Source organism: Mycobacterium ulcerans subsp. shinshuense, assembly GCF_002355775.1.
GTDB lineage: Bacteria > Actinomycetota > Actinomycetes > Mycobacteriales > Mycobacteriaceae > Mycobacterium > Mycobacterium marinum.
Map to the genome: position 1 here is coordinate 5,015,527 of NZ_AP017624.1, position 57,671 is coordinate 5,073,197.

At 65.3% G+C, this 57,671-nt stretch carries 46 protein-coding genes, 5 pseudogenes and 1 riboswitch (1 of these 52 running past the window's edge); of the genes and pseudogenes, 19 read left to right on the forward strand and 32 right to left on the reverse strand.

Features of this window, described 5'->3' with window-relative positions:
* Both SHTP_RS30755 and SHTP_RS22420 read left to right on the forward strand, forming a co-directional pair.
* Positions 1–1,376, forward strand: partial view of a cation-translocating P-type ATPase gene (locus SHTP_RS30755; protein WP_172900697.1) — the 3' end only. Its footprint begins 3,208 nt before the window's first position; 1,376 of the gene's 4,584 nt are visible here — the last part of the coding sequence; its start codon lies beyond the left edge, outside the window; its stop codon occupies positions 1,374–1,376.
* 49 nt (positions 1,377–1,425) lie between these two features.
* Positions 1,426–1,701, forward strand: coding sequence for a hypothetical protein (locus SHTP_RS22420; RefSeq protein ID WP_020731710.1), 276 nt, complete (start codon positions 1,426–1,428; stop codon positions 1,699–1,701).
* Between the two features lie 29 nt (positions 1,702–1,730).
* On the opposite strand, the gene SHTP_RS29300 is transcribed toward SHTP_RS22420, so the two are convergent.
* The 4 genes and pseudogenes from SHTP_RS29300 to SHTP_RS22435 all read right to left on the reverse strand — a co-directional run bounded on the left by SHTP_RS29300 (position 1,731) and on the right by SHTP_RS22435 (position 6,873).
* Positions 1,731–4,139, reverse strand: coding sequence for a SpoIIE family protein phosphatase (locus SHTP_RS29300; protein ID WP_231991190.1), 2,409 nt, complete (start codon positions 4,137–4,139; stop codon positions 1,731–1,733).
* A 280-nt stretch (positions 4,140–4,419) separates the two neighbouring features.
* A pseudogene (locus SHTP_RS30195) lies at positions 4,420–5,628 on the reverse strand (ATP-binding protein); the annotation flags it as partial.
* Positions 5,625–6,020, reverse strand: a complete 396-nt coding sequence (locus SHTP_RS22430) for an STAS domain-containing protein (RefSeq protein WP_096371818.1) — start codon at positions 6,018–6,020, stop codon at positions 5,625–5,627. The gene SHTP_RS22430 and the pseudogene SHTP_RS30195, both read right to left, overlap by 4 nt.
* Positions 6,021–6,150: 130 nt before the next feature.
* Positions 6,151–6,873 (reverse strand): PAS and ANTAR domain-containing protein, encoded by a 723-nt coding sequence (locus SHTP_RS22435; protein WP_015354406.1) that lies wholly within the window; start codon positions 6,871–6,873, stop codon positions 6,151–6,153.
* Positions 6,874–6,958: 85 nt separating this feature from the next.
* Positions 6,959–7,070: riboswitch (TPP riboswitch) on the forward strand.
* Between SHTP_RS22435 and thiC the strand changes: the two genes are divergently transcribed.
* The 3 genes from thiC to SHTP_RS22450 are packed head-to-tail and all read left to right on the forward strand — an operon-like array spanning position 7,071 to position 10,167.
* Positions 7,071–8,711 carry a phosphomethylpyrimidine synthase ThiC gene (gene thiC, locus SHTP_RS22440; protein ID WP_012392684.1) on the forward strand — a complete coding sequence of 547 codons (1,641 nt, stop codon included), beginning with the start codon at positions 7,071–7,073 and terminating at the stop codon, positions 8,709–8,711. It begins immediately after the preceding riboswitch.
* Positions 8,708–9,535 carry a bifunctional hydroxymethylpyrimidine kinase/phosphomethylpyrimidine kinase gene (gene thiD, locus SHTP_RS22445; RefSeq protein WP_096371819.1) on the forward strand — a complete coding sequence of 276 codons (828 nt, stop codon included), beginning with the start codon at positions 8,708–8,710 and terminating at the stop codon, positions 9,533–9,535. Before thiC ends, thiD begins: the two co-directional genes overlap by 4 nt.
* Entirely contained in the window at positions 9,532–10,167 is a 636-nt protein-coding gene (locus SHTP_RS22450) for an alpha/beta hydrolase family protein (protein WP_096371820.1), read from the forward strand. The genes thiD and SHTP_RS22450 overlap by 4 nt, the downstream gene beginning before the upstream one ends.
* Here the strand turns inward: SHTP_RS22450 and SHTP_RS22455 are convergent.
* Complete coding sequence (locus SHTP_RS22455; RefSeq protein ID WP_096372618.1) at positions 10,076–11,386, reverse strand: TetR/AcrR family transcriptional regulator; 1,311 nt, start codon at positions 11,384–11,386, stop codon at positions 10,076–10,078. The two genes, SHTP_RS22450 and SHTP_RS22455, sit on opposite strands and share 92 nt — an antisense overlap.
* 134 nt (positions 11,387–11,520) lie before the next feature.
* Here SHTP_RS22455 and SHTP_RS22460 point away from each other — a divergent pair, with 134 nt between their 5' ends.
* Positions 11,521–11,745 (forward strand): hypothetical protein, encoded by a 225-nt coding sequence (locus tag SHTP_RS22460; RefSeq protein ID WP_096371821.1) that lies wholly within the window; start codon positions 11,521–11,523, stop codon positions 11,743–11,745.
* 47 nt (positions 11,746–11,792) lie between these two features.
* Complete coding sequence (locus SHTP_RS22465; protein WP_011741342.1) at positions 11,793–12,107, forward strand: hypothetical protein; 315 nt, start codon at positions 11,793–11,795, stop codon at positions 12,105–12,107.
* On the opposite strand, the gene SHTP_RS29310 is transcribed toward SHTP_RS22465, so the two are convergent.
* The 4 genes from SHTP_RS29310 to SHTP_RS22480 all read right to left on the reverse strand — a co-directional run bounded on the left by SHTP_RS29310 (position 12,100) and on the right by SHTP_RS22480 (position 16,261).
* A complete protein-coding gene (locus SHTP_RS29310) occupies positions 12,100–12,912 on the reverse strand; it encodes an adenylate/guanylate cyclase domain-containing protein (RefSeq protein ID WP_231991191.1) in 813 nt (270 codons plus the stop codon). The genes SHTP_RS22465 and SHTP_RS29310 overlap by 8 nt on opposite strands.
* Positions 12,913–12,921: 9 nt before the next feature.
* Positions 12,922–13,506, reverse strand: a complete 585-nt coding sequence (locus SHTP_RS29315) for a response regulator (RefSeq protein ID WP_231991666.1) — start codon at positions 13,504–13,506, stop codon at positions 12,922–12,924.
* Between the two features lie 188 nt (positions 13,507–13,694).
* Entirely contained in the window at positions 13,695–14,897 is a 1,203-nt protein-coding gene (locus SHTP_RS22475) for an ISAs1-like element IS2404/ISMul1 family transposase (protein WP_420873036.1), read from the reverse strand.
* A gap of 161 nt (positions 14,898–15,058) precedes the next feature.
* Positions 15,059–16,261 (reverse strand): ISAs1-like element IS2404/ISMul1 family transposase, encoded by a 1,203-nt coding sequence (locus SHTP_RS22480; protein ID WP_420873031.1) that lies wholly within the window; start codon positions 16,259–16,261, stop codon positions 15,059–15,061.
* 590 nt (positions 16,262–16,851) lie between these two features.
* On the opposite strand from SHTP_RS22480, the pseudogene SHTP_RS22485 reads away from it, so the two are divergent.
* Positions 16,852–20,084, forward strand: a pseudogene (locus tag SHTP_RS22485) (MFS transporter).
* A 30-nt stretch (positions 20,085–20,114) separates the two neighbouring features.
* On the opposite strand, the gene SHTP_RS22490 reads toward SHTP_RS22485, so the two are convergent.
* The 6 genes from SHTP_RS22490 to SHTP_RS22515 form a co-directional block, all read right to left on the reverse strand.
* Positions 20,115–21,608, reverse strand: coding sequence for a neutral zinc metallopeptidase (locus SHTP_RS22490; RefSeq protein ID WP_420866627.1), 1,494 nt, complete (start codon positions 21,606–21,608; stop codon positions 20,115–20,117).
* A gap of 112 nt (positions 21,609–21,720) precedes the next feature.
* Positions 21,721–23,193: a M28 family peptidase gene (locus SHTP_RS22495; RefSeq protein WP_096371824.1), complete on the reverse strand. Its 1,473-nt coding sequence runs from the start codon at positions 23,191–23,193 to the stop codon at positions 21,721–21,723.
* Positions 23,190–24,701 carry a M28 family metallopeptidase gene (locus SHTP_RS22500; protein WP_096371825.1) on the reverse strand — a complete coding sequence of 504 codons (1,512 nt, stop codon included), beginning with the start codon at positions 24,699–24,701 and terminating at the stop codon, positions 23,190–23,192. The genes SHTP_RS22495 and SHTP_RS22500 overlap by 4 nt, the downstream gene beginning before the upstream one ends.
* Before the next feature lie 132 nt (positions 24,702–24,833).
* Positions 24,834–25,259, reverse strand: a complete 426-nt coding sequence (locus tag SHTP_RS22505) for a DUF2752 domain-containing protein (protein ID WP_096371826.1) — start codon at positions 25,257–25,259, stop codon at positions 24,834–24,836.
* A 14-nt stretch (positions 25,260–25,273) separates the two neighbouring features.
* Positions 25,274–25,606 (reverse strand): CD225/dispanin family protein, encoded by a 333-nt coding sequence (locus SHTP_RS22510; RefSeq protein WP_012392672.1) that lies wholly within the window; start codon positions 25,604–25,606, stop codon positions 25,274–25,276.
* A 480-nt stretch (positions 25,607–26,086) separates the two neighbouring features.
* The gene (locus SHTP_RS22515; protein ID WP_420873037.1) at positions 26,087–27,289 is read right to left on the reverse strand and encodes an ISAs1-like element IS2404/ISMul1 family transposase; all 1,203 of its coding nucleotides are present in this window, start codon (positions 27,287–27,289) and stop codon (positions 26,087–26,089) included.
* A gap of 191 nt (positions 27,290–27,480) precedes the next feature.
* Here SHTP_RS22515 and SHTP_RS22520 point away from each other — a divergent pair, with 191 nt between their 5' ends.
* Positions 27,481–28,005 (forward strand): serine/threonine protein kinase, encoded by a 525-nt coding sequence (locus SHTP_RS22520; RefSeq protein WP_096371828.1) that lies wholly within the window; start codon positions 27,481–27,483, stop codon positions 28,003–28,005.
* 2 nt (positions 28,006–28,007) lie between these two features.
* Here SHTP_RS22520 and SHTP_RS22525 read toward each other — a convergent pair whose 3' ends face one another.
* Genes SHTP_RS22525 through thiO form a run of 4 tightly spaced genes read right to left on the reverse strand, consistent with a single transcriptional unit; the run spans position 28,008 to position 30,808 of the window.
* Positions 28,008–28,790, reverse strand: coding sequence for an SGNH/GDSL hydrolase family protein (locus SHTP_RS22525; RefSeq protein WP_036451671.1), 783 nt, complete (start codon positions 28,788–28,790; stop codon positions 28,008–28,010).
* Between the two features lie 17 nt (positions 28,791–28,807).
* Positions 28,808–29,602, reverse strand: a complete 795-nt coding sequence (gene thiG / locus SHTP_RS22530) for a thiazole synthase (protein ID WP_012392668.1) — start codon at positions 29,600–29,602, stop codon at positions 28,808–28,810.
* Positions 29,595–29,792 carry a sulfur carrier protein ThiS gene (thiS, locus tag SHTP_RS22535; protein ID WP_096371829.1) on the reverse strand — a complete coding sequence of 66 codons (198 nt, stop codon included), beginning with the start codon at positions 29,790–29,792 and terminating at the stop codon, positions 29,595–29,597. The genes thiG and thiS overlap by 8 nt, the downstream gene beginning before the upstream one ends.
* Complete coding sequence (thiO, locus tag SHTP_RS22540; protein ID WP_096371830.1) at positions 29,789–30,808, reverse strand: glycine oxidase ThiO; 1,020 nt, start codon at positions 30,806–30,808, stop codon at positions 29,789–29,791. The genes thiS and thiO overlap by 4 nt, the downstream gene beginning before the upstream one ends.
* Before the next feature lie 161 nt (positions 30,809–30,969).
* Between thiO and thiE the strand changes: the two genes are divergently transcribed.
* Positions 30,970–31,632 (forward strand): thiamine phosphate synthase, encoded by a 663-nt coding sequence (thiE, locus tag SHTP_RS22545; protein ID WP_096371831.1) that lies wholly within the window; start codon positions 30,970–30,972, stop codon positions 31,630–31,632.
* Here thiE and SHTP_RS22550 read toward each other — a convergent pair.
* Entirely contained in the window at positions 31,604–32,227 is a 624-nt protein-coding gene (locus SHTP_RS22550) for an NUDIX hydrolase (protein ID WP_096371832.1), read from the reverse strand. The genes thiE and SHTP_RS22550 overlap by 29 nt on opposite strands.
* Before the next feature lie 151 nt (positions 32,228–32,378).
* Here SHTP_RS22550 and glnX point away from each other — a divergent pair, with 151 nt between their 5' ends.
* From glnX to SHTP_RS22565, 3 genes are read left to right on the forward strand one after another with little or no spacing between them, the layout of a single operon-like run.
* Positions 32,379–33,698, forward strand: coding sequence for a protein kinase G-activating protein GlnX (gene glnX, locus SHTP_RS22555; RefSeq protein ID WP_012392664.1), 1,320 nt, complete (start codon positions 32,379–32,381; stop codon positions 33,696–33,698).
* On the forward strand, positions 33,698–34,684 hold the full coding sequence (locus SHTP_RS22560) for a glutamate ABC transporter substrate-binding protein (RefSeq protein ID WP_011740718.1): 987 nt from the start codon (positions 33,698–33,700) through the stop codon (positions 34,682–34,684). Before glnX ends, SHTP_RS22560 begins: the two co-directional genes overlap by 1 nt.
* Complete coding sequence (locus tag SHTP_RS22565; RefSeq protein ID WP_096371833.1) at positions 34,684–36,987, forward strand: serine/threonine-protein kinase PknG; 2,304 nt, start codon at positions 34,684–34,686, stop codon at positions 36,985–36,987. Before SHTP_RS22560 ends, SHTP_RS22565 begins: the two co-directional genes overlap by 1 nt.
* A gap of 124 nt (positions 36,988–37,111) precedes the next feature.
* Here SHTP_RS22565 and SHTP_RS22570 read toward each other — a convergent pair whose 3' ends face one another.
* The 4 genes and pseudogenes from SHTP_RS22570 to fgd form a co-directional block, all read right to left on the reverse strand.
* Entirely contained in the window at positions 37,112–37,972 is an 861-nt protein-coding gene (locus tag SHTP_RS22570) for an endonuclease domain-containing protein (protein WP_015354394.1), read from the reverse strand.
* 178 nt (positions 37,973–38,150) lie between these two features.
* The gene (locus SHTP_RS22575) at positions 38,151–39,317 is read right to left on the reverse strand and encodes an acetate kinase (protein ID WP_096371834.1); all 1,167 of its coding nucleotides are present in this window, start codon (positions 39,315–39,317) and stop codon (positions 38,151–38,153) included.
* A pseudogene (pta, locus tag SHTP_RS22580) lies at positions 39,307–41,392 on the reverse strand (phosphate acetyltransferase). Before pta ends, SHTP_RS22575 begins: the two are co-directional and overlap by 11 nt.
* Before the next feature lie 7 nt (positions 41,393–41,399).
* Complete coding sequence (gene fgd, locus SHTP_RS22585; protein WP_096371835.1) at positions 41,400–42,410, reverse strand: glucose-6-phosphate dehydrogenase (coenzyme-F420); 1,011 nt, start codon at positions 42,408–42,410, stop codon at positions 41,400–41,402.
* A 189-nt stretch (positions 42,411–42,599) separates the two neighbouring features.
* On the opposite strand from fgd, the gene SHTP_RS22590 reads away from it, so the two are divergent.
* Complete coding sequence (locus SHTP_RS22590) at positions 42,600–43,352, forward strand: MBL fold metallo-hydrolase (protein ID WP_011740723.1); 753 nt, start codon at positions 42,600–42,602, stop codon at positions 43,350–43,352.
* A 23-nt stretch (positions 43,353–43,375) separates the two neighbouring features.
* On the opposite strand, the pseudogene SHTP_RS22595 reads toward SHTP_RS22590, so the two are convergent.
* Positions 43,376–46,267, reverse strand: a pseudogene (locus SHTP_RS22595) (type I polyketide synthase); the annotation flags it as partial.
* Positions 46,268–46,269: 2 nt separating this feature from the next.
* Here SHTP_RS22595 and SHTP_RS22600 point away from each other — a divergent pair.
* A pseudogene (locus tag SHTP_RS22600) lies at positions 46,270–47,569 on the forward strand (MMPL family transporter); the annotation flags it as partial.
* On the opposite strand, the gene SHTP_RS22605 reads toward SHTP_RS22600, so the two are convergent.
* The 6 genes from SHTP_RS22605 to SHTP_RS22625 are packed head-to-tail and all read right to left on the reverse strand — an operon-like array spanning position 47,483 to position 52,089.
* Positions 47,483–48,814 (reverse strand): NtaA/DmoA family FMN-dependent monooxygenase, encoded by a 1,332-nt coding sequence (locus SHTP_RS22605; RefSeq protein ID WP_096372619.1) that lies wholly within the window; start codon positions 48,812–48,814, stop codon positions 47,483–47,485. The pseudogene SHTP_RS22600 and the gene SHTP_RS22605 sit on opposite strands and share 87 nt — an antisense overlap.
* A complete protein-coding gene (locus tag SHTP_RS22610; protein WP_096371837.1) occupies positions 48,811–49,929 on the reverse strand; it encodes an LLM class flavin-dependent oxidoreductase in 1,119 nt (372 codons plus the stop codon). The genes SHTP_RS22605 and SHTP_RS22610 overlap by 4 nt, the downstream gene beginning before the upstream one ends.
* Positions 49,926–51,032, reverse strand: coding sequence for an LLM class flavin-dependent oxidoreductase (locus SHTP_RS22615; protein ID WP_096371838.1), 1,107 nt, complete (start codon positions 51,030–51,032; stop codon positions 49,926–49,928). The genes SHTP_RS22610 and SHTP_RS22615 overlap by 4 nt, the downstream gene beginning before the upstream one ends.
* Entirely contained in the window at positions 51,029–51,535 is a 507-nt protein-coding gene (locus tag SHTP_RS22620) for a GNAT family N-acetyltransferase (protein ID WP_096371839.1), read from the reverse strand. The genes SHTP_RS22615 and SHTP_RS22620 overlap by 4 nt, the downstream gene beginning before the upstream one ends.
* Positions 51,536–51,565: 30 nt before the next feature.
* On the reverse strand, positions 51,566–51,694 hold the full coding sequence (locus SHTP_RS29895; protein WP_265338803.1) for a hypothetical protein: 129 nt from the start codon (positions 51,692–51,694) through the stop codon (positions 51,566–51,568).
* Positions 51,695–51,708: 14 nt separating this feature from the next.
* Entirely contained in the window at positions 51,709–52,089 is a 381-nt protein-coding gene (locus SHTP_RS22625; protein ID WP_011740726.1) for a DUF3054 domain-containing protein, read from the reverse strand.
* Positions 52,090–52,124: 35 nt separating this feature from the next.
* Between SHTP_RS22625 and SHTP_RS22630 the strand changes: the two genes are divergently transcribed.
* Genes SHTP_RS22630 through SHTP_RS22645 form a run of 4 tightly spaced genes read left to right on the forward strand, consistent with a single transcriptional unit; the run spans position 52,125 to position 56,417 of the window.
* Complete coding sequence (locus SHTP_RS22630; protein WP_011740727.1) at positions 52,125–53,312, forward strand: acyl-CoA dehydrogenase family protein; 1,188 nt, start codon at positions 52,125–52,127, stop codon at positions 53,310–53,312.
* 11 nt (positions 53,313–53,323) lie between these two features.
* Positions 53,324–54,472 carry an acyl-CoA dehydrogenase family protein gene (locus SHTP_RS22635; RefSeq protein ID WP_096371840.1) on the forward strand — a complete coding sequence of 383 codons (1,149 nt, stop codon included), beginning with the start codon at positions 53,324–53,326 and terminating at the stop codon, positions 54,470–54,472.
* Positions 54,473–54,521: 49 nt separating this feature from the next.
* Entirely contained in the window at positions 54,522–55,763 is a 1,242-nt protein-coding gene (locus tag SHTP_RS22640) for a serine hydrolase domain-containing protein (RefSeq protein ID WP_096371841.1), read from the forward strand.
* Between the two features lie 3 nt (positions 55,764–55,766).
* Positions 55,767–56,417, forward strand: coding sequence for a hypothetical protein (locus SHTP_RS22645; RefSeq protein ID WP_096371842.1), 651 nt, complete (start codon positions 55,767–55,769; stop codon positions 56,415–56,417).
* A gap of 40 nt (positions 56,418–56,457) precedes the next feature.
* Here SHTP_RS22645 and SHTP_RS22650 read toward each other — a convergent pair whose 3' ends face one another.
* A complete protein-coding gene (locus SHTP_RS22650; protein ID WP_420873038.1) occupies positions 56,458–57,660 on the reverse strand; it encodes an ISAs1-like element IS2404/ISMul1 family transposase in 1,203 nt (400 codons plus the stop codon).
* Positions 57,661–57,671 lie beyond the last annotated feature (11 nt).

Here is a 57,671-nt window from a genome sequence, read left to right on the forward strand (position 1 = left end):
AACTGGCCGCCGACGGGCTGCGGGTGATCGCGGTGGCGCGGCGCGAGCTGAGCCCACAGCAGGCCCGGACCGTTGTCGACGACCCGGACGCCATCGCTGACTTCTGCCACGACGGCTTGGCCCTGGTGGGCTTTCTAGGACTGTCCGACACGCCGCGCCCCACGGCAGCGGGTCTCCTCGCCGAGTTGAGCGGACACGGACTGGACGTGCGGCTGATCACCGGTGATCACCCCATCACCGCCGCGGCCATCGCCGAAGAGCTGGGCCTGCGGGTGAGCGCCAAACAGATCATCAGCGGCGCGCAGTGGGATGCCCTGTCGCGCAAGGACCAGGAGCGTGCGGTCGCCGAGCGCGTGATCTTTGCCCGGATGACACCCGAGAACAAGGTGCAGATCGTGCAGACGCTAGAGCGTGTCGGGCGGGTCTGCGCGATGGTCGGCGACGGCTCCAACGACGCCGCCGCGATCAGGGCGGCCACCGTGGGCATCGGTGTCGTCGCGCATGGCAGTGACCCCGCCAGCGTGGCCGCCGACATGGTGTTGCTCGACGGTCGCATCGAATCACTGCTCCCGTCGATCCTGGAAGGGCGTGAACTGTGGCAGCGGGTGCAGGCGGCCGTTTCAGTGTTGTTGGGCGGCAACGCCGGTGAAGTGGCATTCGCCATCATCGGCAGCGCCATCACGGGAACCTCGCCGTTGAACACCCGGCAACTGCTGCTGGTGAACATGCTCACCGATGCGCTACCCGCCGCGGCGCTGGCGGTCAGCAAGCCGCGCGGCCAGACCGACCCCAACGCGCGCGGACCGGATCAGCAGGCGCTGTGGCGAGCGGTCGGCGTTCGCGGCACCACCACCGCTGCGGCGGCCACCGCCGCCTGGATGATGGCCGGGGTGACCGGATTGCCGCGTCGGGCATCCACGGTGGGATTGGTCGCCCTGGTGAGCGCGCAGCTGGGCCAAACCCTGCTGGACTCACACGACTGGCTGGTGGTCCTCACCGCGCTGGGCTCACTGGCCGCGATGGGTACCCTGATCAGTATTCCTATCGTCAGCCAACTGCTCGGTTGTACCCCGCTCGACCCGGTCGGGTGGGCGCAGGCCCTGGGAGCCGCCGCTGCTGCAACCGCCGCGATGGCCGTTGTGGACCGTGTTCTGGATGGTCGTGCTCAGCAGCCGGATCCTCCAGCCCCTCCTGCACCCAACACGAGCACGTCACCGACACCCGAACCCGCGACGGCTCCCGCTGGACGATCTCCACGAGCCCGACGCGCCACAACAGCGCATAAATCTCCCGCAACGGCACAGTCAGCACCGCAGCAAACGACGAAACTAGCGGATCGGCCAGGGCGTCGGTCCTCGACATACTTCAGACGGTGACCGCACGACCGTGCTCGGCGGCAAACCCTTCGTTACTGGAAGGCAAATGATGGTGGAAAAGCAGGCGCGCAGAGCGGTTTCACAGCGCGATGCGGTGAAGAAAATCAGGGAAGGCGAGACTTTCGTGGTGAATCTGCCATTCGTCGGCCAGGTTGAGGTCCCCCGGCCTGAGCAGCTGGCCTACTACGGCGGTCTGGCCGCACTGGCCGCACTCGAACTCATCGAATGGCCGGTAGCGGTGGTCATCGCCGCCGGTCACGTCATGGCGAGCAATCACCACAACCGGCTCCTCGAGGAGCTCGGCGAGGCGATGGAGGAGGCCTAGCTAGTTCACGGCCAGAGTTCACGGCCAGTTCACGGCCAGTCCACGGTGGCGGCGTCGAACTGCAACACGACTCGTGTGCCCTGCGGGGTACGGACGGTTTCGACCTGGTTCGCGAGCCCGCTCATCAGCGTGAGACCGCGCCCGCGCCGCTGGCTGCGCAGGCTGGCCGACGAGTCTCCGGTCCACCGGCCCTGGTCACTGACGGTGACCGCAATCGCATCCTGATCCAGGAATGCCTCGACGGACACCGTCTTGCCGGCGTCACAGCCGCTGCCGTGCTCGATCGCATTGGTGACCGCCTCGCCCGTCGCGAGCAGGATGGCACCCTTGCGCACGGGTTCGACCCCGATCGCGGTCAGCCACTGCGCCATCCGCCGGCGCGCCACCGGGATCTCGGCCGGGACGGCGGTCAACACGGTGGCGAAGCTGCGCGGACCGGCATGGCTGGGACGCAGCGCCAGCACCACGACATCATCGCGGTAGCCCTCGGCCGGGCACATCCGGTGCAGGAGTTCGGCGCACACCGCCGCCACCGGCATGGCGGAGCAGTCCGCGGCCGCATCCGCCAGCCGGGCAAAGCCGTCGTCGAGAGTCTCCCCCGCCCGCTCCATCAACCCGTCGGTATAGAAGATGATCAAACTTCCCGCGGGCAGGTCCGCACGCGCGGTGACGTCGGTCGAGTCGGTCCCACGGGTGGCCACCGGCGGACGCCGTCCCGACTTGAGGAAGACCGGGCTGGCATTCGGGGAGACCACCAACGGATACGGATGTCCCGCGCAGATGTAGCTCATGGCGCCGGCACCCGCCGGTGTGGTGTCGATCAGGGCGTAGGCGACCGTGGCGCAGCTGGCGCCGGGAACGGTTGCCGCATATTTGTCCAGCGCTCCCAGAACATCGGCGGGTTCGGCGGTGTTCAGCGCGGAGGCGGCCACGGCGGCACGAAGTCTGCTCATCACGATCGCCGCGGCCAGGCCGTGACCGACGACGTCACCAACGGATATCGCGATCCTGCCCGGATGCGCCAGCGGCGTCACCGAATACCAGTCACCACCCACGCGCATCGCTTCGCCGGCCGGTTGGTACACCGCCGATACCACCGCGCTGGTCGATCCCCGGTCCAGGTCCAGGAGATGCTCCTGGAAGTCGACGGCAATGCGATGTTCGCGGGTCATGACGCGCACCCGATCCAGTGCGATCTGGGTAATCTCGGCGGTCCGGGTGAACATCTCGAGTTCGGACGCGTCGAATTGGCGCGGAGTGGGCCACAGCAGGGTCAGCACCCCGATGACACGTCCGTCGGCGTTGCGCAGCGGTTGGGCGACACAGGCCCGAACAATTTCGGCGGTGTCCTGCACCGCGTGCTGATAGCGCGGGGGCAGGTCCAGCGTGTCGGTGATCAGCATCGGTTCGCCGCGGTGAATGACGTCGGTTCCCACCAGCGGGCTGTCCAGCCTGGCCACGTGGTAGCGATCGCGCAATTCCGCGGGGATTGCGCCGGCATACTCGAACCGGACATAGTCCCCGTCGACAACTCCGATTGCCGCCGCGGCCGCGTCACCCGACGCCAAGCGGTAGTGCAGGACGGCCGCGAGGATTCCGGCCACCGAGTCGGTGGCCTGTAGGGCGGCGTCGAGCTGCATGAGCCTGGCGGCGAGTCCCTGACGGGTGCGCACGCGGGCAACGGCGGCCAGCCGCGAGGTCACCCGCTCCACCAGCTCCTGGGAACGGAAGGGCTTCAACAGATAATCGTCGGCGCCACCGGCGAAGCCATCGCTGACGGCCTCCGCTCCGGCCCTGGCCGACAGCATCAGGACTGGCGTGGCCGCCAGCACCGGATCCGCGCGGATGGCGGCGATGAACTCGAAACCGTCCAGACCGGGCATCATCACATCGGTCACCACCAGGTCGGGGTGCAGGCTGCGGGTTGCGTTGAGCGCGGACTCACCATCGGCGACCAGAACGGTCTCCCAATGCGGCGATAGCACTCGATGCAGATGGGCCCGCATGTCCGCGTTGTCGTCGGCGATCAGCACCAGCTGGCGGGGCTGTTCCGGTGCCGCCTGTACCTGCGCGGGCGATGAGACCAACCACTGGCTGGCCTCCTCCACGTACGGGTTGGTCTCATCGAGCAAGGCGGCCGGCGACTGGTCGGCGGCCGCACCGGTCGGCGACCGCGGCAGCCGGATGGTGACCGCGGTGCCGCGCCCCGGTTCGCTGTCGATGTGCACGGTTCCGCGTTGCAGCTCAACCAGACCGCGTACCAAGGACAGCCCGATCCCGCTGTCCTCGGCACTGCGGTCGCCGGCATTCTCGGCGCGATAGAACCGCTCGAACAGACGCTGCAGGTCGGCTGGCGCAATCCCGGTTCCGGTGTCGCGCACCACGAGTCGGCAGTGCGCGGCCTCGCTGCGCACCTCGACGGCGATCGATCCTTTCATTGTGTATTTGACCGCGTTGGACAGTCATTGTGTATTTGACCGCGTTGGACAGCAGATTGAGCACGATGGTTTCCCACATGCCCGGATCGACATCGGCCAGCGCTGGCGCGCAGTCGAGTGCAAGGTCGAGCCCGGCGCGGGCGCAGAGTTCGGTGAACGACGACGCGATATGCGACGTCAGCGCGCCCACGTCGGTGCACACCAGCCGCGCGGTTGCGCGACCGGCTTCGATCCGCGAGAACGCCAGCAGCGAGTCGACCATCCGTTGCAAACACCGCGCATTGCATCGTGCGGTATCGAGCCGATCGGCCAAGACGGTGTCGCCGCCGGCGTCGGCGAGCGCATCCTCGACCGGACCGAGCAACAGGGTTAGCGGAGTGCGGAACTCGTGGCTGACGTTGGTCAAAAACGCGGTCTTGGCGCGATCGAGCTCCGCTAGCGCATCGGCTCGCTGCCGTTGCCGTTCGTAGGAGACCACCGATGCCAGCGCCGCCGACAGCTGATCGACGAGCAGCTGGCAGAAGCCCCGATACAGCGCATCCAATGGGCGCCGCGGGCTGATGCCGATCACCACCGCCCCGGGGGTCGAGCCCTCACTCAACGGCAACACCAGCGCCTGGGTCGGGCAGTCGTCGGTGAAAACCTCGCAGATGCCGGGAATCACCCGGGCAAGCTCACCGACCACATGCGCCGACTCCCGTGACCGCGAAGCCATGTCCCAGTCCGTCAGCTCGGCCAGCAGCTGGGGCAAGACGGGCAACACCGACGGTGTGGCTCCCCGCAGCGTGATCCGATGCTGGCCGGCGCCGGCATCGGCACCGTCGGCGGCCACATACACCGCGATGAACGGAAGGTCCGCGGGCTGCGCGGCACACGCGGTGACGGCCGCACCGATCGCGTCGTCGATGGTGTGGGTCTCCAGCACGGCCGACGCCACCGCATTGAGCAGATGCAGACGCCGATCGCTCAACACCCGTTGCGTCGTTTCGATGACCGCGCAGAAGATGGCCGGGACGGCCCCGCCACTGATGATCGGGCTGTAGGTGAAGGTGAAGTAGCGCTCTTGCGGAACGCCTGCCGTCATCAACAGCAGCATCAGATCGGTCGACCAGGTGGCCTTGCCGGTCGCAACGACGCCGGCGAGCATCGGCCCGATCGCCGTCCAAATCTCGGGCGACACCGCCTTCCCGGCACTGCCCAGCGCCGCCGGGTGCTTGTCGCCCAAGATCTGGGCATAGGCGTCGTTGTACATCAGGAACAGGTCGGTCGGGCTCAGCCACAACACGATGGGAAACCGCGAAGTCAGGGTCATCGCCACCGCCGCACGCACTTCGGGTGCCCAGTCCCCGGGCGGGCCCAACCGATAGTGTGCCCAGTCGAACTCGGCGAAGCGGCGCCCCATCTCGCCGCCCAGCGCGATCGCGGCCTGCAGGTCCTCGGGCAACGGTTGCCTATTGGGCGTCCCCGGGGCCGCAGCGTTGGCGCTCATCGTGGCCGCTCGACATCCTCGAGATCGTGCTCACCGGGTTTGCCGGGCCGCAATGCCCCGGCCAGCGTCGGGTAAATCTCGAAGATGCGATCCAGCTCGGTAACTTGGATCGGCTCAAGCACCTGCCCGTGGTCGGCCACCAGCCGCACCGATGTGCCCGCCGCCATCCCCTGTTCATGACACTCCAGCACCGCGTTCAATCCCGCGCTACCGAAGAAGGTCACCGGCTGCAGATCGATGACGACCAGGCGCGCAGGGTGGGTCGCCGCCAATTGCATGGCAGCCGCCAGATGGACGACGAGCTGCTCGACGGTGCTCGAATCGACATCACCCTTGGCCCGCACCACGACGGTGTCCTGGCGAACCTCATGCTCGACCGCCAGCAGGTCCATGGCCTTCACCGCCCGCGAATGTGTCAAACGTTAGGCGGCTGAGACAGGGAGCCCGATCCACCGTCTGCACCGTCCAGGATTAGCTAGAGCCTAACCCGATCCCCACCGCGCAGTCTGCAACCCGCGACGATCAGCTCGCGGACTCGGCGGGAATACGCTCGTGCACCGTTAAGAGCAAGTGGTCGAACTGGCTTTGCACCAACGCCGACACCGGCGGCAAGGACGCGACTTCGGCGACCACTTGTTTGGCCAGCGCACGAAGCTTGGTGTTTGTCTCCTGCGACCGCCACTGCAGCACCCGGAAGGCCTGCTCGGCGCTGACCCGGTAGACGGCCATCAGCACACCTTTGGCTTGCTCGATCGCGGCGCGGTTCTCGAACAGGTCGGGCAGCGCCTCGTCAAGCACCTCCTGACGCGTTTCGTCGAAGGTGTTGGTGAGGTCGATGTAATAGCCGGATGTTCCCTGGACCACGCCGGATTCGTTCACCATGCGGTCAGCCACCACGATTGCGTCGTGCACCACGCCCGCCGTGTCGACAAAGCGATGGCGACTGGAAAACGACTCCCCCGACCGCAACGCATAGTCCAGCAAGTCCTGGACGTGGGCACGATCGTCGGGATGCTTATGCGACAACAACAGTTTCGTCGTCGGCACCACGGCGCCGGGCTCATATCCGTGCATCCTGGCCACCTCGTCGGACCACTCCCAGCGCTGGCCGATGAACCAGAAACGGAAACTGCCGATGCTCAGATGGTTATCGACCGCCCCCGATATCGGGGTGGCAAACGAGGGCGTACCGCGGTCAGGGCGTTCCTCGCCGGTGTGGGCGGTCTGCTGCACGTCTGAAATCATCGCACCCGACCCGCCTGGCAGCCACCACGATCCAAGACGCACCTGCACACCGGCGCCGCACTGCGCTAGCGTGGAGGCCGACCCAATTAACGCACGCGGGAGCGCACACCAACTGCGCTGAGAGGACGGCTGGAGGCCGTCGACCGTAGGAACCTGACCGGATAATGCCGGCGTAGGGAGATGACAGGGAGATGACAATGACCGTTACTGTTGAGCCGTCCATCACGACTGGCCCCATCGCGGGCAGCAGCAAGGCCTATCGCGAGGTGGCCGGCCCCGACGGGGTTACGCTGCGCGTCCCGTTGCGGCGAGTACACCTGTCCACCGGCGCCGACTTCGACTTGTACGACACCTCCGGGCCGTACACGGACCCGAATGCCGTGATCGACCTTGCCGTCGGCCTGCCGGCCCGGCCGGGGCTGGTCCGCGACCGTGGCACCCAGTTGCAGCGCGCCCGCGCCGGCGAAATCACCGCCGAGATGGCCTTCATCGCCGCACGTGAGGGCATGTCCGCCGAGCTGGTGCGCGACGAGGTGGCCCTCGGCCGTGCGGTGATCCCGGCCAACCACAACCACCCCGAGAGTGAGCCGATGGTGATCGGCAAGGCCTTCGCGGTGAAGGTCAACGCGAACATCGGCAACTCCGCGGTGACGTCCTCGATCGCCGAGGAGGTCGACAAGATGGTGTGGGCCACCCGCTGGGGGGCCGACACCATCATGGACCTGTCCACCGGCAAGAACATTCACGAGACGCGGGAATGGATCCTGCGCAACTCGCCGGTGCCGGTTGGCACGGTGCCCATCTATCAGGCGCTGGAGAAGGTCAAGGGCGACCCGACCGAGTTGACCTGGGAGCTCTACCGCGACACCGTGATCGAGCAGTGCGAGCAGGGTGTGGACTACATGACCGTGCACGCCGGGGTGCTGCTGCGCTACGTGCCGCTGACCGCCAAGCGGGTCACCGGAATTGTTTCGCGCGGCGGGTCGATCATGGCGGCGTGGTGCCTGGCGCACCACCGGGAATCGTTCCTGTACACCAACTTCGAGGAACTCTGCGACATTCTCGCGCGCTACGACGTGACCTTCTCGCTTGGTGACGGGCTGCGGCCGGGCTCCATCGCCGACGCCAACGACGCCGCGCAGTTCGCCGAGTTGCGCACCCTGGGCGAGCTGACCAAGATCGCCAAAGCCCATGGGGTGCAGGTGATGATCGAGGGCCCCGGGCACGTTCCGATGCACAAGATCGTCGAGAACGTGCGGCTGGAAGAAGAGCTGTGCGAGGAGGCTCCCTTCTATACGCTGGGCCCGCTGGCCACCGATATCGCCCCGGCATACGACCACATCACGTCGGCGATCGGCGCAGCGATCATCGCGCAGGCCGGCACCGCGATGCTCTGCTACGTCACTCCCAAGGAACACCTCGGACTGCCCGACCGCAAAGACGTCAAGGACGGGGTCATCGCCTACAAGATCGCCGCGCACGCCGGCGACCTGGCCAAGGGCCACCCGCATGCGCAGGAGCGCGACAACGCCTTGTCACAGGCGCGTTTCGAGTTCCGGTGGAACGATCAGTTCGCGCTGTCGCTGGATCCCGACACGGCGCGCGAGTACCACGACGAGACACTGCCGGCCGAGCCCGCTAAGACCGCCCACTTCTGCTCGATGTGCGGGCCGAAGTTCTGCTCCATGCGCATCACCCAGGATGTCCGCGACTACGCGGCCAAGCACGGGCTGGACAGTGAGGAAGCCATTGAGGCGGCCCTGGAAGCGGGGATGGCGGAGAAGTCAGCCGAGTTCGCCGACCACGGCAACCGGGTGTACCTGCCGATCACCCAGTGAGTTGGTTGCCGTTGGCGCCGCCCGGGGCGACGCCGTTGCGTGCGCTGACCATCGCCGGCTCTGATTCCGGTGGCGGTGCCGGCATCCAGGCCGACATGCGGACCATGGCACTGCTGGGCGTCCACGCCTGCGTTGCGGTGACCGCGGTGACCGTGCAGAACACGCTGGGCGTCAAAGGTTTTCACGAAACACCCGAGGACGTGGTGGCCGGCCAGATCACCGCGGTGGTCGAGGATATCGGCATCCAGGCAGCCAAGACGGGGATGCTGGCCTCGCCCCGCATCATCGATGCGGTCGCGGCCACCTGGCGTCAGCTCGAAGTGGCGGTTCCGCTCGTCGTGGACCCGGTCTGCGCATCCATGCACGGCGACGCGCTGTTGGCCGCGTCCGGGCTGGAATCGCTTCGGGAACAACTGTTTCCGCTGGCCACCTTGGTGACACCGAACCTCGATGAGGTGCGCCTGCTGGTCGGCATCGACGTGATCGACACCCAGTCGCAGCACGCGGCCGCGCGGGCCTTGCACGGGCTGGGCCCGCGGTGGATACTGGTCAAGGGCGGACACCTGCGATCCTCGACGCGCAGTTGCGACCTACTCTATGACGGCACCGACTTCTTCGAGTTCGACGCGCCGCGAGTGGCCACCGGCAACGACCACGGCGGTGGCGACACCCTGGCGGCCGCGACCGCGTGCGCACTGGCACACGGGTTCACCGTGCCCGACGCGGTCAGCTTTGCAAAAAAGTGGGTGACCGAGTGCATTCGCGCCGCCTATCCGCTGGGCCGCGGCCATGGCCCGGTCTCACCCCTGTTCAGGCTGTCATGAACCTCGATCAGATCGCCGGTATCGCACACGAACCCGTGACCGGCCCCGGCCAGCCACCAAACGGCATAGTCATACTCACCCACGGCGCCGGAGGAAACCGGGATTCACTACTGCTGCAACAGGTTTGCGATGCATGGGCACAACGCGGCTGGCTTGCGGTCAGATACAACCTGCCCTACCGGCGCCGGCGCCCCAAGGGGCCGCCATCGGGGTCAGCGGCCACCGACCGGGCCGGCATCGTCGAAGCGATCGAGTTGTGCCGCGGCCTGGCCGAGGGCCCGTTGATCGCCGGCGGGCACTCCTATGGCGGTCGGCAGACATCCATGGTGGTGGCCGCCGCACAGGCCCCGGTGGATGTGCTGACGCTGTTCTCCTACCCCGTCCATCCGCCCGGCAAGCCGGAGCGGGCCCGCACCGAACACCTGCCGGACATCACCGTGCCCACCGTCTTCACCCACGGCACGTCGGAACCGTTCGGCACGCCCGCCGAGGTCCGCGCCGCCGCGGCGCTGATCGCCGCACCTACCGAGGTCGTCGAGATCACCGGCGCGCGACATGACCTGGGTTCGAAGACCCTCGACGTCGCCGGCCTGGCGGTGGCGGCGGCGCTGCGTCTGCTTGGGCCGGCGTAGGGCCAAACAAGGTGAGCTCCATCAGCTCCCGCACACATGCTTGCACGTAGGCGGACTGTCCCGCCGAGTCTTGCGGGTCAACCATCCGGCCCAAGTCGACCACCAACGCCATGGCGGCATGCACCAGGAAGCGCGCCCGCGTCGCCGACAGCGACGGGCGCACGGAAGTCAGCAGCCGCACCCACGAATCGATGGTCGACAGCTGAATATTGTGCAGCAGCATCTGGTCGGCAGGTGTCAGGTTGGCCCGCTCGGTGTAGTAGACGGCCGCCAGTTCCGGGTTGGCGAACGATGTCGCCACATAGGCGTCGATCAGCAGCGTCAAAGCCTGGCGCGGTTCGGTGAGCGCGCCCACGATCGGCGAGAGCTGGCCGGACACCCGATCGGCCGCCCGGCGCAGTCCGGTCGCCAAGATCTCGCACTTTCCGGAGAAATACCGATAGATCCCGGACACCGGCACCCCCGCCGCCGACGCGATCTGCGCCATGCTGGTCTGGGCGTAGCCACGGTCTTTGAACAAGACCATCGACGCGTGCAGCAACGTTTCATAGACGCTGGCATCCTCGGCGAAGATCCGCCAACTGGCTTTGCGCACCGCGACGTCTCCTGGCTCCGGAAGCTCGGCGCAGACAATCGCCGACGCCGCCTCGCCCAGCAATGCCCGGATCTCGTCGGCCGCCAGCCGCGCCGAATGATCGACAATGCTGCCGATCACGCTCAGCACGCCCGCCGACAGCATCCACCGCTGGGCGGGCCGCAATGACGGACGAATCACCGTGAGCGGCTTTTGGATTCTGCGGTTGACCACCTTAAGCACATCGGCCACCGCGGCCTGATCCTCGGCCCGCAGATACCGGGACTGCCAGCGGTACAAGCCTCCGGACAGGCGGTTGTCCAGCGTCACCTCGATCAGCGACGCGATCAACCGGTCCAGCAGCTGCGCCGGATCGTCGGAGTCATCCAGTTGCGTGCAGTCGACCAGTTGTTGACTCAGCGCCAGCACGGCACCGCGGAACAGCTCGTACTTGCCGGCGTAGTGCCGGTACAGCGCCGGCGCCGAGACGCCGACCTTGGCCGCGATGGTCTCCATGCTCACCGCGTGATAGCCCTGCGCGCTGAACGACTCAGCTGCCGCACGGGCGATCTGCGCCTTGCGGTCCTTGGGCCGCCGGCGAATACCGTCTGCGGCCGCGCCGGGCGAGACGCTGGCAGCGGACATCACCTCACCATAACCCGAATCCGTCCCGGCCAAACCCTCCAACGACCTATCGCGGTTGCAGAATCTCCATTAACATAAATCCCCACCGGGGGGCCGCAGGCGGTTTCCCGGACCTATCGCCGGAGGGACCAAGCGTGTTGGAGAACGTACGCCGAGTGCTGGCCTACCACCTCTCCATCGGCCAACTTCTCGGCATTGCACTGGCCTTCGGCACGCCATATCTGCTGGTGGATGTCATATGGTCAACGACACACGCTGAGCATTTACACCAGATGCACGGAATGGATCTGGTGGTGTCGTTCTTGGGGTCGATCGTATCGTGGCCGGTTCTGCTGTTCTCGAATGTGTGCATGACATGACCCCAACGGCAGGATCAAGCATTCACATAGAGAGCCGTGGAGAAGCTGTGACTCATCGCCAGTTGTACCTGGGAATCGCCGGCGTTGTAGTGGGGATCATCGGTCTGTTCGCGCTATGGCTGCCGGTCTATCTCGATCACTACGACCTGTATGGCATGAAGGTCAGCTGCGGCCGGGGCTTCACCTCAGACCTCACCCAGGCGACCCAAGGTGGCGGTGGCGCCCTGGTGGATCAGTGCGACAGTGCGTTGTTGTTCCGCCGTGCCTGGGCGATTCCGGCCGTTGCCATTGGATGGCTGCTGGTCACGGCGTTCCTGGTGAGCTGGGTGCACCACGGTCAGCGCGAAGAACAGCTCAGCTGAGCGAGTTGGCGGTGCTGGGGGCTGCCAGCGCCCGGCGGACATCGTCGGAGACCGACGTGAACACCGCCATCAGTTCGCAAATCCCGCCATCGACGCCGCAGTCGACGACCTTGGCGAATACCTGCGCGCCGGCCACATCGAGCACCAGGTCGCAAAACGGCGCGACCTGCAGGCCGGTGCGCACCCGAACCGCGCCGTCGCCGCTGCCGACCACTTCCGCCGGATGCGCGGCGCCGATGATCTTGTTCTCGATGACCGCGATGCCAATCGGCTTGGGCACCACAAGCGGAATTACCTTCCGGTCGATGCTGGGAAGCCGAAGGTTGTACCTGCCCGCCAGCCCGGTGATGTCGTGCACGGTGATGGGTTCGGTGAGCCCCTTGACCCGCACTTGAGTTGAGCCCGAAGTGTCTGCGATCGCGCAGATCTCGTGATAGGTCGACTCGGAAACCAGCACCTGCCCGCCGACGGTATTCGACTCGATCCGGGCCACCAGATTGACGTTCTTGCCGATCGCGATGTACTTCTGCCGGCGCGGCCAGCCAATGGTGCCGACCACGGCCTCGCCGGTGTGAACACCGATCCCGATCCCCAGCTCGGGAAGCCCTTGTTCGCGGTGGCTGACGTTGAGCTCGCCCATCGCCAGCTGTAGCTCCAGAGCGGCCGCTACCGCATGCTCCGCCGCTTCGCCGTCCGTGTTGGGCACACCGAAGAAGACGAGCAGACCGTCGCCGAGGATTTCGTTGATCGTCCCGTTCCAGCGGATGACGACATCGGTCGCACGTTCCAGGTATGCGTTGAGCACCTGCAGCGCTCATTCGGGCGAGAGTATCTCCGACAGTCGGGTGAAACCTCGGATGTCGGCCATCAGCATCGTCAACGTGCGCCGTTCGCTGTTCTGGTGTCCTTCCGGGCACGCCAACAGGTGCGTCTTCACCTCCTCGCTCACATAGCGGCCGAAGATGTTTTCCACCCGGCGATTTTGGTCGGCGAGTTCCAGGGCGCGCTGGCGTGCCGCTTCACCGGCCTGCAGTTCCCGCACAATCGTGACCGCCTTGGAGATCGTGACCCGCAGATCTTCCAGATCCACCGGTGTCAGCTGAAAGTCGAAGGCGCCGCGCATCATTGCCGCTCGGATGTTTGCCAGGTCATTGCAGGCGGTGAGCACGATGGTCTTCAGCGGGCGCCCGAGTTTGGCGACTTCCGTCAGCAGGTCGAGTCCGTTCATCTGCGGCATGTTGAGATTGGTGACCAGGACCTCGATGTCTGGGCTGTCCCCGACCATCTTGAGCGCCTGAACCGGGTCGTTGGAGAAGCTCAAGTCATATTCGTCGCAGCGCAGCTCAGTGCGAAAGCGGGCCCCGAACAGCGTCTCCACACCGTCGGCATCATCGACCACGAGAAGTCGCACTGGCGGCTGGGGACCCGGTATCGCGGATCGCTCGTCCAGGGGCGCACAGCAGATCGGCGATGCGGCCACCTGCTGCGCCGCGAGGCCTCCAAAACCGTTCACGTGCATCACACGCCCCCTACGGCGACTGGGTTCTCCGCGTGGTCGCAGCAACCCCAGGGCTCCGGCGTTGTTGATTAGCAGGCTTGTGAGCTGGGGAATTGTGGATTGAGGAGGTCTAGGCGGCGGTTGGCGGTCAAAGCGGTGATCCGGCAGGCTTCGGCGATGTTGTCGGCGCCGTTGAGGCGGTGCAGATTGATCGCGGTGTTGCGTAGCGTTGCTAGGACCTGTGCGCCGTTTCCGGTATGTGCCCTTTGACGGTCTTCGTCGAAGGTGACGTCGCGTATCCAGTGCAGGCTGTTCTCGATTCCCCAGTGTTGACGCATCCAGGTCATGATCGCGGTAGGGCGGGCGTGCTCGAACGGCAGGCTGCAGATGGCATAGACCACCTCCACGCTGCGCTGGTCGGTGGCGGTGATCAAGCGTTCACGAGTGATCCGGATGATTTGTTTTGCGTAGGGGAAGCCGATTCCTCGTGCAGCGGTGATGATTTGCAGGGTGCGGGTCTCGACACGGCCGTGGCCGCGGGAGTCGTCGGTAGCGGCTGCGGGCACCTCGGCCCAGGGCAGCGCGGTGATACGCGCAAGTATTTTGGCTTGGTTGGACTTGACGATCATCAGGTAGTGCGACTTCAAGGTGGCGCAGATCAACTTCGCGGTGACGACCTGGGTATGCATCGCATCCACGGTGACCAGCCACCGCAAGCTACCCGGCAGCAGCGTGAGCAGGGCACGTACGCAGGGAATTTCATTGCTTTTCTCGGCGACAGCGAGTTGACCGAGCACCAATCGGGCACGGTGGGCGAACACCGACACGAGATGCGTGGCTGTCGCTTTGGCGCGTAAAGCACCACGCAGCATCTTGCCGTCCAACGCGATCGGCACCAATCCACTGGGGTCGCTGCTGGCCACGTGTGCAGTGAAGTAACTGCCCATCCTGGCGTTGAGGTCGGCGGGGTCTAGCCGAGACAAAACAGCGCGGAAGGTCTTCTCACTGGGCCGCCGGAACCGGACCCCTAATTGGGCCAACACATCATCGGGAGCGGTGGCCGCCCATGTGGCAAAACCAGCATAGCCGCGCATCCCCGCGGCAGTGGCCAGAACCGCGATCGCCAACAAAGCCATCAGCGAATACCTCCGACCGCGTGAGTCCCTCGGGTCTGGCACCGAGGCCAACACATCGAGAAACTCCGATCCGATGAGCTCGCTGCGCTCACCAGGACTCCAGCGGTCGAACACCTCTGGAACCGACGACACAGGCAATACTGAAACGGTAGGCACGAGCAACTCCAGACCAACGACGAACAGTAACCAACTCGATCGTTCTCCAGATAGCCCGTGCCTACACTCCGGCCCCAATAGCGCGGCACCAAAGATCATCAACCCAGCTCACAAGCCTGCTAATCAACAACGCCGGAGCCCTGGGGCTCCGGCGTTGTTGATTAGCAGGCTTGTGAGCTGGGGAATTGTGGATTGAGGAGGTCTAGGCGGCGGTTGGCGGTCAAAGCGGTGATCCGGCAGGCTTCGGCGATGTTGTCGGCGCCGTTGAGGCGGTGCAGATTGATCGCGGTGTTGCGTAGCGTTGCTAGGACCTGTGCGCCGTTTCCGGTATGTGCCCTTTGACGGTCTTCGTCGAAGGTGACGTCGCGTATCCAGTGCAGGCTGTTCTCGATTCCCCAGTGTTGACGCATCCAGGTCATGATCGCGGTAGGGCGGGCGTGCTCGAACGGCAGGCTGCAGATGGCATAGACCACCTCCACGCTGCGCTGGTCGGTGGCGGTGATCAAGCGTTCACGAGTGATCCGGATGATTTGTTTTGCGTAGGGGAAGCCGATTCCTCGTGCAGCGGTGATGATTTGCAGGGTGCGGGTCTCGACACGGCCGTGGCCGCGGGAGTCGTCGGTAGCGGCTGCGGGCACCTCGGCCCAGGGCAGCGCGGTGATACGCGCAAGTATTTTGGCTTGGTTGGACTTGACGATCATCAGGTAGTGCGACTTCAAGGTGGCGCAGATCAACTTCGCGGTGACGACCTGGGTATGCATCGCATCCACGGTGACCAGCCACCGCAAGCTACCCGGCAGCAGCGTGAGCAGGGCACGTACGCAGGGAATTTCATTGCTTTTCTCGGCGACAGCGAGTTGACCGAGCACCAATCGGGCACGGTGGGCGAACACCGACACGAGATGCGTGGCTGTCGCTTTGGCGCGTAAAGCACCACGCAGCATCTTGCCGTCCAACGCGATCGGCACCAATCCACTGGGGTCGCTGCTGGCCACGTGTGCAGTGAAGTAACTGCCCATCCTGGCGTTGAGGTCGGCGGGGTCTAGCCGAGACAAAACAGCGCGGAAGGTCTTCTCACTGGGCCGCCGGAACCGGACCCCTAATTGGGCCAACACATCATCGGGAGCGGTGGCCGCCCATGTGGCAAAACCAGCATAGCCGCGCATCCCCGCGGCAGTGGCCAGAACCGCGATCGCCAACAAAGCCATCAGCGAATACCTCCGACCGCGTGGGTCCCTCGGGTCTGGCACCGAGGCCAACACATCGAGAAACTCCGATCCGATGAGCTCGCTGCGCTCACCAGGACTCCAGCGGTCGAACACCTCTGGAACCGACGACACAGGCAATACTGAAACGATAGGCACGGGCAACTCCAGACCAACGACGAACAGTAACCAACTCGATCGTTCTCCAGATAGCCCGTGCCTACACTCCGGCCCCAATAGCGCGGCACCAAAGATCATCAACCCAGCCCACAAGCCTGCTAATCAACAACGCCGGAGCCCTGGCCGGAGCCCTGGCAGCAACCCTGATTTGGTTGTTGCGCAGAATACGTTCAACCTAGCCCAAATTCCACTCGAAATATTGCTTTTTATTCCCAGTACGATGAATTATAATTCCAGCTACGGTGAATTATTACCTGGCCGAAACGCTGCGTATAGACACTGGTCACCTGCCGATCTGGGCGTCGGAAATTCACCAGAAAAAGAATTATGAAATGATTTAAAGGGGTTTACTTGCGCGCTGTTAATCGTAGACTACCGGCCACCCAGTCCGATTCACGATAGACACGAGGTGAATGGAGACAATGGTGAATTTGTTTAGCTTAGGCACCGATCTCGCAGCGTCAAAAAGAGAAGTAAAAATGGCAACTACACCAACATCAATGACCATCAAGACCGCAGATAGGGTGACGCCCCGTCACCGCACGAGCGCGGGCGGAACACCGGCGCGAGTGCACCTTTCGGCACCGGCGGAACGCAGCGCGCTCACCAGCCGCCGCCAACCTTCGGCCACCGCCGTGCTGCTGGTGGCATCGTTCGGGGCATTCCTGGCGTTTCTCGACTCCACCATCGTCAACATCGCCTTCCCCGACATCCAGAGATCGTTCCCGTCCTACGACATCAGCAGCCTGTCCTGGATCCTCAACGGCTACAACATCGTCTTCGCGGCCTTCCTGGTCGCGTCGGGTCGGCTGGCCGATGTGCTGGGCCGCAAACGAATGTTCGTGTTCGGAGTGGTGCTCTTCACGATCGCATCCGGGCTGTGCGCCGTCGCCGGTGATGTCGAACAGTTGGTGGGCTTCCGGGTGCTGCAGGGCATCGGCGCGGCGGTGCTGGTACCGGCCTCGCTGGCCCTGGTCGTCGAGGGATTCGATGCCTCGCACCGTGCGCATGCGGTTGGGCTGTGGGGAGCGGCGGCGGCCGTCGCATCCGGCTTGGGCCCGCCGGTCGGCGGGATGCTGGTCGAGGCATCCAGCTGGCGATTGGTGTTTCTGGTCAACATTCCGCTCGGCATCGTCGCGGTGTTGGTGGCCGGTCGTGTGCTCACCGAAAGTCGCGCGTCGGGACGACGGCGACTACCCGACTTGCGGGGTGCGATGCTGCTCGGTGTCGCCCTGGGCCTGATGACCCTCGGATTGGTCAAGGGCCCCGAGTGGGGCTGGATCAGCACCGCAACCATCGGGTCGTTTGTGGCCAGCTCCGTCGCCCTGGTCGCATTCGTCGCGAGTTCGCGGTCTCATCCCACACCGCTGATCGACCCGGCATTCCTGCGAGTCCGCTCGTTTGTGGCAGGCAACCTACTGACCCTGGTCGCGGCGGCCGGCTTCTACTGCTACGTCCTGACCCACGTGCTCTACCTCAACTATGTATGGCACTACTCGCTGCTCAAGGCGGGTTTCGCGATCGCACCGGCGGCGCTGATCGCCGCGGTGGTCGCGGCCGTGCTGGGGCGCATCGCCGACCAGCGCGGCCACCGGCTGGTCGTCATGGCCGGCGCGATCATCTGGGCCGGCAGCCTGGTGTGGTACCTGCAACGGGTCGGGACCGAACCCAATTTTCTGCGGGAATGGCTGCCGGGCCAGCTGTTGCAGGGGATCGGAGTCGGCGCGACCCTGCCGGTGCTGGGCAGTGCCGCGTTGGCAGGTCTGACCAAGGGAGGCAGCTACGCCACGGCGTCGGCTGTGGTCAGCACCACCCGCCAGCTCGGTGCCGTGATAGGCGTGGCGCTGCTGGTCATCCTGATCGGCAAACCGGCTCCTGGCACCGGCGTCGACGCGCTGCGACACGGTTGGGTGCTGGCGGCGGTGTGCTTCGCCGCGGTGGCGGTCTTGGCCGGTTTTCTGGGCCGCACCCAACAGGGCGCCGACGTCGCCGGTGCGCCCGAGTCCGGCGTCGCCCGTGCGCCGGCCCGGCCGCAGCCGGTTACCCCACGGCCCGCCGCCGCGCCAGCGCGGCCGCCTCAGACCACGGCCGACGGCGACCTCCTCAGGCAATTGCCGCTATTTGCCGGACTGCCCGCGGCCACCATGGCCGAACTCAGGCACCACACCGATGAGATTGAGCTGCAAGCGGGTTCGTACCTGTTTCACGAGGCCGACCCGTCCGATGCTCTTTACGTGGTGCGCAGTGGCCGCCTGCGGGTGGTGCAGCGCGACTTGGTGCTTCGCGAACTGGGCCGTGGCGAAGTCGTCGGCGAACTCGGGCTGCTCATCGATGCGCCGCGCTCGGCGTCGGTTGAGGCGATGCGTGACTCCGTGCTGATACGGCTGAGCAAGGCGCAGTTCAATCGGATTGCCGACCGGGGCGTATTGGCGGCACTGGTCGGCACGCTGACCACTCGGCTGCACACCGCGCCACCACCCACCGTTGGCCGCCCGGCGTCGCCGGAAGCGGTCATCGCGGTAATCGGTCTCGGCGCCGCGGTGCCGGTACGACCCGTGGCCCTGGCGCTGCTCAATGCGCTCTCAGCGCGGGTCACCGCGGTCGATCCCGGTCGGGTCGACCGCGCCGGCCTGGAGCGCGCGTAAGCCTCCGCGGACAAGGTGGTGCTGCATGCCAGTGCCAATGACACCGGCTGGCGCGACTTCTGCTTGCGCGCAGCGGATCGAATCGTGCTGGTGTCGGAGGGGCCGGCGCCGCGGGACACGCAGCTGCCCGCGCGTGCCGTGGGCGCCGACCTGGTTTTGATCGGTGCCCCCGCCAGCCAGGAGGATCGCAGCCGATGGGAAGAGCTGATCTCACCGCGCTCGGTCCATTCGGTCAGCTACCGCAGCCTCAAGGACGACGTGCGCCCGCTCGCCGCACGCATCACCGGCGGCTCGATCGGACTGGTGCTCGGCGGCGGCGCGCGGGCCTTCGCCCACCTAGGTATTCTCGACGAACTGGAGGCCGCCGGAATCGTCGTCGACCGCTTCGCCGGCACCAGCATGGGGGCGGTGATCGCCGCGCTGGCCGCCAGTGGCCTCGACGCGGCCGGAGTGGACGCGCACGTATTCGAATACCTGGTGCGGCACAACCCACTCGGCGACTACACGCTGCCGAGCAAGGGGTTGGTTCGTGGCCGGCGCACGATGGCCCTGCTGCGCGAAGCCTATTCGGGACGGATGGTCGAGGAGCTGCCCAAGGAGTTCCGTTGCGTCAGTGTCGATTTGCTCGCCCGGCAGGCCGTCGTGCACCGGCGTGGGCCGGTCGCCGAGGTGGTCGGGTGTTCCCTGCGGGTGCCGGGACTCTACCCACCCCAGATCTACAACGGCCAGCTACACGTGGACGGCGGAGTGCTCAACAACCTGCCGGTCACGGCGCCACCCGCGCCGAAGGCCCGATGATCGCGGTGAACGTGGGGTTTGGCGGAAACCCGTCCGGTGGCCAGCCCCGACGCAGCGGCCCGATACAGGTGCCCGGCATTGGCGACACCCTGATGCGCACGATGATGATGGGCAGCCGCACGGTGGCCGACGCCGCACAAGCGGAGGCTCTGGTCGTCATCCGGCCGGACACCCGTGCGGTTGGACTGCTGGAATTCCACCAGATCGACGCCGCCCGCGAGGCCGGGCGCGCCGCGGCCCGTGCGGCACTGCCACAGATCATTCCGTTGCTGCGATCGGGGCCGGCCGGTCAGACCACCGGCCGCGCCATTGACCGCAGCGCCCGCGCGCTCCGCACCGATGCGCGGCGGCCGGCCTGATGTCGTCCCCGTTGATCGCGCGCCGAAGCGTTATCCCGGATACCGGGAGTAGCACACCTCCATGTCGCCACTGACTCCGGCACGGAACGCGGCGATCCGGGTGAACCCGGCCGGCACGCTGATTCCGTCGGCATCACTGGCGACCATGCGGTTGGTAAGCAGCCCTGAAACCGCTTCGTCGAGGTCCCCGGCGGTGAGGACGAGTTGCTGCCCGGACGGCAACTCGATGGGCTCGGCCATCTCGCGATGCTCGACTCCGGTCAGGCACGCGGTCCGCAGCGCAGTCCACGGGCTCTGCATCGGCAGATCACGTTGATGCTGCACTGACAGCGCGTATCGCGACATCACGATGGACAGTGCGGTGTCGTCGCCTTGCGGCAGGCTGTGCTGTTTGGAGTCGGCGACCTTGCCGATCGCGGCCAGGGCGGGCAGGTCGACCGTAATGGTGTTGGTAGCCGGGCAATAGGACGCCGGTGGGCTGGGTTTCGCGTCCGGACAACCGGCCTGCTGATAGGACAACGTCGGCGGATCCGTCGGCGAGAAGATCTTGCCCAGCAGCTCCATCAGCGTGGTCAAGGTGTCCTGATTGATCGGTACCTCACCGGTCTCCGGGTTCCCGCTGCTGTCCACCCGCAAGCCGGTCGGCAGATCTCCGCGGCGTCGCACGATCTCCGACTCGTTGATCGCCGCACAGGCGGGGGTGCCGCTGAGAAAGCCCATCTGAAACGCGCTGACCCGGTCCAGCGCCGACCCATGCTCGTCGTCGTTTTGTTCATCGGTATCCATCACCGGGTCCCGCGTCGTGATGATCCCGGCGAGCACGTGGTCAAGCCCGTCCGCGGTGCTCAACCGGAACCGGGGCGACTTACCTTCGGCCACCCAGTACAGATAGACGCCCGCGAAGCAGTCCGCCTGCTGCTCACGGACGATGGTGGGGTCGCGCCTGGTGACCAGCTTGGCCATCACCTGCAGGGCATGCCCAAACTCATGCGCCAGCACGCCAGTCACCGAGATCTCACCGAAATACTCCTGCGCCACCGGCATGAAGACGCCGCGGTCCCAGGCGATCATGTTGCAGCGGGAGGGCAAGAAGGCGTTGACCAGCTCGTAGGTGTCGTTGTGGCAGACAATCCGGCTGTTGGGGTCGTTGGAGTCGTAGGACACCAGTTTGCTGACCGGCCTGAACGTGCCCTGCAGGGGCTCGTAGTTGGCTTTCCAGTAGTCCTGGATGTCGTTGACCGACAGTAGCGAGAGCTTGTCGATCGGGCCGTTGTTGGTATTGATCACCGTGCCGGTAGGCGGGGGTCCATCCGGCCGAGGGCCGCTAGGCCCGTTGGTCGCGGGTAGACCCCCGACCCGGAACGGATCGTTGAGGATCGACAGCGCACGTCCGTCGACGATCGTGGTACAGCCAGCCACCACCAACAGTGCTGTCAGGAAGGCCGTGGCCGCCCACAGCGAGGCGATCAGCCCGCTGTGGCGCGACCGACGCACACCAAGCCATTTCCGCCCGCGATTATCCATTCGACCAACCCCGTCCCACACTGGTCTGCACGGCAGCAACAAAGGAAATTATCCTAGTTCGGTTGCCCTGCGGTTACCGTCGGAATGCGCCGACGAGCGATGTCGGCCATCATCACGACACTCGCGCGCGGTGGCGCTTGTCGTGCGGGGTGACGCCGTTGACACCCCTGATGGACTCCGCATACGCCCCCACCGCGAACGCCACTCCCGAGCCCATGACCTCCAATGCCTGTCTGTTGATGTTGTCGATGGTGTCGCCGACGCTCAGATACTCGGGATCGAACGCGACACCGGCCTGTCCACCCCAAAGCCTGGCCTGCACAGTAGTTTTCGTCTGCGAGGCGCCGGTGGTCATGCCCCCGATCGGCACCCCCGCCACCAGAAACGGGTGGTAGTCGGACCTGATACTCAGCGGCATGTCCGCTGGGCGCTTTCCCGCCAGGTTCAAATACCCGGCCAACGTCCGCTCAATGGCCGCTGAGCCTTCCGGCACATCTGCCGATCTCACGCCGGTCCCGGGCAGACCGGACTGATCACCGTCATCGGTGAAATAGCCGGCGTTGGGGGATCCAAGCATGTCGAAGTTCAAATACAACGCGATGCTGTTGAGCTGTTCGCTATCCATTCCGAAGACGTAGTCCATGGCGCCATTGATCCCGTCCCCCCAGAAAGCGAACCGCACCGCATTGGTCACCGGCGGCAGCGGACCCAACTGCAACGCCGTTTCCAGCACAGCGGCCACCCCGGAACCCGCGGAGTTGATCCCCGGACTTCCCGGCGGGCTGTCCAGGCGCGCGCCGACCATGACCACCTCATCCGGCGTGCCGGTTTTGGTTTGTGCCAGCACATTCCGGGACTTGATCTGGATGTTCTCGGTATCGAGCACCAGCCGGATCGGCGCGTTGGTGCGGGCCAGGGCGGCGGCGCCGCTGGCGCCGACCACCGCGACCGGCACCTTGAGTTGGTTGTAGTAACCGGGACCGAACAGGTTGGCCGAGCTTCCCCGATCCGGTGCCGCACTGATCACGATCAGCCCGGCAGCGCCCTTGGCCACCGCACTGTTGTGCTTATCGACCACCGAACACCCCGTATCGTCGACCACGGCGATCGCGTTGTCGGGCAGCGCTGGCGGGTAGTCGGCTACGGCGCAACCGTCTGACCGGCTCGGCCGGACCGCCGGTCCGGCCAGCCCGCCCGGTGGCGTCTGGACCAGCAGCGAGGCCTGGTCCACCGAATAGCTGCGGCCGGCGACCGTCAGTGTCGGTTTCCCCTCCGACACGGTGTACAACCGATGGAATTCCGGGGTGGTTACCTCAAATCCTTTGGCCTTTAACGCTTTCACCACGTAGTCGAGGCTTGCGTCGTAACCCGGTGTCCCCGTTGCCCGATTTCCGCCGTTTGAGTCGGCGACTGTCTGCAGCGCCCGCAGATGCGCAAACATGCCGTCGCCGGTGACCTTTGCCGCCAGGTCACGACTGAGGTCCGGCGCCGCGGTCGGGGGTAGTGATTTAGGCGCCGCGCATCCCGCCAACGCACAAGCCAGTACCAGTGTCGCGCCGAAACGCTGCACCGTTGCCCGGATCATGGTTTGGCGAGCACGTGGCGGGTACGGTCCCCGATGACTGGAACGCCGTTTCGGCCGGTCAGGTCTTGCGCGTACAAACCCACGGCGTAGGCCACGCCGCCTCCCTGGATGCCCAGCGACGTGCGGTCGATGTGGTCGATGGTGTCGGATTTCTGGTGATAGTTGGGATCGAAGGGCTCATCGGCGGTGCCGCCCCACAGCTTTGCCTGTTCCTCGGTCATTTTGACCTCAGCACCGGAAAACAGGCCGCCCGACGGGATCCCCGCCAAGGTGAATCCGTCGTAGTCGGAACGACCGTCAAACGAGGTGTCCTGCGCGATCTTGCCGGACAACCTGAGATAGGAGACCAGAGTGCGCTCGATTCCCGCCGAACCTTCGGGCACCACCGGCTGGCCGCGCTCATCCAGCGGTAGCGACTGATCACCGTCATAGGTGAAATATCCGGGATTGGGCGAGGCCAGCATGTCGAAGTTCAGATACAGCGCAATGTTCTTGAGCTCATCGAGGTCCAGGGACTGGACGTAGTTGCGCGATCCAATCAGGCCCAGCTCCTCGGCGCCCCAGAACGCAACGCGAACAGCGTTGTGCACGTGTGGCGAATTACCCAGCTGTACCGCGGTTTCCAATACCGCAGCCACGCCCGAACCGTTGTCGTTGATGCCTGGCCCCTGCGGCACGCTGTCCAGATGCGCACCCGCCATCACGACATCGCTGGTAGACCCCGTCTTGGTCTGAGCAATGACGTTGCGGGCCTTGAAGCTCTGACTGCTCGCCGTGAGCTTGATCGTCGCGGGCCCGGACTTGCCGCGCAGCTGCAGCCCCACCGACTTGGTGACACTCACTACCGGGATCTTGACGTCGGTGTTCACCCCCAAGGTGCCGCCCATCATCTGCTCGTCGACATTGTCGGCGATGATCAGTGCAACGGCGCCGCGCTGCGCGGCGGCGTCTTCTTTCTCAGCGAACTGACACTCGCCGCGGTCCACCAGTACCACCGCGCCTTTGACCGGCAGGTTGTCGTAGTCGGAGGGAGTGCAACCCGGGCTGTCATCCGACGGCGCGAGCAGCAACGGCCCGGTTACCCCGTCCGGCGGGGTGCCGAGACTGTACTCCAGCGCGTGCGCCTCCGCGGTCATCCCGCCGACGTCCACCGTTCCCTTTTCGGAATGGAACACCCGGGCCGAAAACTCGGGCGTCTGCACGTCAAAACCACTGTTGCGCAGGATGTTGACCACATAGTCGACACTGGCCTCATAGCCAGGCGTGCCCACCGCCCGCGTGCCGTTGTTCGCGTCGGCGATCTCCTGCAACTTGGTCAGGTGCCCCATCATGGCCTCGGTGGTCACCCGATTGCGTAACGCCTCGGCGAACTCGGCTGCGGCGGGGTTGCTGATAGCAGGCTGCGGTTGTGTCTGCATCTGCGTCGACCAGCGAACGCAACCCACCACAAGGAAAGCAACAACAGCCACGGCAACCATCGCCGGCATGGTCCGTGATTTTTTCACCATCGCGCCCAGATTAGACCGCATCGGATGCGCTTCGCCGCTTGACCGGCCGCCGGACCGGGGCGTGAACCCTTCCCTATTGCGAAAGCCGCACCCGCACAAGCGGATACGGCTTTCGTGGCGTACCAAATCAAATCAGACGAACAGCGCGTTGAACGGCGCAACCGGTATGTTGCGCACCACGAACCAGACCAGCACCAGCGACAACGTCACTGGTGCTGCCCAGCGACTGCGTTGCCAACCGCCTATTCGCCGGCCAACCAAACGACCGTACGTCCAAACCAGGTAGGCCCACACCAAGAGCGCTGTGGCCGCCAGACCAAGCGCGTTGAATCTGGCTGCGGCCAACAGATCGCCCTGCATCAGGCTGTACAGCATTCTCAGGCTGCCGCAGCCCGGGCAGTCAATTCCCAGTAGTGCCTTGGTGGGACACACCGGTAGTGGGCCGTGCGGAGTGGTTGGATCCCCCACCCAGATGGCGGCGCACACCAATGTCGTGGACGCCGCCACCAACAGCGGCGCGCCCAGACTCAGCCGGACCGCCCCTTGGTGGGTCACCATGAACTCAACCCTGCTTAGAACATCCCCGCCGCGAGCATCGCAGCGTTCGACGTCCCCGCGTTCAGCGCGCCCACGGCCATCAGGATGCCGTAGATGACGAACACGATGATCCCGGCGATCGCCGACCACATGGTGAACTTCTTGGCAGAGTCAGCAGCCGCTTGGGCCTCCGCGTAACGCCCTTGCGCCCACAAGCCACTCACCTGCGTGGACTTGACGATCGCAACGATCCCGAGGGGAAGACAGCAGAACAACGTCACCAGAATGGACCAGACCAAATAGTTGTCGGGTTGCTGCCCGGCAGGCGGCTGCTGCGGCGGGTATCCGGGCGGTGGTGGCTGTGTCATGGATTCTCCAGATCAAGAGAAGTTAGCTGACGTAAAGCGGTGCTTACCATACCGGAGTGACCGTCTCGATGGCAGCAACTACGAGCAAATTGTGCGGCCACGCATCTGCGGTCCAAGCACCCATGCACTCGTCGAAATTTTCGGCCCCGCTTGGCCGCCGCGCCGGAGCCTGAACCAGGCCCGTTCGGCCGAGCCTCGACGCCGGTTTCTCCGCCCCGGAGTATCCACTAAATAGACTGCTCCCCTTGTTATTTCAGCGAGACATCAGCTCGCGCCGGGGCTCGCCTGGAGGTACCTCGAAACAGTCGCGAATACGAGCGCGTGCACCGCGTATCACTATCGATTCCAAGACAAACAATTGCTATCGGAACATGTTGCATGGTCACATCGTCATGCCGCCAATTGCCGGAAAGGGTCTGTTTTCCCATGTGCAACACAAATAAACTCCTGGGTGCCAGCGCAGGGCTCCGGCGTTGTTGATTAGCAGGCTTGTGAGCTGGGGAATTGTGGATTGAGGAGGTCTAGGCGGCGGTTGGCGGTCAAAGCGGTGATCCGGCAGGCTTCGGCGATGTTGTCGGCGCCGTTGAGGCGGTGCAGATTGATCGCGGTGTTGCGTAGCGTTGCTAGGACCTGTGCGCCGTTTCCGGTATGTGCCCTTTGACGGTCTTCGTCGAAGGTGACGTCGCGTATCCAGTGCAGGCTGTTCTCGATTCCCCAGTGTTGACGCATCCAGGTCATGATCGCGGTAGGGCGGGCGTGCTCGAACGGCAGGCTGCAGATGGCATAGACCACCTCCACGCTGCGCTGGTCGGTGGCGGTGATCAAGCGTTCACGAGTGATCCGGATGATTTGTTTTGCGTAGGGGAAGCCGATTCCTCGTGCAGCGGTGATGATTTGCAGGGTGCGGGTCTCGACACGGCCGTGGCCGCGGGAGTCGTCGGTAGCGGCTGCGGGCACCTCGGTCCAGGGCAGCGCGGTGATACGCGCAAGTATTTTGGCTTGGTTGGACTTGACGATCATCAGGTAGTGCGACTTCAAGGTGGCGCAGATCAACTTCGCGGTGACGACCTGGGTATGCATCGCATCCACGGTGACCAGCCACCGCAAGCTACCCGGCAGCAGCGTGAGCAGGGCACGTACGCAGGGAATTTCATTGCTTTTCTCGGCGACAGCGAGTTGACCGAGCACCAATCGGGCACGGTGGGCGAACACCGACACGAGATGCGTGGCTGTCGCTTTGGCGCGTAAAGCACCACGCAGCATCTTGCCGTCCAACGCGATCGGCACCAATCCACTGGGGTCGCTGCTGGCCACGTGTGCAGTGAAGTAACTGCCCATCCTGGCGTTGAGGTCGGCGGGGTCTAGCCGAGACAAAACAGCGCGGAAGGTCTTCTCACTGGGCCGCCGGAACCGGACCCCTAATTGGGCCAACACATCATCGGGAGCGGTGGCCGCCCATGTGGCAAAACCAGCATAGCCGCGCATCCCCGCGGCAGTGGCCAGAACCGCGATCGCCAACAAAGCCATCAGCGAATACCTCCGACCGCGTGAGTCCCTCGGGTCTGGCACCGAGGCCAACACATCGAGAAACTCCGATCCGATGAGCTCGCTGCGCTCACCAGGACTCCAGCGGTCGAACACCTCTGGAACCGACGACACAGGCAATACTGAAACGGTAGGCACGAGCAACTCCAGACCAACGACGAACAGTAACCAACTCGATCGTTCTCCAGATAGCCCGTGCCTACACTCCGGCCCCAATAGCGCGGCACCAAAGATCATCAACCCAGCTCACAAGCCTGCTAATCAACAACGCCGGAGCCCTGGGTGCCAGCGTGAATCCGCCTCGCCCCGACGACCCGAAGGAGTCATGGATGACTCACCTCACCACCGTGCTGCGCGCCGCCACGGCTGCCGCACTGATGGGAAGCTTCGCCTACCTAGGTATTGGCATCGGTACCGCAAGCGCAGAACCCGACAACGGCAACCCGGCCGATGTGGACACGCTTGCCGAGTCATTGTCGAAGGGCTACGACCTCACCAATTGCGCCCCCCAACCCATCAACCCAGGCGAGCTGGCCGAACTCGTGTGCGACCAGAGCGCCGACTCCGCCGGACCCGCTGAGGCCAGGTACATCCTGTTTGCCAACACCGACGCCATGAACGGCAAGTTCAAAGCAGGTCTCAACGACGAGACACTGACCTCCTGTGGGGAGAACCAGTCACCCACCACCTGGCACCAGGGCACCTCCGGGACAGCTGGACAGGTGGCCTGCGGCACCCACGACGGTGCGGCCGAGATCATCTGGACCACCGATGCCAAAAACGTTCTCAGCGACATACGTGGCGCCAATACCGACGTGCCCTCGCTCTACCGGTGGTGGCAGAACAACGGCTGACCTCACCGCCCCCACTGCGCTGTGATCGCCCGCGCCACCGCGTGCATCCCGGCCTCGTTAGGGTGAAGTGGCGCAGGCCGGCCCGGCAGCGGGACAACGTATCTCGCGAGTCTCCCGGTTTTTTCCGCCCAGGGTTGCACCGACCACGCGTGATGGTCGCGGCTGGCCGCCGCGGCACGCACGATCTCGCAACCCGTCTCGACGGCGGCCTCGGCGGTGAGTCGCTCCAGCGTTTCGGCGACATGGCGACCAAGCGCCGCGTCGGCCTCGGACAACGGCGGGGCGCCAACTCCCGCCGGCGGCAACAACGTCAGATAGTCGACAAACAGAACCCGGGCACTTGGAGATCGCTTCCGTATCGAACGGCCAACCTCACACAGTGAATCGAATACCGTTGCCAGGGCACGATCCCGGGCGTCACGGTCAAGCAGATCTGCTACCCAGCCGCGAAGCATCGGTAGTCGCCGCGCGAAGTTGGGCAGCGAGGCGACTATCAGCAACGGGATGTAGCCGACGTCGTTGCCCCCGATGGTGACTGTTACCAGGGCTTCCGATCCGTCCAATGCGCAGATCTGGGGCGGCGCCCCCCGCTGGTTGTCGGTCAGCACGGCAGCGGTGGTCGCACCCGAGTAGGTGACGTCGACCAGATCCAGATTCAGTCGTTCGGCCACCAGGTGCGGGTAGTTACGTGCCGATCGCCCCGATCCCCGAGGCGCGCCCGGTGCGCGCGGGGAGATGCCTGGACCTGCCGCCATCGAACTACCGAGGGCGACATAACGTTTCATCGCCGTGGGGATGGAACTCAATTACCCGACTCCGCACCGGGTGACTGCGTCGTCACCAGGGTGGGGCTCGACGCCTGGGCCCAGAAGCGCTTCGGTATCCGGCCGGCACGACGCGCCAGGTAGCCGGCGGTGACGGCGGCCGACATCGCCGCGGCCATCGCCGCCGGGTCCGCCGCCCGCGTCACCGCGGTGGCCAACAGCACGGCGTCACAACCCAATTCCATCGCCAGCGCCGCATCACTGGCGGTGCCGATACCCGCATCCAGAACCACGGGAACACCCGCGCTGGCAACGATCATCTCGATGTTGTGCGGGTTGGTGATCCCCAGGCCGGTCCCGATCGGCGATCCCAGCGGCATCACTGCCGCGCAACCGGTGTCTTCCAGGCGACGGGCCAGCACCGGGTCGTCATTGGTGTAGGGCAGCACGACGAAGCCGTCGTCGACCAACTGTTCTGCCGCTCTGACCAATTCAATCGCATCGGGCAACAAGGTGCGTTCGTCGGCGATCACCTCGAGCTTTACCCAATTGGTGGCGAGCGCCTCGCGAGCCAATTGCGCGGTCAGCACCGCCTCGGCCGCGCTGCGGCACCCGGCGGTGTTGGGTAACGGCGTGATCCCGAGCCGGTTGAGCAGGTCGAGCAGTCCGGTGCCGCCCTCGGCGTCAACCCGGCGGATCGCGACGGTGGTGAGTTCGGTACCCGAAGCCACCAGCGCCTCCTGCAGCACCGCCAGATTGCTCGCTCCCCCGGTGCCCATGATGAGCCGCGAAGCAAAGCTGCGGTCGGCGATCGTCAGCTTGGACTCAACCACCTTGCACCGCCGTTACCACCTCGAGTCGATCACCTTCGGAAAGCTCTGTCGCCCAGCCAGATCGTGGCAGCACCGCCAAGTCCAATGCCACCGCGATGCCCCGATCGGGGAAACCCAACGACTGCAACAACGCGGCCACGGTGGTCTGCTCCTCGACCTCGACACGGCGCTCGTTGACAACGACGATCATGAGTGCGCTCCGATCGGAACAAGCTCGGACACGATCTGCTCGGCGGTCCACGGTGCCAACAGGAATCCCGATCGGCCTAGGCCCGCGGCCACCAGCGTGCGTGCGTCCAGGCGGCCCACGATGGGCAGGTTGTCCGGTGTCATCGGACGCAATCCGGCTGTGCACTCAGCCAACTCGTACTCGCCGAGGGCCGGCATTACCGCACAAGCATCCTCGAGCAGGTCACGCACGCCCGACGCCACCGGGGCCAAGTCACGTCCGTGCTCATACTGGGTCGCCCCCACCACCACCCCATCCGCGCGCGGCACCAAATACACCTGGCGCCCGTGTACGCGGGCGCGTACCACCCGCTGCAGCAAAGGCATACAACCCTTTCTCCAACGCAACCGCAGCACCTCACCCTTCACCGGACGAACCGGCAGGCCCGGCCACAAGGCGGGAGCGTCGATGCCATTGGCAATCACCACCGCGTCACCGGTGGCATCGGACAAATCGGCGACCGGCCCCGCCCAGGTGACGCCACGTCGCTCACAGTCGACGGCCAGTGCGTCGAGCAGGGCGCGATTATCCACCGCCAGCTCGGTGGTGGCACGGAAGCCGTGCCGGATGCCCTGGGCCAGCAGGGGTTCGACATCGCGGGCGGCCGATTCCCAACTCATCGGGTGCCCCTGCTCGGACAACCAATCCGCGACGGTGCGCAGGTCAGCGACATCGGCTCGGTCCACCGCCACCACCAGCGATTCCCGCGCGGTAACCACCTGCGGTGGCAGCCCGTCCAGAAAGCCGCTCTCGTGCCACAGCCGCAGCGACTCCAGCCCGAGCCGCAGCAACCGTTCTTCACCGGGCCAACCCTCGCTGTGCGGGGCAAGCATTCCACCGGCTGCCCAGGAGGCGCCCGGTTCGGCACGGCGATGTACCCGCACGGCCCATCCGGCCTGTGCTGCCCGCCGTGCCACCGACAGGCCAATAACGCCGCCACCAATGACAGCCAGCGACCCCATGGATGGGGATGACATCTACTGCTCCCTTCGCCGGCATGACCCGGATCAGGTGTGACGGTCAGGACAGGCCCGGTTGTACACCGGCTGTGCCCACTCTCAGCCCCGCTGGTTACCCGGGACTCCCGTGTTCTTCAGGGTTGCGCTCCGGTTCTAAGCTAGCGCGCTAACGTCTCGGTGTGCACTCCCGACTGGCTACCGCAAGGCTTTATCTGTGCACCGATGCCCGCCGTGAGCGCGGTGACCTGGCTGATTTCGCTGACGCCGCCCTGGCCGGCGGTGTCGACATCATCCAGCTGCGCGACAAAGGTTCGGCCGGTGAACAGCGGTTTGGCCCCCTCGAAGCGCGTGACGAGCTCGCCGCCTGCGAGATCCTGGCCGACGCGGCCGCTCGACACGCAGCCATGTTCGCGGTCAACGACCGCGCCGATATCGCCCGCTCGGCGCGCGCCGACGTGCTGCACCTCGGTCAGCGTGACCTTCCGGTCGACGTGGCACGCGCAATCACCGGACCGGCCACGCTGATCGGCCAATCCACTCATGACCGCGACCAGGTTTCCGCGGCCGCGATCGGGGCGGTCGACTATTTCTGCGTCGGGCCCTGCTGGCCCACCCCGACCAAGCCGGGCCGCACGGCGCCGGGCCTGGACTTGGTCCGTTTCGCCGCCGACGTCGCCGGCGCCAAACCGTGGTTTGCCATCGGCGGCATCGACGGGGTGCGCCTGCCCGAGGTTCTCGCCGCCGGTGCCCGACGGATCGTGGTGGTGCGGGCGATTACCGCGGCCGACGACCCGCGGGAGGCCGCGGCAAAGCTCAAGTCAGAGCTTCTAGCAGCGATATGACCCGCGGACTCAGCTGCGAGGGCACCTGATCGGCGTCCCCGGGCATGCACCAGACGAAAACGCCCGGCTCAACCTCCACAGTGCGCGGCAGGAGTTCACGACGTTGATCGCCCCGCGCCAGCGGCACGGTCACCGGGGCGCAGCGCAGCCCCTGCCAACTGGCGGCAAATCCGGGATGCAACGGAAAGTCCACCACTTCGGCCTCGGCAACCCAGCGTAGCTCCGCGCTCTCCCGATCGGGGACCGCGTGCAGCAACTCCCGGGTGTCGGCGATCACCGTCGTGTAGGTCCATGCGGTGCCGCTGGGCCTGGCCGTCACCGTCACCGCCCGCACGGTCAGCCGCTCGGCCGGCAGTCGTGCCTCTTCGTGGGCTTCGCGCAGCGCCGTCTGTTCCGGAGTCTCGTGGCTGTCGCGGGCGCCCCCCGGCAAGCCCCAGGTGCCGCCTTGATGGCTCCAGAACGCTCGATGCTGCAACAACACGGCTGCGGTGCCGTCGGGTCGCGGCGCTCGAAGCAGCAGCCCGGCCGAGCCAAATCGGCCCCAGTAGTGCACACCGCTCTCGGAGATGACCCAACCGTCGCCGTCGCCCCGCACGGATCAAGGATAGGCAGGCGGAGGTTCAACGAAGTTCCGGGGAATTTGGGGGCCAAATTTGGTCCGTCGCCACCGGCATCTGTCGGAACATTCTCTTAGAATCCGCTTATACGGTTTACTGACACGGCCGAAAGACGAGGTCCAAGCAGACGTGACGGTTGAGTTGGCACACCCGTCGACCGAACCGCTGGGATCGCGGTCACCGGCCGAGCCGGCCCATCCCCGCTGGTGGTTCGTCTCGACAACGCCCGGGCGCATTCTGACGATTGGCATCGTGTTGGCGGCGCTTGGCGTTGCCAGCGCGTTTGCCACCTCGACGACCATCAACCACCGCCAGCAGGTGCTGACCACGGTGCTCGACCACACCGAGCCGCTCTCGTTCGCGGCCGGACGGCTCTACACCACGCTGTCGGTGGCTGACGCCGCGGCGGCCACCGCATTCATCGCACAGGCCGAACCCCGCGCCGTCCGGCTCCGCTACGAACAGGCCATCACCGACGCGTCGGTGGCGGTGACCCGCGCGTCCAGCGGCCTCACCGATGAATCGCTGGTGCAGCTGCTGGGCCGAATCAACGCCGAGTTGTCCGTCTATACCGGACTCGTCGAGATCGCGCGCACCAACAACCGAGCGGGTAACCCGGTCGGGTCCTCGTATCTGTCCGAAGCATCGGGACTGATGCAGTCGACGATCCTGCCCGACGCGCAACAGCTCTACGAAGCGACATCGACGCGAGTGGACAGCGAGACCACCGCGTCCACCCAGATCCCGGCTCCGGTGATCCTCGTCGTTGCCACCACGGTGGCGTTCGGCGCATTCGCGCACCGCTGGCTGGCCCGCCGGACCAGGCGACGAATCAACCCCGGCCTTGTGGTCGGAGCGCTCGGTATTCTCGTCATGGTGGTGTGGGTAGGAACTGCGCTGACACTCTCAACGGCCGCGAGCCGTATCGCTAAAGACACCGCGGCCGAGTCCCTCAAGACGGTCACCAACTTGGCCATCACCGCCCAGCAGGCACGAGCCGATGAAACGCTGTCGCTGATCCGGCGCGGTGATCAAGAGGTCCGCAAGCAATCCTTCTACCAGCGCATCGAGGACATGCATCGCCAGCTCGACGAGTACATGGCCCGCCCCGATGCGGTCGACAAGCCCGACTTACAGGGCGCCGAACAGCTGTTGGTGCGCTGGCAACAGGCCAACGACCGGATCAACTCCTACATCTCGGTCGGCAACTATCGTGCCGCTACCCAGGTGGCACTGGGCGAGAGTGAGGACGATTCCACCCCGGCTTTCGACAAGCTCGACGAAGCGCTGACCAGGGCCATGGATCAAAGCCGCAATCACCTGCGTACCGACGTCCGCAACGCGCGCCGAGGATTGGCCGGCGCCCAAATGGGTGGTGTCGTGCTGAGCTTGAGCGCCGCGATCGCGGTGGCCCTCGGTCTGTGGCCCAGGCTGAAAGAATATCGCTGATGAGGCGCCTGCCCGGACTCCGGAGGGCGGCATCTGCGCTCGCAGTGCTCGCCCTGGTCATCACGCTGGACGGGTGTGGTCACTCCGAGCCGCTGAAAGTCGAGTCGACGCCCACCCTGCCGCTGCCCACCCCGGTCGGCATGGAAGTCATGCCGCCGGAGCCTCCGCTTCCAGCGGACAGCTCCAGCCAGGACTGCGATCCCACCGCCAGCCTGCGCCCCTTTCCCACCAAAGCCGAGGCCGACGCCGCGGTGGCCGACATCCGCGCGCGGGGAAGGCTGATCGTCGGACTCGACATCGGCAGCAACCTGTTCAGTTTCCGCGACCCGATCACCGGCGAGATCACCGGCTTCGACGTCGACATCGCCAGCGAAGTGGCACGCGACATCTTCGGCGGCCCCACCCATGTCGAGTACCGGATCTTGTCGGCGGCCGAACGCATCACCGCGCTGCAGAGCTCCCAGGTCGACGTGGTGGTCAAGACCATGACGATCACTTGCGAGCGGCGCAAGCTGGTGAACTTTTCCACCGTCTACCTCGACGCCAACCAGCGGATTCTGACCTCACGCGACTCGCCGATTTTCAAGGTGTCCGACCTGTCCGGCAAGCGAGTCTGCGTGGCCCGCGGCACCACGTCGTTGCGCCGCATCCGCGAGATCGCACCGCCGCCGGTCATCGTGTCGGTGGTGAACTGGGCTGACTGCCTGGTGGCACTGCAGCAACGCGAGATCGACGCCGTCAGTACCGATGACACGATCCTGGCCGGGCTGGTGGAAGAGGATCCCTACCTGCATATCGTCGGGCCAAACATGGCCAATCAGCCCTACGGCATCGGGATCAATCTGGACAACACCGGACTCGTCCGATTCGTCAATGGCACGCTCGAACGCATCCGCAATGACGGGACCTGGAACACGCTCTACCGCAAATGGTTGTCGGTGCTCGGGCCGGCGCCCGCACCGCCCCGGCCTAGGTACGTGGACTGATGGCCGAGGCGGTCAAGAAGGGCCTGCAAGACACGTCGGGAACCGAGAATCCGCGGCCCGCCGAAGACGAACAGGAAGCGGGCCCCGGAACGCAGCCGGCCGACGTGCAGACCGGCGCGGCCGCCTGGAGCCGGCCGATCGGCACCCAGGCACTGTTCCGGCCGAATTTCGACGATGACGACGAAGACGACATCACGCTGGGCACCCTCGATATGCAGCCGCAGGGACCGCTGGCGGCCGCGACGCGAGCGCGGCTACCGGTCCGACGACTCGGCGGCGGCCTCGTCGAGATCCCGAGGGTGCCCGATACCGATCCGCTCAAAGCGCTGATGACCGATCCGGTAGTCCCGGAAGCCAAGCGGTTCTGCTGGAACTGCGGGCGTCCGGTCGGCCGCAGCGACTCGGAGACCAAGGGGGCATCGGAAGGCTGGTGCCCGTATTGCGGCAGCCCGTATTCCTTCTTGCCCCAGCTCAGCCCCGGTGACACCATTGCCGGCCAGTACGAGGTCAAGGGCTGCATCGCGCACGGCGGAATGGGCTGGATATACCTGGCCCTGGACCGCAACGTCAACGACCGGCCAGTCGTGCTCAAAGGCCTGGTGCATTCGGGCGATGCCGAGGCCCAGGCCATCGCAATGGCGGAGCGACAGTTCCTCGCCGAGGTGGTCCACCCGTCGATCGTGCAGATCTTCAACTTCGTCGAGCACACCGACAAGCACGGGGATCCGGTCGGCTACATCGTCATGGAGTACGTCGGCGGGCGGTCGCTCAAACGGCGCAAGGGCGAGAAGCTTCCGGTCTCCGAGGCGATCGCCTATCTCCTGGAAATCCTTCCGGCATTGGCCTACCTGCATGCTCTCGGCCTGGTCTACAACGACTTGAAGCCGGAGAACATCATGCTCACCGAAGAGCAGCTCAAGCTCATCGACCTGGGTGCGGTGTCGCGGATCAACTCCTTCGGTTACCTCTATGTCACTCCCGGCTTCCAGGCGCCCGAGATCGTGCGGACCGGCCCCACCGTGGCCACCGACATCTACACGGTGGGGCGCACGCTGGCCGCGCTCACCTTGAACCTGCCTACCCGCAATGGCCGCTACCTCGATGGATTGCCCGACGACGATCCGGTGCTGGCCAGCTACGACTCGTTCGGCCGCCTGCTGCGCCGCGCCATCGACCCGGACCCACGGCGGCGGTTCGCCAGCGCCGAGGAGATGTCCGGGCAGCTGATGGGTGTCTTGCGCGAGGTGGTTGCCCAAGACACCGGGGTCCCCCGCCCCGGCCTGTCGACAGTGTTCAGCCCCAGCCGCTCGACGTTTGGGGTTGACCTGCTGGTCGCGCACACTGACGTATATCAGGACGGTCAGGTGCATTCGGAGAAGCTGACCGCCAAGGAGATCGTGACGGCACTGCAGGTACCGCTGGTCGATCGGACCGACGTCGCGGCCTCCGTCCTGCAGGCGACGGTGCTCTCCCAGCCCGTCCAGACCCTGGACTCACTGCGCGCCGCCCGACACGGCGCGCTGGACTCCGACGGCGCCGACCTCTCCGAATCGGTGGAACTGCCGCTGATGGAGGTTCGTGCCCTGCTGGATCTCGGCGACGTCGCCAAGGCCACCCGCAAACTCGACGACCTGTCCGAGCGGGTGGGCTGGCGCTGGCGGCTGGTCTGGTACCGGGCCGTCTCCGAGTTACTCACTGGCGCCTATGACGCCGCGATCAAACACTTCACCGAAGTTCTGGACACCTTCCCGGGTGAACTTGCGCCCAAACTGGCGCTGGCCGCGACCGCCGAACTGGCCGGATACACCGACGGGACCAACTTCTACCAGACCGTGTGGAGCACCAACGACGGCGTCATCTCGGCGGCATTCGGACTGGCCAGAACCCTTTCCGCGCAAGGCGAACGCGCCGGTGCGGTACGCACCCTCGATGAAGTCCCACCTAGCTCGAGGCATTTCACCACGGCGCGGTTGACCAGTGCGGTGACCCTGCTCTCGGGACGGTCGCACGGCGAGATCACCGAAGAACAGATCCGCGACGCCGCACGCAGAGTCGAGGCACTGCCACCTACCGAACCGCGTGTGCTGCAGATCCGCGCCCTGGTACTGGGCGGCGCGATGGACTGGTTGCAGGACAACGAGGCCAGCACCAACCACATCCTTGGCTTTCCCTTCACCGATCACGGGCTCCGGCTGGGCGTGGAGGCCTCGCTGCGCAGCCTGGCCCGCGTCGCCCCCACCCAGCGGCACCGCTACACCCTGGTCGACATGGCCAACAAGGTGCGGCCCACCAGCACGTTCTAGGGTGCGCTCACGCTCTTTACATCGGGTGTGTGTCGGTGGACTCGGGTGTGCGATCCGGGCGTAAAAATCCGGGAACCATATCCCTGCCGGCACCTTCGAAGCCGCACACGCGCAGTCAAACTCGCTACGGCACGGCCGATCTGCGCTCAGCCAGGGCAGCGGTCACCCGGCGCAGGATATCGACGCGGCGGTCCTCGGCCACCACCCGTATGACGATCCACCCCATCCGCTCGAGCATTTCACCGCGCCGAATGTCTTTGACGTACTGCTGGCGGTCGCTGCGATGGTGATCGCCGTCGTATTCGACGGCCACCATGTACCGCTCCCACCCCATGTCGAGATACGCGACGGGCATACCGTTGACGCCCAGCACGGGCAGCTGGGTCTGAGGCCGAGGAAGTCCGGCGTCGATCAGGAACAGCCTCAGATAGCTCTCTCGCGGCGACTGTGCTCCCGGGTCGACCAATTCCAGCGCGGTCTCCAGTTGCCGCAATCCACGAGTTCCGCGGTGGTTTCTGGCGACCTGCAGCACATCGGCCACCGTGAACCCGGTTGCGCGCGCCAGCGCGTCCAGCCGTACCACCGCCGAACGCATGGCTCCACGGCGGCCGATGTCGAAAGCGGTGCGCTCGGCCGTGGTGACCGAGTACCCGCCCAGGAACTGAGTTTCGCCATCGATCAGCACGTCGCGGCGGGTCAGCACGCCACGAGGTGGGCGGGAGCGAGCACAGATCAGCTCAACCGGGACGTCCTCGGGAATCCACTTCGCGCCGTGCAAGGCCGCTGCCGCCGCACCGCCGACCGTCGCCGAACCGCGCGACCACAGCCAGGCGGCGGCAATCCTGCTCTGCAGGCACGGGTGCACCCCGGCGGACAGATAGACGTTCGGCAGGACCGGCCGGTACCGGGTCCGCAATTGATGGCGCGTAACCGCTCCACACGCCAGTGCCTTACTACCGATAAACGGAGCTCTCAAATCACACATGACGCGAAGACTCGCACGCCAACCGCGTTCGGCGTCTTCGTCTTTGCACAGGTTCGGCATCGAGTATGCGCTGTGGGCTTCGGGCGTGCGCCGACGGCACCGCGGCTGGGCAGATTCCGCCCGACAGGCACGCTCAAAGCCCTGGACGCACGCTCACAGTTCTCCCGCGCTCGGCTTCCTATACGGCGACCAACACCGAGCAGCAATGCCGGGCAATAGCCAGTTCTTCGTTGGTCGGTATCACCAAAACGGTGACCGGCGAGTCGTCGGCGGAGATCCGGCGCGCGCCACCGGACGGGCAGGCGTTACGCCCCTCATCCAGGCTGATCCCCAGTTCGGCCATCCCGGCCAGGGCGTCTCGGCGCACCGCCGCGTCGTGCTCGCCGATCCCGGCGGTAAAGCTCACCACGTCGGTGTGGCCCAGCACCGCCAGGTAAGCGCCAACGTACTTGCTCAGCCGGTGAATGAAGACGTCGTAAGCCAATTCAGCCGCCGGGTCGCCGTCGTCGATCATTGCCCTCAGCCGGCGAAAGTCCCGCTCGCCTGCCAACCCCAACATCCCGGACCGGTGGTTAAGCATTGATTCGATCTCATCAACACCCAACTTTGCGGTGCGCCAAAGATATCCAATAACCCCGGGGTCCAAGTCACCACTGCGGGTGCCCATCACCAAACCCTCCAGCGGCGTCAGACCCATCGACGTCTCCACCGGCCGTCCTCCCGCAACCGCTGAAGCCGACGCGCCGTTACCCAGATGCAGCACAATCTGATTCAGACCACCAATAGGCTTGCCCAGGAACTCCGCGGCCTGTTGGCTGACGTACTCATGGGATGTCCCGTGAAAGCCATAGCGGCGAATTTTCCAGACGTCCGCCAACTCGCGATCGATGGCGTAGGTGGCCGCCGCGGGCGGGAGCTGGTGAAAGAAGGCGGTGTCGAAGACCGCGATGTGCGGTACGTCGGGCAGCAACGCACGCGCCACCCTGATGCACAACACCGCGGGCGGATTGTGCAGCGGGGCCAGCGGCGATAGCTCATCGAGCTTGCCGATCACCGCATCGGATAGCAACGTCGGTTCGTAAAAGTCCTTGCCGCCGTGCACTACCCGATGCCCCACCGCGACCAGGCCGCAGGACTGAAGGTCGATGTCGTCTTCGGCCAAGATCTCGAACACTCGGCGCAGGGCCGCGTCGTGGTCGGGCACCGATGACGATTCTTCGCCGATGCGCTCGATGTTTCCGGTCGCCCGTGACATACCTGAATCGGGTTCGACGAGCTGAAACTTCAGGGATGAGGATCCAGAGTTGAGGACCAGCACAACACGATTCGGACGGCTAGCGCTCATGAACACCCTGAGCTTGAATTGCGGTGATAGCGACGGTGTTGACAATGTCCTCCACCAGAGCACCCCGGGACAAGTCGTTGACCGGCTTGCGCAGGACCTGCAGTACCGGGCCGATCGCCACCGCACCGGCGCTGCGCTGCACCGCCTTATAGGTGTTGTTGCCGGTGTTGAGATCCGGGAAGATCAGCACCGTCGCCCGGCCGGCAACCGCAGAATCGCGCATTTTGGTAGCCGCGACCGACAGGTCCACCGCGGCGTCGTACTGGATGGGGCCTTCCATCATTAGCTGCGGATCCCTTTCGCGCACTAGTTCGGTTGCCGCTCTTACCTTGTCGACGTCCGCCCCGGATCCCGATGCGCCGGTGGAGTAGGAGAGCATGGCCACTCGCGGCTCGACGCCGAACTGCGCGGCGGTGCGCGCCGAACAGACAGCGATATCGGCCAGCTCCTCGACGGTCGGGTTCGGGATGATCGCGCAGTCACCGTAGGCCAGCACCCGATCGGGCAGGCACATCAAGAAGATGCTGGAGACGGTGGACACGCCCGGAACGGTTCTGATGATCTGCAGCGCGGGGCGAACCGTGTGGGCCGTGGTATGTGCGGCGCCGGAAACCATGCCGTCGGCCATGCCGTTGTATACCAGCATGGTATCGAAATAGGTTGCGTCGTTCATGATCTCGCGGTCCTGCTCGTGGGTGATCCCCTTGGCCTTACGCAGCTGCGCATACTGATCGGCGAACTCGTTGCACAAGCTACTGGTACGCGGGTCGATCACCGTGGCGCTATCCAGCGCTGACACCGAGTTCAGCCGCACGCAAACGGATTTCGGCCTCGTCACCGAGAATGGTCAAATCGGCAACGTTGCGCTGCAATAGCCGCCCAGCGGATTTGAGAATCCGGTCGTCTTCACCTTCGGGCAAGACGATGCGCTGGCGATCCGAACGCGCCTGCTGCTGCACGCGGTACATGAACATCTGCGGTGTGGTGACCGTCGGGATCGGGATCGCAAGCTTCGCCAACAGATCCTCGATGTCAACGTAGCGGTCCATCAATCCCAGAGCGGTGTCGATCTTGCGCTGCGACGTCGCCTTGACCCGGCCGCGAGCCGTCGCGGCAGCGCTGGCGGTTTCAAAGGTGCCCAGATCGGTTCCGATGATGGGCAGTCGCAGCCGCAGCCCGGCAACCAGCGAGGCGATCGACGGGTGCAACTCGAACCCGCCATTGAGGACGATCCAGGAAAGCGATGGAAAGCCCTCGGCCGCATGGGCACTGGCCACGGCGAGCACCACATCGGAGCGGTCACCGGGAGCTATCACGGCCATGCCGTCACGCAGCCGCTCCAGCACATGATCGGCGGTCATCCCGGCGACCAGCAGGCTGGTGATCTCCCGGCCCCACAGCGAGGCATCGCCACTGATCGGTGTTCCGTTGACGGACTTCTCCAACTCGGACACCGTCGGCGCGGACAACAACTGTTCTTCGGGCAGCACATAGCTGGGCGAGGCGAAGGCCCGCAACGCATCACCGACGGCCGCCAACTGCGCGGGCTCACATCGGTTGGCCACCACGGCCGCGGTGTGGGCGTGCTGTGCGGCCAGCTCGGCCAGGCACACCGCGACGACTCCGGAGACCTGATCCGCGTCACGGCCTTATGCGCTCACGGCCGGCAGCACCGGGGCTCCGAGGTTGACCGCGATGCGCGCGTTGACCGACAGCTCGGTGGGCGTAGTGACGTCGGTGTAGTCGCTGCCGACGATCACCACCGCGTCGCACGCATCGGCCATCGCGTGGTAGGCGGCGACGATGTCCGCTATCGCGGCTTCGAGGTCGTCGTGCAGCTGTTGGTAGGTGACGCCGACGCATTGCTCGTAGGACAGTCCGGCAGTGGTCTGCTCCAGCAGCAATTCGAGAATGTAGTCACGCCGCTCGCCGCGGCGGGTGATCGGCCGGAACACACCGACCTTGGCCACGGTGGCGGCCAATCTGTGCAGGATACCCAGGGCAATGGTTGACTTGCCGCTCTCCGGTTCCGGGGCGGCGATGTATATGCCGGTGGCGCCCGAGCCGGTCGACACCTGTTGGTCAGCCAAGTCGCCGCAATCTGGGGGCCAGGTCCTTTTCGAACAGTTCCAGGAACCGGAGCTGGTCGTGGCCGGGCGCGTGCAACACCAGATGGTTCAGACCCCAGGCCACGTACTGGCCGACCTTCTCGACGGCTTCGTCGGGGTCCGAGGCCACGATCCAGCGCTTGGCAATCTGCTCGATGGGCAGTGCTTCGGCGGCCGCCTCCATCTCGATCGGGTCCCCGATGCTGCGCTTCTGCTCGGCGCTCAGCGACAGCGGCGCCCAGAACCGAGTGTTGTTCAAGGCCAGTTCAGGATCGGGGTCGTAGGAGATCTTGATTTCGATCATCTTGTCGATGTCGTCGATATTGCGGTTGTTGATCGCGGCGCCTTCGCGGACCGCTGGCATCAGCTTCTCGCTGTAGAGGTCCTCGCCCTTGCCGGAGGTGCAGATAAAACCGTCGCCGGCACGGCCCGCATACTTGGCCACCGCCGGACCGCCCGCGGCGATGTAGACCGGCACTCCCCCTTCCGGCACGTCGTAGATCGAAGCCCCTCGGAGCCGGTAGTACTCGCCGTCGAAGTCGACGCGGTCGCCGCGCCACAGTTTGCGCATCAACCGCACCGATTCGCGTAGCCGGGCGAATCGCTCCTTGAATTCGGGCCAGACGCCCTGGTAGCCGGTGGCAACCTCGTTCAGCGCCTCACCGGTACCAACGCCGAGGAAGATCCGGTTCGGGTAGAGACAGCCCATGGTGGCAAACGCCTGGGCGATGACGGCGGGGTTGTAGCGGAAGGTGGGGGTCAGCACCGAGGTCCCCAACTGCATCCGTTTGGTCCGCTCGCCCACCGCAGTCATCCAGGCCAGCGAGAACGGGGCGTGCCCACCTTCGTGACGCCACGGCTGAAAGTGGTCGCTGACGGTGGCGCTGTCCATGCCGTGCGCTTCGGCGGCCACGGCAAGCTCGACGAGCTCACGCGGCGCAAATTGTTCGGCCGATGCCTTGTATCCGAGTTTCAGTTCAGCCACTAGTTCTTTCTACTCCTAGGCCCTCGGGCTGGGAGTAGAACCTCGGTCGCGACCCGCCGCGCCCGGCTCCGCCGCGCTCGCGATCGCTCCACGCCCTCGGTCGCGACCCGCCGCGCCCGGCTCCGCCGCGCTCGCGATCGCTCCACGCCCTCGGTCGCGACCCGCCGCGCCCGTCCTACACTCGCGGGCATGCCCCACCAGCGCACGGAGCTCGTCCAGGTCACCGACAAGGTCCATCTCGCCCAAGGACCCGCGGTCAACTGGGTGCTGGTCACCGACGAGACCGGTGTCATGCTGATCGATGCCGGCTATCCCGGCGACCGCAACAACGTGCTGACGTCGCTGCGCACGCTGGGCTACGGCCCCGGCGACGTACGCGCGATCCTGCTGACTCACGCCCACATCGATCACCTGGGCACCGCGATCTGGTTCGCCGCCCAGCACGGCACCCCGGTGTACTGCGATGCCAACGAAGTCGGGCACGCCAAGCGCGAGTACCACGAGAGCGCCTCGCCGCTCGACGTCGTGTTGCGCAGTTGGCGCCCACGCACCGCGTTGTGGGGCATTCATCTGGTGTTTAGGGGCGGCCTACGGCGCGCCGGCGTTCCGAGCACGCAGGCCCTGAGCGCCGAAGTGGCTGCGGCCCTGCCAGGTCACCCGATACCCATTCCCACGCCGGGTCACACCAGCGGACATTGCTCATATCTGGTCGACGGCGTACTAGCCAGCGGCGACGCACTGATCACCGGTCATCCCATGCTGCGCCATCGGGGGCCCCAACTGCTACCGGCGGTGTTCAGCAAGGTCCAGGAAAGGTGCATCCGCAGCCTGTCCACGCTGGCCCAGGTGGAAGCAGACACCTTGGCGCCCGGCCATGGGAGCCTCTGGCGCGGGCCAATTCGGTTGGCCACAGAGGAGGCCCGGGCTCGCGCCCAACGCTGAGCCGGCGTCTGGGATCGCGCCCTTTACCCGGCGCGGATCAATCCAGAAATCCACCCGTGAAGCGCCGTCGTTGTCGCATCACTGGATGTGGTGATCATGTCGAAATGATCACCGGGGACTTCAACCACAGAGTAGGAAGCCTCTGCGGTGGCGACTCGCCAGCGATTGATCCGTTCTGCGCGCACCCGCTCGCAGGCAGCTGTTTCGTCCATCGCGATCATGTTGAGCAGCGGAACAGCCGACACGACGGGTTCCCAGGTACCAAAGAGCGCGGCGTAGCTTGCGGCAGCGGTCAACCGGGTCGCATTCAGTTGATCCAGCTCGCGGGCCATGCTGGTCACTCGCCGGGAAAAGAGGGCTCCCGTTTCGTTGACGCCGACCTGATCGGGGTTGTCGGCGTTCACGATCTGGCTCGGCAGATAGGTGTCGATGAGGGCGACTCCGAGCGGTGTCCGTTGGTGTCGCTCGGCCAGATAGGAGCCGAGGGCATGGGCCAACACCCCACTCGAGGAATAGCCGGCCAGCACCAAATGCGGATGGTCGCCCACGGCATGAAGGATTGCCTGGGCGGCGCCTTCGAGAACCACCTCTCGGTCTTGGGGCAACGCGTCGTCGGGATCGAAACCAGGTAGCGAAAGAGCGTGGACTGAATGGCGGCCCGCCATCGCACGCGCAACATCGAGATACGCATGCGGACTGGACAGGACTGTCAAGGTGGGCAGGCACACCACGGCCACATCCGATCCGCCGCCCGCTAGTAGAACGACCTCTTTCCACTCCCGCTTGGGGACCGGCGTGGTCATCCGCTCGCGGCCGTTGGCCGCCAGCGCGACGATCTGCCAGCCGTCATCATCCCGACCCGCGTCGCACGTTTGAAGAAACAGGTCGGTGAGCGCATCGACTCGATCGAGTTCTGGCGTTGCACCGGTGGGGTTTTGGTGGTGTAGGTGCGATAGCAGGTGATCGGCTAGTTGGGTTGGGGTGGGGTAGTCGAAAGCGGTGGTGGCTGAAAGTGTTACCCCGGTCAGGGTCTTGAGCCGGTTACGTAACTCGACCGCGCTCAGCGAGGTGAGCCCGGCGTCGCTAAACGCCTGCCCGGCATCGAGCTGGGCTGCCCCGTCACGACCCAACACCGCCGCGGTGTGTTCACACACCATCGCCTGCACCGCCGCCTGCTGCTCGGCATCGGACAAACCCTGCAACCGGGCGGCAAACCCCTGGCCCACCGCCGCGCCAGCAGCCTCGTGGGCGCCCGGACCGGCCTCATCGGCGAGCACCTGCCCAACACAAACCTGCTGCCCCACCCCGAACCGATCGGCCAGCCAAAACCGTTCATGGGCAAAGGCATAGGTCGGCAACCCCACCCGCTGCCCACCACACCCGGCCAACACCGAAGCCCAATCCACACCCGCACCCCGGACAAACGCCTGCGCCACCGCGCCCACCACAGCGAAAGGCTCGGGCCGATCCTTACGCAACGTCGGCACCGCCACCACCGACACCTGCGCCAACGACTCCTCGATCAACGACGTCAAACCACCGGCCGGCCCCACCTCAACAAACCGGGTAGCCCCCGCCGAATGCGCGAAACACACACTGTCGGCAAAACGCACCGCCTCCCGAATGTGGCGCACCCAATAATCAGCCGACCCGTAATCCTCAGCCACCAACTGACCGGTCACATTCGAGATCACCGGAATAGCCGGCCGCCCCGCATACACCTCATCAGCCACCGCCCGGAACTGCTCGAGCATCGGCTCCATCAACACCGAATGAAAAGCATGCGACACCGCAAGCCGACGCACCCGCCGCCCCTGAGCCGCCAACCGATCCACGACCACACTGACCGCCTCCCGGGCACCGGAAAGCACCACCGACCCCGGACCATTGACCGCGGCCACACTGACCTGCTCACCCAGCAACGGCCGCAGCTCCTGCTCACCAGCCTGCACCGCATACATCACCCCACCACCGGGCAACGCCTGCATCAACCGCCCCCGCATCACCACCAACAACGCCGCATCCGCTAAATCCAGCACCCCACTGACATGAGCAGCACTCAACTCCCCCACCGAATGGCCCATCACCAAACCCGGCCGCATCCCCCACGATTCCAACAACCGATACAGCGCCACCTCCACGGCAAACAACGCCGGCTGCGCAAACTCGGTGGTGTTCAACAGCTCCGCGTCAGCACCCCACACCACCTCACGCAACGGACGAGCCAAATGCCGATCCAACTCAGCAACCACCGCATCAAAAGCCGCAGCGAAAACCGGATACCCCGCACACAACTCCCGACCCATACCCAGCCACTGCGCACCCTGACCGGGAAACACGAAAACCGTCTTGCCTCCAGGCATCGCCACACCACTAGCCACCCCAACACCCGGACGGCCCTCAACCACCTCAGCCAACCCCGCCAACAACTCATCACGGCCCGCACCGACCACCACCGCCCGATGCTCAAACAACGACCGCGTCGTCACCAACGAATACCCAACATCCCCCGCATCAAGCTCCCGACCAGCCCGCACAAACTCCAACAACCGCCCCGCCTGAGCACCCACCCCCGCCGCCGTCCGCGCCGACACCACCCACGCCAACACACCCGGACCCACCTCAACAACCCGCTCAACAACCCGCTCAACAGCCTGCTCAACAATCACATGCGCATTCGTGCCACCAAAACCGAATGAGGACACCCCAGCCCGCCGCGGCCGCCCCACCACCGCCGGCCACTCCTGAAACTCTTCGACGACCGCAAGTCCCAATTCTGCGAACGGAATATTGGGGTTCGGAACCTCAAACGCGCCGCTGGGCAACAACTGTCCGCGCTGCAGCATCAAGACGGTCTTTATCAGGCCGGCGATTCCGGCTGCGCCTTCCAGATGCCCGATATTGGGCTTGATGCTAGCGTCAGGAGTACCTAACCCGACAGCTCACCGAGGCAAACCACGACGCCACCGCTCATACCAGGCGGATGGAGCAGAACACCAACGAGTTCCGCGACCAGCTCGCGGACTTCGACGACACGTGGCGGCCGATTCGAAACTATCTGCACTGGGAACGCCATTGCTTCGATATCCCGATCTGCGCGTCGCTGCGGTCCCTGTTCGACGCCATCGACGGTGTCGACAAGCTCAGCGAGCGTCGGCGGTATGGCTCGTGCCACGGATCGAATCGACATGATCCAGCCACAGCTGCTCGCGCAACTACCCCAGTTGATCGCCACGATGCAGACCGTCAAGACGCTTGCCCAAACCCTGGCCAGCACCTTCTCGGCACTGGTCACTCATATGGAGGACATGACCCGCAACTCGACCCAGATGGGCCAGGCACTGGACGGGTCAAAAAACGACGACTCCTTCTACCTGCCACCAGAAGCCCTCCAGAACCCAGACTTTCAGCGCGGACTGACGCTGTTCCTGTCCCCCGACGGCGCCTCGGCCAGATTCGTCATCACCCACATGGGTGATCCCGCCACCGCCGAAGGCATCTCACATATCGACAAGATCATGCTGGCCGCCGACGAGGCCGTGAAGGGAACACCGCTGCAGGCGGCTCACATCTACCTGGCCGGCACCGCGGCCACATTCAAGGACATCCACGAGGGCACCACGTATGACCTGATGATCGTGGTCGTTGCCGCGCTCTGCCTGATCTTCATCATCATGCTGGGCATCACCCGAAGCCCGGTCGCCTCCGCGGTCATCGTCGGCACAGTCGCCCTATCGCTGGGCTCAGCGTTCGGGCTGTCCGTGCTCATCTGGCAACACATCCTGCATATGCCCTTCCACTGGCTCGTGCTACCGATGGCAATCATCGTCATGCTGGCCGTCGGTTCGGATTACAACCTGCTGTTGGTCGCCCGGTTTCGGGAGGAAATCGGTGCCGGCCTCAAAACCGGCATGATTCGATCGATGGCCAGCACCGGGCGCGTCGTCACCACCGCCGGCCTGGTCTTCGCTTTCACCATGGGCTCGATGCTGTTCAGCGATCTACGCGTGGTGGGCCAGATCGGAACCACGATCATGATCGGGCTGCTGTTCGACACCCTCGTCGTGCGGTCGTTCATGATGCCCGCCGTCGCAACGCTATTGGGCCGCTGGTTCTGGTGGCCACGCCCACTAGCTGGGCAAACCCGCAAGCCCCAGATGGTCTCGCAGCGTCTGACCGGTGTAGGCCGTGCGAAAGGCGCCGCGCTCCTGCAGTAGCGGCACCACCCGGTCGACGAATTCATCCAGACCGTGCGGTGTCAGATGTGGCACCAGGATGAACCCGTCACAGGCATCGGCCTGAACGTAGCGGTCGATCTCGTCGGCGATGTGCGAGGGGGTACCGACGAACTGCTGACGGCTGGTCACCGCGATGACCAGCTCACGGATCGAGAGGTTCTCGGCCTGGGAGCGCTCGCGGTACCGGCGGGCGACGGCGACCGGATCGGCATGGCGAACCCGCCCCTGACTGATGGCGGCATCGGCGATCGGGTCGATGTCGGGTAGTGGACCGTCCGGATCGTAATCGGAGAGATCACGACCCCATATCTGCTCGAGCATCGCGATCGCGGTCGCGCCACTGACCTGCTGGTAACTGATCTGGCGGGCCTTTTCCCCCGCCTGGTCCGGGGTATCGCCGATGACAAAGGTTGCCGCCGGAAAAACCCTGAGCTGGTCGGGATCTCGCCCGTAGGACCGCGCCCGCCCTTTGACGTCGGCGTAGTAGCGTTGGCCGTCCCGCAATGACGAGTGCAGGGTGAACATGGCATCGGCATGCCTGGCGCCGAAAGCACGCCCCTGCTCGGAATCGCCGGCTTGCAACAACACCGGGTGCCCCTGCGGTCCCGCCGGCAGGGTGGCGAATCCACGCACCTCGAACTGCGGGCCCGAGTGTTCAACGCTGCGTATCCGCTCCGGATCAACGTAGTCGCCGTTCTCGATGTCGGCCAGCACCGCGCCGGGCGCCCAGCTGTCCCAGAACTTTCGGGCTACGGTCAAGAACTCCTCGGCCCGCTGGTAGCGGTCAGCATGATCGAGATAGCCGCCGCGCCGGAAGTTAGCCCCGGTGAATGCGTCCGACGAGGTGACGATGTTCCAGCCGGCGCGCCCCTCGGACAAGTGGTCCAGCGTCGCGAATTGCCTTGCCACTTCGAATGGTTCGTTGAAGGTGGTGTTGATCGTACCGGTCAGACCGATACGATCGGTGACCCCCGCCAGAGCCGCCAGCAAGGTAAAAGTATCGGGGCGTCCCACCACATCCAGGTCGTGGATTCGGCCACGGTGCTCACGCAGCCGCAGGCCCTCGGCCAAAAAGAAGAAGTCGAACAACCCGCGTTCGGCGGTACGGGCAAGGTGCACAAACGATTCGAACTCGATCTGACTGCCCGCGCCGGGATCGGCCCACACGGTGGTGTTATTGACGCCCGGGAAGTGGGTGGCCAGGTGAACCGGTTTGCGGATCATGACCACAACCCCCGACGCCGTGCAATCAGCTCATGGGAACGAAGGCGGTCTTGGTGCCCGTGCGTTACCGAGGTCACGACGAGTTCGTCCGCGCCGGCGACCCGCTGTAAGGCCAGCATCCGCTCGGCAACCTCGTCCGGGTTACCGACGAATTGCGTCGCCAGTCGATCCGACACCACCGCAAGCTGGTCATCGGTCAGCGCGGCGCAATCGTCGGGATCCGGGTAGGGGGCTGCGCCGCCACCAGCCCGAATCGAATACACCCAGTGGCCGTAGCTGGATGCCAACCGCCGCGCGGTCGCGGAGTCTTGGGCAACAACGATGTCGGCCGACACGACGACGTATGGGCGCTGCAGTGCCGCCGACGGAACAAACGCATCGCGATAGGTCTCGATGGCTTCCAGCGCGGTGGCCGGGGTGAGGTGATAGCTGGCCACGAAGGGCAGCCCCAGCGCGCCGGCGACCTGGGCGCTTCGCCCCTTGCTGCTGCCGAAGATCCACGGAGTAAGTGCCGCATTCTCACCCGGCACCGCATGTACGTCAAAACCCTCCGCCCGGTAGGTGCCGGCCAGCAGCGCGAGGATGTCGCCGACCTGCTCGGCGAAGTCGGGCGCGACGGCCTCGGGTTGCTGCAGGATCGCCATGGTGGCTTGGACCCGGCCGCCCGATAGCAACGTGCGCAGGTCGAACGGCGGCGGGATCACCACGCCATCGATTTCCCGCCACTCCGGAGCAGGTTGTGGGGCACGGGATTTGGCTGGGTCCCTCGGCTTCACGCCGCGTCGCTGCGCCGATCGGCCAACGCCCAGGTCGATCCGTCCGGGATGGAAAGCATCAAGCATGCCGAAGCTCTCGACAACCGCGGCCCCAGTGGTATGGCTGAGTTGAACGGCCGCCGATCCCACCCGGATTCGATTGGTGGCCGCGGCGATTTGTCCGATCAGTACGGCCGGTGACGCACTGGCGACAGCCACAAAGTGGTGCTCGGCGACCCAAAAGCGGCGATAGCCCCACCGTTCGGCGTGCTGGGCCAGCTCGATGGTGTTGCGCAGCGCGGTCGCGGCGGTGCTGCCGGCGCTGATCGGTGACAGATCCAGGATGGACAGCGGGATCATCGGCTCACCGCCGCATAGCGGTTGGGCGCCGGGGGCAGGCCGAATCGCTCCCGCAGTGTTTCGCCGTCCCGATAGCCGGTGCGGAAGCACCCGGCGCGCTGCAACAGCGGCACCACCTCATCGACAATGCCGGCCAGGTCGGTGGCGTTGACGGCGGGCCGCAATCGGGCTCCGTCGATGCCGAGGCGTTGCCAATCCAGCAGCATCTCGACCAACTCGGTGGGGCTGCCCGCCCAGACCAGCGCATCAGATCTGAAGTCGGCGCCATCATGCAACGAAACCACCACGTCAGCAAACACTTTCAACGCCGCACCGGTTGCCCGCACTTCGCCGAGGATGCTGCGCAGCGAGTCTTCGTCGGTGGGCGTGATGAACACGACGTCGGCGCTGGCCGCGGCAAATTCGTAGATGGGCCCCGCGTGCGCCAGGGCAGCCACCACCGGCTGGCCTTGCGGTGGGCGCGGGGTTATCGAGGGGCCCTTGACCGAGAAGTATGTTCCGACGAAGTCGATGTAGTGCACCTTGTCCCGGTCGATGTGTCGGCCGGTGGTCACATCGCGGATGACCGCGTCATCTTCCCAGCTGTCCCAGAGCTTGCGCACCACTTCGACAAAGTCGCGGGCCTCGCCGAAGGCCTCGGCGGATGACTCGCCGCGGCGCACAGTACGACGGCCGAACAGGGCCGCTTCGTGCGTCGTTGCGCTGACCCGAGCCTGCCAGCCCGCCCGGCCGTGCGAGACATAGTCCAGAGTGGCAATGGCTTTGGAGATATGGAAGGGCTCGGTATGGGTTACCGTGGCCACCGGAATCAGCCCGATGTGCCGCGTCAGCGGAGCAATGCGGGCGGCCACCAGCACCGCGTCGGCGCGTCCCGCCAGCCGCTTGGGGTCGATCCGCTCGCGGCGGCCTGGCTGCGGCATCAAGGTGTCGTCGATGGTGAGGAAGTCGAGCAGCCCGCGTTCGGCTGTGATCGCCAGATCGGCCCAGTAGTCACCGCTAAGCATCGACCGGGTCTGTGCGTCGGCGGCCAACGTCGTTTGCCATGCCTGCGGGTGCCACCCGCACCCGTCCAGCGCCACGCCCAGATGCAGTGGGCGCGTCATGGCAGCGCCTTGCCGAACGCGATGGGCAGAACCGGGCCCTCCGAAGGCTGCGGTGCAGGCAGCCGGGTGTATCCGCAAGCCCGGTACAGCTCTTCGGCCTCCGGCTGACGATTGCCGGTCACCAGATAGACCTTCCGATAGCCGCGAGCGGCGATCTCGCCCTCCAACCTGGCCAGCAGTGCTCGAGCGTGTCCGCGGCGGCGATGTGCGCGGTGCGTCCAGATGCGCTTGAGTTCGGCCGTGTCAGGGTCATGTCGGCAAAATGCTCCGCCGGTGACCGGGCGCCCATCCCGCAGCCCGATCAGCATGCCGCCATCGGGCGGGGCGAACTCGAGCGCCGCGCCGTCCTGCAGCCAGGCCAGCACCGCGGGCTGCTCGACACCGTATCGCTGCGCGTATTCGGCGGCCAATTCCGTCAGCAACGGCTGAGCCAGCGGATCCCCCAGGGCCACCGGGACAAATCGCAGCTCGACGGCTCCGGTTGGCTGGGTGGCTTCGGGCATCGGTTATCGCTCCAACGCTTTCACTCGCCGCTAGACCAGTAGCCGAGTGCAGGTGGCGACCAGGTCCATGGGTGGGCGCACCGCCCTGGCGGTAGCGCCGAAGATCGCGGTGATCTCGGCACCGGTGGCCGTACCCCGCTCCACGCCCGTCCGAACCATCAGGCTCGGCTTCGTCAGGCGTCCGGGCGGTGTCGCAGCCTGAGCCCGACGACCGCCCGCCAGCCGAGCAACAGCACCGCGGTGACCGACGATGCCACTATGACGAAGCTGGTAGCCACACCCGCCGAACTGGCCTTGCGCAACACCATCCCGACGGTGACGGTGGATACCCACACGATCACTCCGGTTGGAGCCACGCTGGTAGGTCGGCGCCAGCCGCGCGCCACCAGCCAACCCAGGATGGTCCCGGTGAGAAACGGCCAAGCCGTGCTGGCAACGCCTCCGATGGTGACGCCTTCGGCATGACTGCGGCGACCGACGGCACAAAAAACCAGTACCCCGACGATGTCGGCGGCCAGCCAACCCAGCCAGGAGAGCCCGCGGCGTGGTTGCATGCAGCGAGACTACCGGGCCCAGGCACGATTGAGTCATGAGCACCGAGACACCGCCCACCTTCGACCCGCACGACCCGCTCGGACTGGATGCTTCGCTATCCGACGACGAGATCGCGGTCCGCGACACCGTAAGAAAGTTCTGCGCCGAGCACATCACTGCCCATGTCGCCGAATGGTTCGAGAACGGGGACTTGCCCGCCGCGCGCGACCTGGCCAAGCAGCTAGGCGGACTGGGCCTGCTCGGAATGCATTTGCAGGGCTACGGCTGCGGCGGCGCGTCGGCCGTCCACTACGGCTTGGCGTGCCTGGAATTGGAAGCCGCCGATTCCGGGATCCGGTCGCTGGTTTCGGTGCAGGGATCGCTGGCAATGTTCGCGATCGCACACTTCGGCTCCGAGGAGCACAAGCAGCGGTGGTTGCCGCCCATGGCCGCCGGTGAGCTGATCGGCTGCTTCGGCCTGACCGAACCCGACGTCGGTTCCGACCCGGCCGCGATGAAAACCCGGGCGCGCCGCGATGGTTCGGATTGGGTGCTCAACGGCCGCAAGATGTGGATCACCAACGGCTCGATCGCCGACGTGGCGATCGTGTGGGCCGCCACCGAGGAGGGAATCCGCGGCTTCGTCGTGCCCACCGAAACGGCCGGCTTCGCCGCCAACACCATCCACCACAAACTGTCCCTGCGGGCGTCGATCACCAGCGAGTTGGTCCTCGACGATGTGCGGTTGCCGGCCGAGGCGATGTTGCCCGGCGCGACCGGCGTCAGGGGACCGTTGACCTGCTTGTCGGAGGCTCGCTACGGAATCGTCTGGGGAGCGATGGGCGCGGCGCGTTCGGCCTGGCAATGCGCGTTGGACTACGCCAAAGAACGCACCCAATTCGGCCGTCCCATCGCCGGGTTTCAATTGACCCAGGCCAAGCTGGTCGACATGGCGGTCGAACTGCACAAGGGACAGCTCCTAGCGCTACAGCTCGGCCGCCTCAAAGACAGTGTCGGCCTGCGGCCCGAGCAGGTCAGCTTCGGCAAGCTCAACAACACCCGGGAGGCGATCAAGATCTGCCGGACCGCCCGAACCATACTGGGCGGCAACGGAATTTCGCTCGAATACCCGGTAATTCGGCACATGGTCAACCTGGAATCGGTATTGACCTACGAGGGCACACCCGAGATGCATCAGCTGGTGCTAGGGCAGGCTTTCACCGGTCTGGCCGCCTTCCGCTGAGCCGGTCCGCGATGACCTCCCGGCCCGAGTACACACCCGAGCATCACCAGTTCCGGCAATTGGTCCGCGATTTCGTCCACCGCATCGTCGTCCCGGCCCACGAACCCGGGGAACGCCGGGGGCAGTGGCATCGGGCACTGTTCACCGAAGCCGCAAGGCTGGGGCTGCTGGGATTCTCGGTTGCGGAACGGTTCGGCGGACTGGGAGTGAACGACTTCCGCTACAACGCGATCGTCATCGACGAACTGCAGCGAGCCGGCGCCGCATCCGAAGCCATCGCCTTCACCCTGCAAAACGATGTCGTGCTGCCCTATCTCACCGACCTGACCACACTCGAACAGCAACAACGCTGGCTACCCGGCGTGGTGACCGGTGACACCGTGCTCGGCATCGCGATGACCGGACCCGGCGCCGGCAGCGACCTGGCCGGCATCCACACGACAGCGGTACGAGACGGTTCGCACTACGTTGTCAACGGCGCCAAGACATTCATCTCCAACGGTCAAAGCGGCGACCTGTTCGTCATCGCGGTGCGCACCTCACCGGAACGCCACCAGGGGCTCTCGCTGCTGGTGGTGGACGCAACCACACCGGGCTTTCACCGCGGCCGCAGTCTGGAGAAGATCGGCCTGCACGCCCAGGACACCAGCGAACTCAGTTTCACCGATATGCGGGTTCCCGTGGAGAACCTGTTGCAGAACGAGGGCATGGGGTTCTACCAGCTCATGCGGAACCTGCCGCAGGAGCGACTGGCCTTGGCAGTTGGCGCGGTCGCCGCCGCCGAAGGCATCTTGGCCGAGACTCTGGACTACGTGCGGCAGCGCAAAGCCTTCGGTTCGCCGATCGCCAGCTTTCAGCACAGCCAGTTCCTGCTGGCCGAACTAGCCACTGAGATCGACATCGCCCGAACCTATCTCGATGACTGCCTGGCCCAACACCTCGCCGGCGAGCTGACCGCCGCCCGCGCGGCACGGCTGAAATGGTGGACCACCGAACTTCAGGTGCGTACCGCAGACCGCTGCCTACAACTGCATGGCGGCTACGGCTATATGCGGGAATACCGGGTGTCGCAAGCATTTGTCGATGCCCGCATCCAGACCATCTACGGCGGCACCAACGAAATCATGAAGACCATCATCGCCAAGGACTTGGGTATCTGAATTACCCCGAAATCGGTGCGGTCGGGTGGGTTGCGGTAGAACAAAGCATATGCCAATTCTGCGGCGAGTTGCTGGTGTGGTGTTCGGCGTCTGTCTATTGGCAGGGTGCGCAGCGCTGCACCCACCGCAACAATCCTCCGCACCGACCGGACCGGACGGCAAGGGCACCAAGGCAGATGCGATGATGAAGGTCGTCCGCGACTTCATGGGGCCAGCTCACCTGCGGTCGGTGATCGTTCGAGTCAGCGTGGATGGCAAGGAGATCGTCACCGAGGCCGTGGGCGATTCGATGACCGGTGTACCGGCCAGCACCGACATGCACTTCCGCAATGGCGCGGTCGCCATTGCCTACGTGGCGACGCTGTTGCTCAAGCTGGTCGACGAACACAAACTGAGCCTCGACGACAAATTGTCGAAGTGGTTGCCCGATTTTCCGCACGCCGATCGGGTCACTTTGGGCCAACTCGCCCAGATGACGTCGGGGTATCCGGACTACGTCCTGGGTAACGATGAATTCGGCGACGCGCTTTATGCCGACCCGTTCCGGCAGTGGACGCCCCAGGAGCTCCTTGCACAGATATCCTCTCGGCCATTGCTCTACGAACCCGGCACGAACTGGAATTATGCGCACACCAACTACGCGCTGTTGGGGCTGGCGCTGGAGAAGGCCACCGGCCAAGACATGGCGACGCTGCTGAAACAGAAGGTGCTTGCGCCACTGGGGCTGACTGCCACCGCCAACTCCGAAACACCCAGCATCCCCGACCCGGCCCTGCACGCGTTCAGCGCGGAGCGTCGCGCGTTCTTGAAAATCCCGGCGGATACCCCGTTTTCCGAGGAGTCGACGTTCTGGAATCCGTCCTGGACCATCACTCACGGAGCCATCCAAACCACCACTATCTACGACATGGAGGCCACGGCGGTAGGCATCGGATCAGGCAAGCTGCTCTCGGCGGACTCCTACCAGAAGATGGTGTCCACTGCGCTGCGTGGCAAGACCCGCGCCCAGCCCGACTGCCCCATCTGTTTCGAGCAAAGCGAGGGTTACACCTACGGCCTGGGGATCGTCATCTCCGGCCACTGGTTGCTGCAGAACCCCTTGTTCTCCGGGTACGCGGCCACCGAGGCGTACCTGCCATCGCAACGAGTCGCGATCGCGGTCGCCCTCACCTACACCCCCGAGGCCTTCGACGACGAAGGCAACTACCCCAACCAAGCGGATATCTTGTTTCGCAAGATCGCCGCGGCACTAGTCCCCGATGACGCCCCACCGATGCCGCCAGGGAGATAGCCAATGAAAGTTGTCGCACCTCGGATCAGATGCATTGCCACCGTCGCCACCTGCGTCCTGCCGCTAGCCACGTTGGCGGTGCCGGCCACAGCGGCGGCCGATCCGACCGTGACGCTGCCGCCGATGACTTCAACCGGCAGCGGACCGATCATCGGCGGCGGCAGTACATCGCTTGGGCAGCTCATCTCGCAGCAACTGATCAGCTTCGACAAACCTGACATCCAGGAGGTCGACGGCTCCGATGCCGCGCAATTCGTTGCGGCCGCGGCCGGGGTGGACGACCGTGAACTTGCCTCCGTTTTCCTGCTGCTGCAACGGGCGTTGGGATGCCAGCCGGACCCAGCAGGATCTGGTACCGGATTCGGGGCCCGCGCCTACCGTCGCAGCGACGGGCAGTGGGGTGGAGCGATGCTGGTCATCGCCAAGAGCACCGTCACCGACGTCGACGCCCTCAAGGCCTGCATCAAGTCCGGTTGGCGCCGGGCCACCGCGGGCGGACCGGATTCGATGTGCAACAGCGGTTGGACCTATCCCCCCTTCACCGGCCGCCGCGGCGGCGAAGGCTACTTCGTCTTGTTGGCCGGAACGGCCTCGGACTTCTGCAGCGTGCCCAACGCCAAATACCGAACGACGGCCAGCTCCTGGCCGATGTGACGCCGAACTGAGGGGATCGGCAGGGCTCCGGCGTTGTTGATTAGCAGGCTTGTGAGCTGGGGAATTGTGGATTGAGGAGGTGTAGGCGGCGGTTGGCGGTCAAAGCGGTGATCCGGCAGGCTTCGGCGATGTTGTCGGCGCCGTTGAGGCGGTGCAGATTGATCGCGGTGTTGCGTAGCGTTGCTAGGACCTGTGCGCCGTTTCCGGTATGTGCCCTTTGACGGTCTTCGTCGAAGGTGACGTCGCGTATCCAGTGCAGGCTGTTCTCGATTCCCCAGTGTTGACGCATCCAGGTCATGATCGCGGTAGGGCGGGCGTGCTCGAACGGCAGGCTGCAGATGGCATAGACCACCTCCACGCTGCGCTGGTCGGTGGCGGTGATCAAGCGTTCACGAGTGATCCGGATGATTTGTTTTGCGTAGGGGAAGCCGATTCCTCGTGAAGCGGTGATGATTTGCAGGGTGCGGGTCTCGACACGGCCGTGGCCGCGGGAGTCGTCGGTAGCGGCTGCGGGCACCTCGGCCCAGGGCAGCGCGGTGATACGCGCAAGTATTTTGGCTTGGTTGGACTTGACGATCATCAGGTAGTGCGACTTCAAGGTGGCGCAGATCAACTTCGCGGTGACGACCTGGGTATGCATCGCATCCACGGTGACCAGCCACCGCAAGCTACCCGGCAGCAGCGTGAGCAGGGCACGTACGCAGGGAATTTCATTGCTTTTCTCGGCGACAGCGAGTTGACCGAGCACCAATCGGGCACGGTGGGCGAACACCGACACGAGATGCGTGGCTGTCGCTTTGGCGCGTAAAGCACCACGCAGCATCTTGCCGTCCAACGCGATCGGCACCAATCCACTGGGGTCGCTGCTGGCCACGTGTGCAGTGAAGTAACTGCCCATCCTGGCGTTGAGGTCGGCGGGGTCTAGCCGAGACAAAACAGCGCGGAAGGTCTTCTCACTGGGCCGCCGGAACCGGACCCCTAATTGGGCCAACACATCATCGGGAGCGGTGGCCGCCCATGTGGCAAAACCAGCATAGCCGCGCATCCCCGCGGCAGTGGCCAGAACCGCGATCGCCAACAAAGCCATCAGCGAATACCTCCGACCGCGTGGGTCCCTCGGGTCTGGCACCGAGGCCAACACATCGAGAAACTCCGATCCGATGAGCTCGCTGCGCACACCAGGACTCCAGCGGTCGAACACCTCTGGAACCGACGACACAGGCAATACTGAAACGATAGGCACGGGCAACTCCA

Excerpts from the sequence above, each read along its gene's own strand:
- SHTP_RS22500 (WP_096371825.1), bottom strand. The coding sequence starts at position 24,701 with ATGGTGAAAAAATCACGGACCATGCCGGCGATGGTTGCCGTGGCTGTT.
- SHTP_RS29300 (WP_231991190.1), bottom strand. The coding sequence starts at position 4,139 with ATGAAAGGATCGATCGCCGTCGAGGTGCGCAGCGAGGCCGCGCACTGC.
- thiO (WP_096371830.1), bottom strand. The coding sequence starts at position 30,808 with ATGTCATCCCCATCCATGGGGTCGCTGGCTGTCATTGGTGGCGGCGTT.
- SHTP_RS29895 (WP_265338803.1), bottom strand. The coding sequence starts at position 51,694 with ATGGTTCGGACGGGCGTGGAGCGGGGTACGGCCACCGGTGCCGAGATC.
- SHTP_RS22605 (WP_096372619.1), bottom strand. The coding sequence starts at position 48,814 with ATGATCCGCAAACCGGTTCACCTGGCCACCCACTTCCCGGGCGTCAAT.
- SHTP_RS22615 (WP_096371838.1), bottom strand. The coding sequence starts at position 51,032 with ATGACGCGCCCACTGCATCTGGGCGTGGCGCTGGACGGGTGCGGGTGG.
- thiS (WP_096371829.1), bottom strand. The coding sequence starts at position 29,792 with ATGATCGTCGTTGTCAACGAGCGCCGTGTCGAGGTCGAGGAGCAGACC.
- SHTP_RS22590 (WP_011740723.1), top strand. The coding sequence starts at position 42,600 with ATGCCCCACCAGCGCACGGAGCTCGTCCAGGTCACCGACAAGGTCCAT.
- SHTP_RS22435 (WP_015354406.1), bottom strand. The coding sequence starts at position 6,873 with ATGATTTCAGACGTGCAGCAGACCGCCCACACCGGCGAGGAACGCCCT.
- SHTP_RS22570 (WP_015354394.1), bottom strand. The coding sequence starts at position 37,972 with ATGTGTGATTTGAGAGCTCCGTTTATCGGTAGTAAGGCACTGGCGTGT.
- SHTP_RS22635 (WP_096371840.1), top strand. The coding sequence starts at position 53,324 with ATGACCTCCCGGCCCGAGTACACACCCGAGCATCACCAGTTCCGGCAA.
- SHTP_RS22625 (WP_011740726.1), bottom strand. The coding sequence starts at position 52,089 with ATGCAACCACGCCGCGGGCTCTCCTGGCTGGGTTGGCTGGCCGCCGAC.
- SHTP_RS22520 (WP_096371828.1), top strand. The coding sequence starts at position 27,481 with ATGACTCACCTCACCACCGTGCTGCGCGCCGCCACGGCTGCCGCACTG.
- SHTP_RS22505 (WP_096371826.1), bottom strand. The coding sequence starts at position 25,259 with ATGGTGACCCACCAAGGGGCGGTCCGGCTGAGTCTGGGCGCGCCGCTG.
- SHTP_RS22490 (WP_420866627.1), bottom strand. The coding sequence starts at position 21,608 with ATGGATAATCGCGGGCGGAAATGGCTTGGTGTGCGTCGGTCGCGCCAC.
- SHTP_RS22620 (WP_096371839.1), bottom strand. The coding sequence starts at position 51,535 with ATGCCCGAAGCCACCCAGCCAACCGGAGCCGTCGAGCTGCGATTTGTC.
- SHTP_RS22610 (WP_096371837.1), bottom strand. The coding sequence starts at position 49,929 with ATGATCCCGCTGTCCATCCTGGATCTGTCACCGATCAGCGCCGGCAGC.
- SHTP_RS22455 (WP_096372618.1), bottom strand. The coding sequence starts at position 11,386 with ATGTCCGCTGCCAGCGTCTCGCCCGGCGCGGCCGCAGACGGTATTCGC.
- SHTP_RS22430 (WP_096371818.1), bottom strand. The coding sequence starts at position 6,020 with ATGGACCTGCTGGCGGTCGAGCATGAGGTTCGCCAGGACACCGTCGTG.
- SHTP_RS22525 (WP_036451671.1), bottom strand. The coding sequence starts at position 28,790 with ATGAAACGTTATGTCGCCCTCGGTAGTTCGATGGCGGCAGGTCCAGGC.
- SHTP_RS22630 (WP_011740727.1), top strand. The coding sequence starts at position 52,125 with ATGAGCACCGAGACACCGCCCACCTTCGACCCGCACGACCCGCTCGGA.
- SHTP_RS22645 (WP_096371842.1), top strand. The coding sequence starts at position 55,767 with ATGAAAGTTGTCGCACCTCGGATCAGATGCATTGCCACCGTCGCCACC.
- SHTP_RS22420 (WP_020731710.1), top strand. The coding sequence starts at position 1,426 with ATGGTGGAAAAGCAGGCGCGCAGAGCGGTTTCACAGCGCGATGCGGTG.
- SHTP_RS22565 (WP_096371833.1), top strand. The coding sequence starts at position 34,684 with ATGGCCGAGGCGGTCAAGAAGGGCCTGCAAGACACGTCGGGAACCGAG.
- SHTP_RS22560 (WP_011740718.1), top strand. The coding sequence starts at position 33,698 with ATGAGGCGCCTGCCCGGACTCCGGAGGGCGGCATCTGCGCTCGCAGTG.
- SHTP_RS22450 (WP_096371820.1), top strand. The coding sequence starts at position 9,532 with ATGAACCTCGATCAGATCGCCGGTATCGCACACGAACCCGTGACCGGC.
- thiC (WP_012392684.1), top strand. The coding sequence starts at position 7,071 with ATGACCGTTACTGTTGAGCCGTCCATCACGACTGGCCCCATCGCGGGC.
- SHTP_RS22495 (WP_096371824.1), bottom strand. The coding sequence starts at position 23,193 with ATGATCCGGGCAACGGTGCAGCGTTTCGGCGCGACACTGGTACTGGCT.
- SHTP_RS22510 (WP_012392672.1), bottom strand. The coding sequence starts at position 25,606 with ATGACACAGCCACCACCGCCCGGATACCCGCCGCAGCAGCCGCCTGCC.
- SHTP_RS22575 (WP_096371834.1), bottom strand. The coding sequence starts at position 39,317 with ATGAGCGCTAGCCGTCCGAATCGTGTTGTGCTGGTCCTCAACTCTGGA.
- SHTP_RS22640 (WP_096371841.1), top strand. The coding sequence starts at position 54,522 with ATGCCAATTCTGCGGCGAGTTGCTGGTGTGGTGTTCGGCGTCTGTCTA.